Origin of the sequence: Kiloniella laminariae DSM 19542 (genome assembly GCF_000374005.1) — a bacterium.
GTDB lineage: Bacteria > Pseudomonadota > Alphaproteobacteria > Kiloniellales > Kiloniellaceae > Kiloniella > Kiloniella laminariae.
On sequence record NZ_KB893134.1, the window covers coordinates 115,344 to 171,950 of the forward strand.

Annotated in this window: 60 protein-coding genes (1 of these 60 cut by a window edge); 28 read left to right on the forward strand and 32 right to left on the reverse strand. The window is 51.3% G+C overall.

The window, feature by feature from the left end; translation table 11 throughout:
• The first annotated feature begins 533 nt into the window (after positions 1–533).
• Positions 534–1,559 carry a DNA polymerase III subunit delta gene (holA, locus tag B152_RS0100545; protein WP_157230761.1) on the forward strand — a complete coding sequence of 342 codons (1,026 nt, stop codon included), beginning with the start codon at positions 534–536 and terminating at the stop codon, positions 1,557–1,559.
• Between the two features lie 56 nt (positions 1,560–1,615).
• Here the strand turns inward: holA and B152_RS0100550 are convergent, their stop codons facing one another.
• The 7 genes from B152_RS0100550 to B152_RS26575 form a co-directional block, all read right to left on the reverse strand.
• On the reverse strand, positions 1,616–2,548 hold the full coding sequence (locus B152_RS0100550) for a ParB/RepB/Spo0J family partition protein (protein ID WP_342664227.1): 933 nt from the start codon (positions 2,546–2,548) through the stop codon (positions 1,616–1,618).
• 94 nt (positions 2,549–2,642) lie between these two features.
• Entirely contained in the window at positions 2,643–3,458 is an 816-nt protein-coding gene (locus B152_RS0100555) for a ParA family protein (protein WP_020590416.1), read from the reverse strand.
• A 31-nt stretch (positions 3,459–3,489) separates the two neighbouring features.
• Positions 3,490–4,167 carry a 16S rRNA (guanine(527)-N(7))-methyltransferase RsmG gene (gene rsmG, locus B152_RS0100560; protein WP_020590417.1) on the reverse strand — a complete coding sequence of 226 codons (678 nt, stop codon included), beginning with the start codon at positions 4,165–4,167 and terminating at the stop codon, positions 3,490–3,492.
• On the reverse strand, positions 4,157–6,025 hold the full coding sequence (gene mnmG, locus B152_RS0100565) for a tRNA uridine-5-carboxymethylaminomethyl(34) synthesis enzyme MnmG (protein WP_020590418.1): 1,869 nt from the start codon (positions 6,023–6,025) through the stop codon (positions 4,157–4,159). Before mnmG ends, rsmG begins: the two co-directional genes overlap by 11 nt.
• Positions 6,026–6,233: 208 nt before the next feature.
• Positions 6,234–7,592, reverse strand: a complete 1,359-nt coding sequence (mnmE, locus tag B152_RS0100570; protein WP_026261152.1) for a tRNA uridine-5-carboxymethylaminomethyl(34) synthesis GTPase MnmE — start codon at positions 7,590–7,592, stop codon at positions 6,234–6,236.
• 135 nt (positions 7,593–7,727) lie between these two features.
• Positions 7,728–8,036: a DUF6489 family protein gene (locus tag B152_RS0100575; RefSeq protein WP_026261153.1), complete on the reverse strand. Its 309-nt coding sequence runs from the start codon at positions 8,034–8,036 to the stop codon at positions 7,728–7,730.
• Positions 8,037–8,286: 250 nt separating this feature from the next.
• Positions 8,287–8,724 (reverse strand): phosphatase PAP2 family protein, encoded by a 438-nt coding sequence (locus B152_RS26575; RefSeq protein WP_342664220.1) that lies wholly within the window; start codon positions 8,722–8,724, stop codon positions 8,287–8,289.
• 511 nt (positions 8,725–9,235) lie between these two features.
• Between B152_RS26575 and B152_RS21920 the strand changes: the two genes are divergently transcribed.
• Both B152_RS21920 and B152_RS0100590 read left to right on the forward strand, forming a co-directional pair.
• Positions 9,236–9,730: a methylated-DNA--[protein]-cysteine S-methyltransferase gene (locus B152_RS21920; RefSeq protein ID WP_020590422.1), complete on the forward strand. Its 495-nt coding sequence runs from the start codon at positions 9,236–9,238 to the stop codon at positions 9,728–9,730.
• Between the two features lie 62 nt (positions 9,731–9,792).
• Positions 9,793–10,776, forward strand: coding sequence for a quinone oxidoreductase family protein (locus B152_RS0100590; RefSeq protein WP_020590423.1), 984 nt, complete (start codon positions 9,793–9,795; stop codon positions 10,774–10,776).
• Positions 10,777–10,871: 95 nt separating this feature from the next.
• Here B152_RS0100590 and rho read toward each other — a convergent pair whose 3' ends face one another.
• The 3 genes from rho to hemE form a co-directional block, all read right to left on the reverse strand.
• Positions 10,872–12,128 (reverse strand): transcription termination factor Rho, encoded by a 1,257-nt coding sequence (gene rho / locus B152_RS0100595; protein WP_020590424.1) that lies wholly within the window; start codon positions 12,126–12,128, stop codon positions 10,872–10,874.
• A gap of 379 nt (positions 12,129–12,507) precedes the next feature.
• Positions 12,508–12,951: a protoporphyrinogen oxidase HemJ gene (gene hemJ / locus B152_RS0100600; RefSeq protein WP_020590425.1), complete on the reverse strand. Its 444-nt coding sequence runs from the start codon at positions 12,949–12,951 to the stop codon at positions 12,508–12,510.
• Between the two features lie 28 nt (positions 12,952–12,979).
• A complete protein-coding gene (gene hemE, locus B152_RS0100605) occupies positions 12,980–14,011 on the reverse strand; it encodes a uroporphyrinogen decarboxylase (protein WP_020590426.1) in 1,032 nt (343 codons plus the stop codon).
• Positions 14,012–14,644: 633 nt separating this feature from the next.
• On the opposite strand from hemE, the gene B152_RS0100615 reads away from it, so the two are divergent.
• From B152_RS0100615 to dnaQ, 5 genes are all read left to right on the forward strand, one after another.
• Entirely contained in the window at positions 14,645–15,466 is an 822-nt protein-coding gene (locus tag B152_RS0100615; RefSeq protein WP_033405471.1) for a pyruvate, water dikinase regulatory protein, read from the forward strand.
• The gene (locus tag B152_RS0100620) at positions 15,459–16,088 is read left to right on the forward strand and encodes a Maf family protein (protein ID WP_020590429.1); all 630 of its coding nucleotides are present in this window, start codon (positions 15,459–15,461) and stop codon (positions 16,086–16,088) included. The genes B152_RS0100615 and B152_RS0100620 overlap by 8 nt, the downstream gene beginning before the upstream one ends.
• Positions 16,088–16,936, forward strand: coding sequence for a shikimate dehydrogenase (locus tag B152_RS0100625; RefSeq protein ID WP_020590430.1), 849 nt, complete (start codon positions 16,088–16,090; stop codon positions 16,934–16,936). The genes B152_RS0100620 and B152_RS0100625 overlap by 1 nt, the downstream gene beginning before the upstream one ends.
• A gap of 63 nt (positions 16,937–16,999) precedes the next feature.
• Positions 17,000–17,650, forward strand: coding sequence for a dephospho-CoA kinase (gene coaE / locus B152_RS21925; RefSeq protein ID WP_020590431.1), 651 nt, complete (start codon positions 17,000–17,002; stop codon positions 17,648–17,650).
• A gap of 49 nt (positions 17,651–17,699) precedes the next feature.
• Positions 17,700–18,395 carry a DNA polymerase III subunit epsilon gene (gene dnaQ, locus B152_RS0100635; protein WP_020590432.1) on the forward strand — a complete coding sequence of 232 codons (696 nt, stop codon included), beginning with the start codon at positions 17,700–17,702 and terminating at the stop codon, positions 18,393–18,395.
• A 41-nt stretch (positions 18,396–18,436) separates the two neighbouring features.
• Here the strand turns inward: dnaQ and B152_RS0100640 are convergent, their stop codons facing one another.
• Positions 18,437–19,399 (reverse strand): helix-turn-helix transcriptional regulator, encoded by a 963-nt coding sequence (locus B152_RS0100640; RefSeq protein ID WP_020590433.1) that lies wholly within the window; start codon positions 19,397–19,399, stop codon positions 18,437–18,439.
• Between the two features lie 162 nt (positions 19,400–19,561).
• Between B152_RS0100640 and B152_RS0100645 the strand changes: the two genes are divergently transcribed.
• Positions 19,562–20,032: a hypothetical protein gene (locus B152_RS0100645; protein ID WP_020590434.1), complete on the forward strand. Its 471-nt coding sequence runs from the start codon at positions 19,562–19,564 to the stop codon at positions 20,030–20,032.
• A 59-nt stretch (positions 20,033–20,091) separates the two neighbouring features.
• Here B152_RS0100645 and secB read toward each other — a convergent pair whose 3' ends face one another.
• Complete coding sequence (secB, locus tag B152_RS21930) at positions 20,092–20,616, reverse strand: protein-export chaperone SecB (RefSeq protein WP_020590435.1); 525 nt, start codon at positions 20,614–20,616, stop codon at positions 20,092–20,094.
• A gap of 161 nt (positions 20,617–20,777) precedes the next feature.
• A complete protein-coding gene (locus tag B152_RS0100655) occupies positions 20,778–21,326 on the reverse strand; it encodes a histidine phosphatase family protein (RefSeq protein WP_026261155.1) in 549 nt (182 codons plus the stop codon).
• 213 nt (positions 21,327–21,539) lie between these two features.
• On the opposite strand from B152_RS0100655, the gene B152_RS0100660 reads away from it, so the two are divergent.
• Positions 21,540–22,085 (forward strand): thioredoxin family protein, encoded by a 546-nt coding sequence (locus B152_RS0100660; RefSeq protein ID WP_020590437.1) that lies wholly within the window; start codon positions 21,540–21,542, stop codon positions 22,083–22,085.
• Between the two features lie 27 nt (positions 22,086–22,112).
• On the opposite strand, the gene B152_RS0100665 is transcribed toward B152_RS0100660, so the two are convergent.
• The 4 genes from B152_RS0100665 to B152_RS21935 form a co-directional block, all read right to left on the reverse strand.
• Positions 22,113–23,000, reverse strand: a complete 888-nt coding sequence (locus B152_RS0100665; protein ID WP_020590438.1) for an endonuclease/exonuclease/phosphatase family protein — start codon at positions 22,998–23,000, stop codon at positions 22,113–22,115.
• Between the two features lie 93 nt (positions 23,001–23,093).
• On the reverse strand, positions 23,094–24,659 hold the full coding sequence (locus tag B152_RS0100670; protein WP_020590439.1) for an ABC transporter substrate-binding protein: 1,566 nt from the start codon (positions 24,657–24,659) through the stop codon (positions 23,094–23,096).
• A gap of 280 nt (positions 24,660–24,939) precedes the next feature.
• Complete coding sequence (locus tag B152_RS25920; protein ID WP_157230763.1) at positions 24,940–25,482, reverse strand: winged helix-turn-helix transcriptional regulator; 543 nt, start codon at positions 25,480–25,482, stop codon at positions 24,940–24,942.
• 513 nt (positions 25,483–25,995) lie between these two features.
• A complete protein-coding gene (locus B152_RS21935; protein ID WP_020590441.1) occupies positions 25,996–26,505 on the reverse strand; it encodes an FxsA family protein in 510 nt (169 codons plus the stop codon).
• Between the two features lie 115 nt (positions 26,506–26,620).
• Here B152_RS21935 and B152_RS0100685 point away from each other — a divergent pair, with 115 nt between their 5' ends.
• The 5 genes from B152_RS0100685 (at position 26,621) to B152_RS0100705 (ending at position 30,977) form a co-directional block, all read left to right on the forward strand.
• The gene (locus B152_RS0100685) at positions 26,621–27,382 is read left to right on the forward strand and encodes a Tim44/TimA family putative adaptor protein (protein ID WP_020590442.1); all 762 of its coding nucleotides are present in this window, start codon (positions 26,621–26,623) and stop codon (positions 27,380–27,382) included.
• Between the two features lie 58 nt (positions 27,383–27,440).
• On the forward strand, positions 27,441–28,724 hold the full coding sequence (mltA, locus tag B152_RS0100690) for a murein transglycosylase A (RefSeq protein WP_020590443.1): 1,284 nt from the start codon (positions 27,441–27,443) through the stop codon (positions 28,722–28,724).
• A gap of 220 nt (positions 28,725–28,944) precedes the next feature.
• Positions 28,945–29,673: a methyltransferase domain-containing protein gene (locus B152_RS0100695; protein ID WP_026261156.1), complete on the forward strand. Its 729-nt coding sequence runs from the start codon at positions 28,945–28,947 to the stop codon at positions 29,671–29,673.
• A gap of 268 nt (positions 29,674–29,941) precedes the next feature.
• Positions 29,942–30,487, forward strand: coding sequence for a Smr/MutS family protein (locus tag B152_RS21940; RefSeq protein ID WP_020590445.1), 546 nt, complete (start codon positions 29,942–29,944; stop codon positions 30,485–30,487).
• 91 nt (positions 30,488–30,578) lie between these two features.
• Positions 30,579–30,977, forward strand: coding sequence for a helix-turn-helix domain-containing protein (locus tag B152_RS0100705; protein WP_020590446.1), 399 nt, complete (start codon positions 30,579–30,581; stop codon positions 30,975–30,977).
• Between the two features lie 111 nt (positions 30,978–31,088).
• On the opposite strand, the gene B152_RS25715 is transcribed toward B152_RS0100705, so the two are convergent.
• The 3 genes from B152_RS25715 to hslV all read right to left on the reverse strand — a co-directional run bounded on the left by B152_RS25715 (position 31,089) and on the right by hslV (position 33,257).
• Positions 31,089–31,265 carry a DUF1737 domain-containing protein gene (locus tag B152_RS25715; RefSeq protein WP_020590447.1) on the reverse strand — a complete coding sequence of 59 codons (177 nt, stop codon included), beginning with the start codon at positions 31,263–31,265 and terminating at the stop codon, positions 31,089–31,091.
• A 15-nt stretch (positions 31,266–31,280) separates the two neighbouring features.
• The gene (hslU, locus tag B152_RS0100715) at positions 31,281–32,615 is read right to left on the reverse strand and encodes an ATP-dependent protease ATPase subunit HslU (protein WP_020590448.1); all 1,335 of its coding nucleotides are present in this window, start codon (positions 32,613–32,615) and stop codon (positions 31,281–31,283) included.
• A 78-nt stretch (positions 32,616–32,693) separates the two neighbouring features.
• Complete coding sequence (gene hslV / locus B152_RS0100720; RefSeq protein ID WP_026261157.1) at positions 32,694–33,257, reverse strand: ATP-dependent protease subunit HslV; 564 nt, start codon at positions 33,255–33,257, stop codon at positions 32,694–32,696.
• Between the two features lie 427 nt (positions 33,258–33,684).
• Here hslV and hisB point away from each other — a divergent pair, with 427 nt between their 5' ends.
• The 7 genes from hisB (at position 33,685) to B152_RS0100755 (ending at position 37,921) form a co-directional block, all read left to right on the forward strand.
• A complete protein-coding gene (gene hisB, locus B152_RS0100725; protein WP_020590450.1) occupies positions 33,685–34,272 on the forward strand; it encodes an imidazoleglycerol-phosphate dehydratase HisB in 588 nt (195 codons plus the stop codon).
• Between the two features lie 70 nt (positions 34,273–34,342).
• Positions 34,343–34,984, forward strand: a complete 642-nt coding sequence (hisH, locus tag B152_RS0100730) for an imidazole glycerol phosphate synthase subunit HisH (RefSeq protein ID WP_020590451.1) — start codon at positions 34,343–34,345, stop codon at positions 34,982–34,984.
• Between the two features lie 2 nt (positions 34,985–34,986).
• A complete protein-coding gene (locus B152_RS0100735; RefSeq protein WP_211212083.1) occupies positions 34,987–35,535 on the forward strand; it encodes a GNAT family N-acetyltransferase in 549 nt (182 codons plus the stop codon).
• A gap of 12 nt (positions 35,536–35,547) precedes the next feature.
• Positions 35,548–36,318: a 1-(5-phosphoribosyl)-5-[(5-phosphoribosylamino)methylideneamino]imidazole-4-carboxamide isomerase gene (hisA, locus tag B152_RS21945; RefSeq protein WP_020590453.1), complete on the forward strand. Its 771-nt coding sequence runs from the start codon at positions 35,548–35,550 to the stop codon at positions 36,316–36,318.
• 14 nt (positions 36,319–36,332) lie between these two features.
• On the forward strand, positions 36,333–37,112 hold the full coding sequence (gene hisF / locus B152_RS0100745) for an imidazole glycerol phosphate synthase subunit HisF (RefSeq protein ID WP_020590454.1): 780 nt from the start codon (positions 36,333–36,335) through the stop codon (positions 37,110–37,112).
• Positions 37,105–37,452: a phosphoribosyl-ATP diphosphatase gene (locus tag B152_RS0100750; RefSeq protein WP_020590455.1), complete on the forward strand. Its 348-nt coding sequence runs from the start codon at positions 37,105–37,107 to the stop codon at positions 37,450–37,452. The genes hisF and B152_RS0100750 overlap by 8 nt, the downstream gene beginning before the upstream one ends.
• 115 nt (positions 37,453–37,567) lie before the next feature.
• A complete protein-coding gene (locus B152_RS0100755; protein ID WP_020590456.1) occupies positions 37,568–37,921 on the forward strand; it encodes a histidine triad nucleotide-binding protein in 354 nt (117 codons plus the stop codon).
• A gap of 90 nt (positions 37,922–38,011) precedes the next feature.
• Here the strand turns inward: B152_RS0100755 and B152_RS24825 are convergent, their stop codons facing one another.
• From B152_RS24825 to B152_RS0100790, 7 genes are all read right to left on the reverse strand, one after another.
• The gene (locus B152_RS24825; RefSeq protein ID WP_020590457.1) at positions 38,012–39,580 is read right to left on the reverse strand and encodes a PAS domain-containing sensor histidine kinase; all 1,569 of its coding nucleotides are present in this window, start codon (positions 39,578–39,580) and stop codon (positions 38,012–38,014) included.
• Between the two features lie 229 nt (positions 39,581–39,809).
• Entirely contained in the window at positions 39,810–41,336 is a 1,527-nt protein-coding gene (locus B152_RS0100765; RefSeq protein WP_020590458.1) for a YifB family Mg chelatase-like AAA ATPase, read from the reverse strand.
• Between the two features lie 166 nt (positions 41,337–41,502).
• Positions 41,503–41,994, reverse strand: coding sequence for a 2-thiouracil desulfurase family protein (locus tag B152_RS0100770; RefSeq protein WP_020590459.1), 492 nt, complete (start codon positions 41,992–41,994; stop codon positions 41,503–41,505).
• A 25-nt stretch (positions 41,995–42,019) separates the two neighbouring features.
• Positions 42,020–42,496, reverse strand: a complete 477-nt coding sequence (locus B152_RS24830) for a GNAT family N-acetyltransferase (RefSeq protein WP_020590460.1) — start codon at positions 42,494–42,496, stop codon at positions 42,020–42,022.
• 44 nt (positions 42,497–42,540) lie between these two features.
• Complete coding sequence (locus B152_RS0100780; RefSeq protein WP_020590461.1) at positions 42,541–42,972, reverse strand: GFA family protein; 432 nt, start codon at positions 42,970–42,972, stop codon at positions 42,541–42,543.
• Positions 42,973–43,151: 179 nt separating this feature from the next.
• A complete protein-coding gene (locus B152_RS21960; protein WP_245549916.1) occupies positions 43,152–44,813 on the reverse strand; it encodes a SulP family inorganic anion transporter in 1,662 nt (553 codons plus the stop codon).
• 187 nt (positions 44,814–45,000) lie between these two features.
• Positions 45,001–45,942: a nitrilase-related carbon-nitrogen hydrolase gene (locus B152_RS0100790; RefSeq protein ID WP_020590463.1), complete on the reverse strand. Its 942-nt coding sequence runs from the start codon at positions 45,940–45,942 to the stop codon at positions 45,001–45,003.
• A 287-nt stretch (positions 45,943–46,229) separates the two neighbouring features.
• Here B152_RS0100790 and B152_RS0100795 point away from each other — a divergent pair, with 287 nt between their 5' ends.
• Positions 46,230–47,228 (forward strand): glycosyltransferase family 9 protein, encoded by a 999-nt coding sequence (locus tag B152_RS0100795; RefSeq protein WP_020590464.1) that lies wholly within the window; start codon positions 46,230–46,232, stop codon positions 47,226–47,228.
• Positions 47,229–47,296: 68 nt separating this feature from the next.
• Here B152_RS0100795 and gshB read toward each other — a convergent pair whose 3' ends face one another.
• The 5 genes from gshB to rsmI all read right to left on the reverse strand — a co-directional run bounded on the left by gshB (position 47,297) and on the right by rsmI (position 51,097).
• Positions 47,297–48,241, reverse strand: coding sequence for a glutathione synthase (gene gshB / locus B152_RS0100800; RefSeq protein WP_020590465.1), 945 nt, complete (start codon positions 48,239–48,241; stop codon positions 47,297–47,299).
• Between the two features lie 20 nt (positions 48,242–48,261).
• Positions 48,262–49,125 (reverse strand): SirB1 family protein, encoded by an 864-nt coding sequence (locus B152_RS0100805; RefSeq protein WP_020590466.1) that lies wholly within the window; start codon positions 49,123–49,125, stop codon positions 48,262–48,264.
• A 73-nt stretch (positions 49,126–49,198) separates the two neighbouring features.
• On the reverse strand, positions 49,199–49,852 hold the full coding sequence (locus B152_RS0100810) for a BON domain-containing protein (protein WP_020590467.1): 654 nt from the start codon (positions 49,850–49,852) through the stop codon (positions 49,199–49,201).
• 50 nt (positions 49,853–49,902) lie between these two features.
• A complete protein-coding gene (locus tag B152_RS0100815) occupies positions 49,903–50,277 on the reverse strand; it encodes a YraN family protein (protein WP_020590468.1) in 375 nt (124 codons plus the stop codon).
• Between the two features lie 28 nt (positions 50,278–50,305).
• Positions 50,306–51,097, reverse strand: coding sequence for a 16S rRNA (cytidine(1402)-2'-O)-methyltransferase (gene rsmI / locus B152_RS0100820; protein ID WP_211212084.1), 792 nt, complete (start codon positions 51,095–51,097; stop codon positions 50,306–50,308).
• 179 nt (positions 51,098–51,276) lie between these two features.
• Between rsmI and B152_RS21965 the strand changes: the two genes are divergently transcribed.
• The 5 genes from B152_RS21965 to B152_RS0100845 all read left to right on the forward strand — a co-directional run.
• Complete coding sequence (locus B152_RS21965; RefSeq protein ID WP_157230764.1) at positions 51,277–52,713, forward strand: penicillin-binding protein activator; 1,437 nt, start codon at positions 51,277–51,279, stop codon at positions 52,711–52,713.
• Positions 52,714–52,722: 9 nt separating this feature from the next.
• The gene (locus B152_RS21970) at positions 52,723–53,106 is read left to right on the forward strand and encodes an ArsR/SmtB family transcription factor (protein WP_020590471.1); all 384 of its coding nucleotides are present in this window, start codon (positions 52,723–52,725) and stop codon (positions 53,104–53,106) included.
• 156 nt (positions 53,107–53,262) lie between these two features.
• Positions 53,263–53,835, forward strand: coding sequence for a LemA family protein (locus B152_RS0100835; RefSeq protein WP_020590472.1), 573 nt, complete (start codon positions 53,263–53,265; stop codon positions 53,833–53,835).
• Positions 53,832–55,820, forward strand: coding sequence for a DUF2207 domain-containing protein (locus B152_RS0100840; protein WP_020590473.1), 1,989 nt, complete (start codon positions 53,832–53,834; stop codon positions 55,818–55,820). Before B152_RS0100835 ends, B152_RS0100840 begins: the two co-directional genes overlap by 4 nt.
• A gap of 70 nt (positions 55,821–55,890) precedes the next feature.
• A protein-coding gene (locus B152_RS0100845; protein ID WP_211212085.1) for a heavy metal translocating P-type ATPase crosses the window boundary here: on the forward strand, positions 55,891–56,607 show its beginning. It continues 1,749 nt past the right edge of the window; the window shows 717 of its 2,466 coding nt (coding positions 1–717); the start codon lies at positions 55,891–55,893; the stop codon falls past the right edge of the window.

The window sequence follows — 56,607 nt, forward strand, 5'->3', positions numbered from 1 at the left end:
TCAGCCTGATGCTCTGGCTGTCTGCTTGCGGCTTTCAGCCTGTTTACCGCAAGGATACTACGACAGGTGAATCTGCTTATCAGCAATTACACGCAGTCCGGATTGATCCCCTTCCCGATCGGCCCGGACAGATACTTCATAATCTGTTAAGAGACCGGATCAATCCCTTAGGACAACCGAGAGAGCCGCTTTACAGCCTCAAGGCCACAATCACCGAAACAGAGAAAAACCTTGCTGTACGGCTCGATAATACGGCTTCCAGAACCAATCTTGGGATCGAAGTACAATATTATCTGGTCGAGATTACCAGCGGTAAAACGGTCCTCAGTGCAAAAGCGCGATCAACCGGAAGTTACGACAAACTCAATGATCCCTATGCCACACTNGTTGCTGAAGAGACAACGCGTAAGCGTGTCTTGCGGCAGATCTCAAACGACATGGCCTTGCAGGTCGGGGCTTATCTGAACCGGGCACAATAATCCTGGTGGGTATAGAAAAACGTCGGTGATATAAAGCGGGACAAAAAATTGAAGGTGGCGGCAAACAGGGGTGATGCTTTTTCTAGGTCTCCGGACCCGGTTTGTCGGGCCGTTCTGGTTTATGGTCCCGATGAAGGGCTTGTCCAGGAACGTTGCCTGAACCTCCTCAAAAGTGTTGTCGAAGATCCCCGAGATCCCTTTCGGGTTGTTGATCTTGAAAATGATCAACTGAAAAAAGATCCTGCCCTGCTCGCAGATGAAGCAGCCGCGCTCTCTATGATGGGCGGGAGGAAAGTAATCCGGGTAAAGTCCGCCACGGACCTGCTGGCAAATCTGTTCAAGGACTATTTTGAAAGTCCGGCAGGGGATGCGTTAATTGTTGTGGAGGGAGGGGATCTGCCTGCCCGTTCCAAGCTGCGGAAAATTTTCGAAGACAGCAAACAGGCCGCCGCCCTGCCCTGCTACAAGGATGACGAAAAAACCCTGCCTGGCGTGATTCGCCAAATCATTGAAAATGAAGGATTATTTATTGAAAACGACGCTCTCGCCTTCCTCGTGCAAAATCTTGGTACCGATCGACGTTTAACGCGCCGAGAAGTGCAGAAATTATGTCTCTACAAAGGAATAAATTCCGGGAAAATTACCCTGGCAGATGTTGTTGTTTGTGTCGGAGATACCGCCGGTCTTGCACTGGATGATCTTGCCGCGGCCGTTGCCTCGGGAAAAATCGACGAGCTGGAAAAACAACTGCTGCGCGCCCAGCAGGAACATCAGAATCCGATCACCATTCTCAGAGCGGTTTCAAGATATTTTCAACGGCTGCATCTGGTCTCGGGATTGACGGCACAGTCTGTCCCTCTCGACAAGGCTCTCGGCAGCCTGCGTCCGCCTCTCTTCTGGAAAGCTGCGGATGCGTTTAAACTGCAGGCCCGAAAATGGTCGCTCCTCGCCCTGACAAAAGCCCTGGCCCAGCTGATGGAAACAGAAGCTGCCTGCAAAAAAACCGGTGCGCCCTCGGAAACCCTCTGTGCCCGCACCCTGCTGGAACTGACAGCCAAGTCACCAGCCCGCACCCGTTAAAACTAAAACCAGTTGCTTGTGGAGACCGAGGCAAGAGACCCGGCTCGATCAGAAAGCTATTTTGCAGCTGAGGCCTGGGTCAAGCGATGCAATACATCATCAAGCTGCTCCAGGGTGTCATAGGCGATCTTCAGGGAGCCACCCTGCCCGTGGAAATCGATAGAAACAGTCAAACCCAACATATTGGAGAGATCCCTCTCCAGAGCCAACGTATCAGCATCCTTGTCAGCCCCCGGCGCTGAACGGGGTTTGATCGAACCGGCAATGCTTTTCTGCGCCGGAGCCGCTGTGGGGCCAGAAAGCTCTTTTTTCAGCGCCCTGGCCAAACGCTCGGTCTCGCGGACAGAAAGCCCACGCGATGTAATCTGTTCCGCCAGATGGGTCGGATCATCCGCGCCAACGAGAGCTCTGGCATGGCCAGCACTCAGATCTCCCTTCTCGAGCAGCTCCTGGACATCTTCGGGAAGCGTAAGCAAACGAAGCATATTGGCAATATGACTACGGCTTTTGCCAATGATCTTGGCCACATCATCCTGCTTATGACCAAACTCATCCATCAGACGACGATAGCTGGTGGCTTCTTCTATCGGTGTAAGGTCCTGGCGCTGAACGTTCTCGATAATCGCGACCTGGAGAACTTCCGCGTCGTTAAAATCCCGGATAACCACTGGAACTTCATGCAGCTTAGCCTGCTGTGAAGCCCGCCAGCGGCGCTCCCCCGCAACAATTTCGTATTCGGCATTATGGACAGGGTGCCGACGCACCAGAATCGGCTGTAACAAACCCGATTGGGCAATGGATTCGGCCAGAGACGTCAGCGCATCCGCATCAAAATGGCGACGCGGCTGCTTGGCATTGGGGTGAATATGCTCAATCGGCACCTGTTTGGTTGAACGTACCTTATCAAGCGATGCGTAATCTTCTGTCTCATCACCAAAAAGAGCAGCAAGTCCGCGGCCAAGATTAGTCCGTTTTTCCTGTTGATCCACCAAGACTCTACCCTCTCATAACCACCATCGTGTTTTTACCTGCCTTGCAGGCTCCCGATAAAAGGGAAACAACGACTGAATACCATAAAATCTATCAGGCAACCGCAGCTTCAGCTGCCCGTTCCTTTTTGAGAATTTCTCCTGCCAGTTTGATATAGGCCTGTGAACCGGCACAGGCAACATCATAGAGCAAGACCGGTTTGCCGTGAGATGGTGCTTCAGAAACCCGGACGTTCCGCGGAATCACCGTGGTAAATACCTTTTCACCCAAAAAAGCACGAACATCAGCAGCGACCATTTCACACAAATTGTTGCGGCGATCATACATAGTCAACACAACGCCTTGAATCTCCAACCGACGATTCAGCCCCCTCTTCACCCGGTCAATCGTCCGGAGAAGATGAGACAAACCTTCGAGGGCATAAAACTCGGTCTGCAGGGGAACCAGAACAGCATCGGAAGCAACCAGGGCATTCAGAGTCAACAAACCAAGAGCTGGAGGACAGTCGATCAGGATATAGTCAAAAATATCCAGAAGAGGACCAATAGCATTGGCCAGGCGGAACTCCCGCTCCGATGCATTGACCAGCTCCAGCTCCGCGCCAGAAAGTTCTACCCCGGATGTGATCACATGCATCCTGGGTACATCCGTTGAATGTATCGCCTGCTGTATCGGCAAACCTTCAATCATGACCTGATAGATGCTCTGCTTTCGCGCATCGACCTTCACGCCAAGCCCGGTACTGGCATTCCCCTGAGGGTCGAGATCAATGATCAGGACCTTCTTTTTACAGGCAGCCAAAGCCGTTGCCAGATTGACGGTCGTCGTGGTTTTACCCACGCCACCCTTCTGGTTTGCAATGGCCCAGATTTTAGCTTTGGTAATTTTCTGTCCTGAAATTGAGTCCATATCTAGTAGTGACACGGTCAATCCCCCCAATTTATAGAAGTTTGAGGCGTAATATCGTTGCTTCTGAATCAGACAAAGATTTGTACCTCGACAAAGACATACTCCACTTTTTCTCCGCTTCGGTCAATTCCTGATCCACGGACCTCCCCTTCAACAAAAGGAATTCTGGAGGGGTTTCACGCGAAGAAACCTCGATAAAGGGTTGAGCAAAATCGATAATCTTATCAAGTGATGCAAAAGCCCGCGCCGTAAAAAAATTCACCGCAAACGGGGTGATTTTTTCAATACGCTGATTATGGACTGTTAGAGGTGTATTTGTTTCACGTGAAACTTCGCGGAGGAAAGTAGATTTTTTAATATCAGATTCCATAGCATGGACATCCCCTACTCCAAGGATAGCCAACACTATTGCTGGAAAACCAGCACCACTGCCAAAATCTACAATTACCGGCTTTGAGTTATTCTCTTGAGATGAAATTTTAGGAAAATACTGTGCTAACTGCGCTGAATCCAGAAAATGACGACGCCAGAGATCTGATATTGTGTCCCGGCCAACAAGGTTGATCGCTTTGTTCCATTTTACCAACAGGTCAGCATAACATTTCAACTTGTCTTCTGTTTCACGTGAAACAGGAACAAGCTTTTTAAAATCCTCAAATCCAAATTTCTCGGACTTAAAATTTTCGGACTTAAAATTTTCAGGCGACATCAGAACTATCCATACGTCTTACATATTTCAGGAGGGCAACAATCGCAGCCGGAGTGACCCCAGAAATTCTGGCTGCCGCCCCCAGTGTCTCAGGACGAGACTGTGTCAGCTTCTGTATAATTTCTGTAGAGAGGCTTGGCACCGAGGCATAGTCAAAATCACGCGGCAACTTTAAAGCCTCATCTTTACGAAAAGCCCTGATATCCGCATCCTGTCTTTCAATGTATCCAGCATAACTGGCGTCAATTTCAAGCTGTTCAATAACAGCCGGATCATAGCTGGATAATTCAGGCCAGATCACAGACAAACGTGCAAGCGTAACATCGGGATAGCGAAGCAGATCAAAAACGCTGCGACGCTGACCATCCATATTAACTGTTATGCCATGAGTTTTAAGCTGGTTTGGTGTTGCCGCATTTGTCTCGGCAAAGCGGCGTGCTTCGGTAAGCTTGTTTTTCTTTTCTGCAAATATCTGTTGTCGCTCAGAACCGATACAGCCAATAGAATTACCGATATCTGTCAAACGCTGATCGGCGTTATCTGCACGAAGTTTTAATCTGTATTCTGCCCTGCTCGTAAACATGCGATAAGGTTCTGAGACACCGAGACTAACCAGATCATCAATCATCACCCCCATATAGGCATCAGCCCGGTCAAGAACAAATTCCCTTTCAGCACCTGATGCTTTAAGAGCGGCATTGATCCCGGCAAGAAGCCCCTGCGCGCCCGCCTCTTCATATCCGGTTGTTCCATTAATCTGTCCGGCAAAAAACAGTCCCGGAATTTTCAGAGTTTCCAGCGTTGGTCTAAGCTCACGAGGGTCAACATAATCATATTCGATGGCATAACCCGGTTGAAGGATTACAGCCTTTTCCAAACCCGGTATTGTTTTCAAAAATGCTGCCTGGACATCTTCAGGCAAAGAAGTCGAAATCCCGTTAGGATAGACGTTGATATCATCCAGCCCTTCCGGTTCAAGAAAGATCTGATGTCGCTCCCGCTCTTCAAAACGAACAACCTTGTCTTCAATTGAAGGGCAATACCTTGGCCCTTTACTGGCAATCTGTCCGGAATACATCGGGGACTGAAGAATATTTGCCTTGATCACGGCATGGGTTTGCGGATTGGTATAGGTAATATGGCAGGGAATCTGAGTTTGACTGATAGATTTATTCAAATAGGAAAAGGGTTCCGGCGGCGTATCCCCGGCTTGAACCTCCAGGGAAGAATAATCAATAGTCCGGGTATCAAGCCTGGCTGGTGTGCCGGTTTTCAAACGCCCGAGGGTGAAACCAAATCGTTCCAGGGTTGCAGAAAGTCCGAGAGCAGGTTCATCCCCTACCCTTCCTGCCGGAATCTGTTTTGTTCCAAGGTGAATAAGGCCGCGTAAAAAAGTACCTGTTGTCAACACGACCGAGCCAGAACGATAAACCGTTCCGTCAGCAGTGATTACCCCGCAACAGTGATTATTATTATCCAGCTGAAGATCTTCGACCGCAGCCTCGATAATTGTCAAATTTGATTGCTCGGCGAGCAGCTCCTGTATCGCAAGTCGATAGAGCTTTCTGTCAGCCTGGGCACGGGGTCCCCGGACCGCAGGACCCTTGCTCCGGTTCAAAACCCTGAATTGAATCCCGCCACGGTCAATTGCCTTGCCCATTAATCCGTCCAGAGCATCAATCTCGCGAACAAGATGACCCTTTCCCAACCCGCCAATAGCCGGATTACAGGACATAACACCGATCGTCGATTTTTTATGTGTGAGAAGCAGTGTTCTCGCCCCGGTCCGGGCAGCAGAGGCAGCGGCCTCGGTACCGGCATGGCCACCGCCAACAACAATCACATCATAGTTCTGCATAACAGATCACTTTTCATAGAGCGTTTATTACCAGGTAAAGTAGGGCAAGAGACAAGGTCATCATCTGAACTGGTTTACAGTTCCAGGGTAACTTCAGGTTGGTCTCTTAAGTAGCTGACTCGCCGAACATTTATTTAACAGCTCATGTTTCACGTGAAACATCAAAGGCCGAGTCAGATAATGTCCCCAGCTTTTAAGCCATTCTGACTTATTTTCCAATACAAAAATCACGGAAAATTACATCCAGAAGATCCTCAACATCAACTTTCCCCGTAATTCTGCCAAGATGACGTGTTGCCAGTCTTAAGTCTTCGGCTGACAATTCCGGTAAGGGTGCGAGAAGACTGCGCGAAAGGGCATCGGAAGTATCGATTAAAGACTTGCGATGACGTTCTCTGGTTATTCCCACAGAAGCCCCTGCGCTACCAAGCTTTGTCACAACTTCATCGGTAAGACGTTTGATAAGTTCATCAATACCGGTTCCGGTTTTGGCAGATATTTTCCGGACTTCAAAGTCGGATAATTCCGCCACAAGATCCGGGTTTTTATCATCTGGCTTATCCGTTTTGTTCAAAACGACAAGACCGTCACCGCGCTCAAGGAGACGAAGTGTTTCCGGGTCAAGCTGTTGGCTTGCCGCAAGATCAAAAACGGCCAGTCTGAAATCAGCGGCCTCGGCTCGTAACCTTGCCCGACGCATGCCTTCGAGCTCGATATTATTATCACTGGCCTCTTCAAGCTCTCTTAGACCAGCTGTGTCTGCCAGAGTTACCGGATAACCCGCAAGATCAAGGTGAACCTCAATCACGTCTCTGGTCGTCCCTGCAATATCGGAAACAATGGCAACTTCCCGACGCGCCAGAGCATTCAACAAAGAAGATTTTCCAGCATTCGGTGGGCCAATAATGGCAATTGAAAAACCATCTCTCAGCCTTTCAAAGCGATGACCATCATCCAAATGTTGATTGATTTCTGACTGTAATCTCAAAATATTGTTTTTAACCTGCTCGGAAATCCCCTCTTCCAGTTCTTCGTCCGGAAAATCTATTTCCGCTTCCAGGTAAGCAAGTGTCCGGACAAGCTTTTCTCTCCAGCTTCCGATCAGGCGGGAAAGTTCCCCATCCATCTGCCGGATAGCCTGTTTTCGCTGGGCTTCAGTCTCAGCTGCAATAAGGTCGGAAAGTCCCTCGACCTCGGTCAGATCAAGCTTGTCATTGGCAAAAGCACGCCGGGTAAATTCTCCGGCCTCTGCCGGACGAAACTCCGGGAGTTTAGCCAAGCCTGAGATCGCTCCATTGACCACAGCCCTGCCCCCATGAAGATGGAGTTCAACAACATCCTCGCCCGTAAAGCTCGCTGGTGCAGGAAACCACAAGGCAAGGCAGCGATCAATTTCTGAAGCATCTTCCGGGTCAGCCAGCTTTACCAGACTGGCCGTACGCGGTTCGGGTTGCCGGGAGGTCATCTTGTTCCAGATCATCCCTGCATTCCTGCCTGAAATCCTGATAACAGCAACTCCTGCCTGGCCCGGCGCAGTTGAAAGGGCATAAATCGTATCTGATGCCATAATGATTAGAATTCCTATAATCCAGACAGGGGCACCATAGGCAAAGGGACTGAAACCGTCAAAGTACTTTCCTTGCGACAAAAACCGTCAGATCTGCTGCTGTAGCAAGCAGTTCTCCCAGTACCTCGCAAGAGATTATGTTTTATCTTTGGAAGTCTTGTTATCCCCGGCTTGGGCAAACTGGGACCAAAACATTTTTTGCATCTGTTCAAGACCCGGGATCGCATCAGGCATGGCACCCGGCATGGCACCGGGCATACCAGCTGGCATTGTCAACGGCATCCAGGCTTTCATAAGGCTTTCCGGATCGGATTTTTGAATAGCATCAAGCATGCGTTTGCGAATTTCAGACATAGCCTCTTCTTGAAGAGCGGTAACGTCCGGCAACCCGAGAAACCTGCGTGCTTCTTCTGGAGTACAGTCAACGTCTACTGTGAATTTCACCAGAATTCTCCCCGTTTTTTTCAGACAAAATCCAGACGGCAGAAACCATATGGATTGTTCACCCGAATGATACATGAGCCATCCCGGAACAACGACCTAAAAGCTGTTGTAAGTTCAAAAATCATCCAGAGGTCTTTGCCAAATCAAGAAAAGTTGTTTCGAAATTGTTTCCCGTGAAACATCCTCATTCCTTAATTTGAATCAAAATCCAGTTCTGATCAGAAACCAAACACAATCTGAAACAGAGAAATCACGGCCAATTTTGAACCAGCCTTGCGAATATTCCCAGTTTAAACAAGCGAGCGACCGACCCACGGATAACAGCCAGCAAAGGTGTATATACCGTCCAGGAGTAAATGAAGAGAGACAATAAGGTTCCGCCAATCCAGATATCTCCGAACCAGTGACCGCCTCCAACCATACGCGGTGTTGCATTGACCAGACAGAACAGAAACAGGACCAACCCGTAGCTGCGACCAAAAAGACGGCCCATTACTAAAAAACAGATAAAAGAAACGGCTGCATGATCACTGGGAAAAGATTTTCTTGTTCCGGTTTTTACCTCAATCCAACTGACAAGCTCGTTTATATCGGTAAAGGGTGACACAAGCTGTGAAGGACTGGGATGATGATAATCATTAAATCCCCGTGCAATAACCAGCATGACCAAAGCAACAGAAATAACCACCAAAATTACCCTGGAGAACCTTTCTCCAAAACTGTTTTCCCGGTTTTTGACAAGATAAAACAAACAACATCCGCCAAGAAAAACAGCGCTGAGACTATCAAATATCCGGCTATTGGTAAAAGCCCAGTAATTGTTCCAAACGTCCCTTCCCTCTTGAAGCGATCCGTTTAAAAACAGGAAAACAGCTTCATCCCAAGGGGTTTTAAAATCATATTCTGCCAGAAGGAAAACCGCAGTAATAACCAGGAAATTACAAACCAGAAGCCACCCAAGATTCCACTCAGAATTCCACCCATGATTCTGTCTTGGATTCTGCCCTGGATTCTGCCCGGTAATGTTACTGTTATTTTTGTTCACAAAAAATTCCTTCAATTCTGACCTCAGTTCTGGCCAGTGAAACAATAATAGACCCAGCTAAATGGTGATACCTTTAGGTTCTGCTTGATTCAACGGCTAAGCATGCAAAACTGTAATAAAAGTAGTGGCCTGATAATTTAGCCGGGATGTGCTCATGTATCACTTGTCGTTTTCTTCACCCCAGGGCTATCTGGATATAGCCGAAGATGACGGGAAGATTGTCTCGCTTATCTGGCTTGATGGATCAGATGATCTACACAGAGATGAAACGCCTTTATTGCTTGAATGCAAAAAACAGATTCTCGAATATTTCCAGGGCCAGAGACAGAATTTTGACAAGCTTCCTCTTAATCCAAAAGGGACTTCATTTCAAAAAAATGTCTGGGAGTCCCTTTATCATATCCCCTATGGAGAGCTCAAAACCTATGGTGATATTGCCAGGGAAGTAGGTTCTGTTGCCAGAGCAGTCGGGGGAGCTTGTGGGGCAAATCCCATTCCCATCATAATCCCCTGTCACCGGATTATTGCCGAAAACAAGGGTTTGGGGGGATTTTCCGGGGGCAAGGGAACCAGTTCCAAACTTGAGCTTCTTGCCCTGGAGGGTGTGAAGATTTTCGAGGAAAACCAGCCCTCCCTGCCCGGACTATGATAAGGTAACCAAGATTTATAGAATCATAAATTTACCCCGAGAAACCAAGGAACAGTCAGAAAATGACGAAGGCAATTCGCTTCCACGAATATGGTGGACCAGAAGTTCTTAAATACGAAACTGTCGAAGTTGGCCAGCCAGGTCCCGGAGAGATCCGTCTGAAGCAAACTGCCATAGGACTCAACTTTATTGATGTCTATCATCGGACAGGACTTTATCCTCAGGCCAGTCTCCCATCAGGTATCGGTCTTGAAGCCGCAGGGATCATAGAAGCTGTTGGTCCCGGCGTGAAGGATTTTCATGTTGGAGACCGTGTCGCCTATGGTACTGGACCGGTTGGATCCTATGCCGAACACAGGTTAATTCCTGCAAACAAGGTTATCCTTATTCCGGAAAGAATTAGTGATAACCAGGCCGCATCAATGATGTTGCAAGGCATGACCACCGAGTATCTGATCCGTCGGACTTACTGCGTACAGGCCGGGGATACAGTGCTGTTACATGCCGCCGCAGGGGGCGTAGGATCCATTGCCAGTCAGTGGCTCAATCATCTGGGTGCAACTGTTATCGGTACTGTTGGTTCCGAAGAAAAAGCGGACATTGCCCGTTCCAAGGGGTGTCATCATACAATCAATTACAAAACCGAAAATTTTGTCGAAAGAGTAAAAGAAATTACCGCGGGCAAGGGCGTCAATGTTGTCTATGATTCCGTTGGTAAAGATACTTTTATGGGGTCGCTTGATTGTCTGAAAGTCCGCGGAACCATGGTAACCTTTGGCAATGCTTCCGGGCCTGTACCACCGATTGAACCGCTTATCCTCAATCAAAAGGGTGGCCTGTATCTGACCAGACCAAGTCTGGCTCACTACACGGGAACTCACAGTGATCTTGTTGCCTCTGCCAAGGCGCTTTTTTCTGTTGTTTCATCCGGAGTGGTCAAGATTGATATCAACCAGAGCTATCCCCTGTCTGAAGCAGGCAAAGCCCATCAGGATCTTGAAGCCAGAAAGACAACCGGCTCAACAATCATGATACCTCAACATTAAAAGAAGTGTCAGTTTAATATAAAAGAAGAAGGACCGTAAAATCTGATTTACGGTCCTTCTTTATTTGTGGAAACCTTACGGGTCAGCCCGAGTTCCTACTGGTTCATCGCATCAAAGAAATCAGCATTATTTTTTGATGTCTTCAGCTTATCGACCAGGAACTCAACAGAATCAGTAACTCCCATCGGCATGAGAATACGGCGCAGAACCCACATTTTGGAAAGCGTGCCCTTGTCGACAAGCAGCTCTTCCTTACGGGTACCGGATTTACCGATATCAATTGCCGGGAAGGTCCGTTTGTCGGCCAATTTACGATCGAGAACGATCTCGGAGTTACCTGTTCCCTTGAATTCTTCAAAGATAACTTCGTCCATACGGCTTCCTGTATCGATCAGAGCCGTAGAGATGATCGTCAGACTGCCACCTTCCTCGATGTTACGTGCAGCCCCAAAGAAGCGCTTAGGGCGCTGTAGCGCGTTCGCATCGACACCACCGGTCAGAACTTTACCAGAACTGGGAACAACGGTGTTGTAGGCCCGCGCCAGACGGGTAATGGAATCAAGCAGGATAACGACGTCCTTTTTGTGTTCCACAAGGCGCTTTGCCTTTTCAAGAACCATCTCGGTTACCTGGACATGGCGGTGTGCCGGTTCATCAAAGGTCGAGCTGACAACCTCGCCTTTGACCGAGCGGGCCATATCGGTAACTTCTTCCGGGCGTTCATCAATCAGGAGAACAATCAGGAAGACTTCGGGATGGTTCGTCGCAATGGAGTGGGCAATATTCTGCATCAGAACCGTTTTACCGGTTCGTGGCGGCGCAACAATAAGTGCGCGCTGGCCTTTGCCCAGAGGAGCAACCAGGTCAATAACCCGGGTTGTCATGTCTTTTTTGGTAGGATCGTCGATTTCCAGATTGATTTTTTCATCCGGATAGAGCGGGGTCAGGTTGTCAAAATTGATCCGGTGACGGGAACTTTCCGGCTGGTCAAAATTGATCTGGTTAACTTTCAGAAGCGCAAAATAGCGCTCTCCGTCCTTTGGTGCCCGTATCTGGCCTTCTACTGTATCCCCGGTGCGCAGTCCGAAGCGTCTGACCTGGCTGGGGCTGACATAGATGTCATCCGGGCCAGGCAAATAGTTTGATTCGGGTGCGCGGAGGAAACCAAAACCGTCCTGCAAAATTTCAAGAACACCTGAACCAAAAATAGGTACATCGTTCTCGGCCATTTGCTTGAGGATAGCGAACATCATGTCCTGCTTGCGCAGGGTACTGGCGTTCTCGATTTCAAGTTCTTCTGCGAGTTTTAACAGCTCGGCAGGACTTTTAATTTTGAGATCTTGTAGGTTCATATGACAGAAAAGGTTGGTTCAGTCGTAAAAAAGAACGGGATGAAGGGACGTAACATAAAAGTTGAATAGCGCAAGGAAAACCGCCGCATCTGCAGGGGACCTCAACGATCTAATACCATGTCACGTGTAAGGACGGGATAGCGGGCCAAAGAACATGCCCGTATTCGTTATGCGGCGTGGATTATAGTACCTCAAAAAAGAAGTCAAGTAAAAGAATTCCAGCTATTTTCCGAATTTAGGCCTGCTTCTCTGGATCTTTACTCGGGAATTAAAGCACAAACATCAAAAGGCTTGTCAATTTCAGAGAAAAGTATTTGTCAGGAAAAAAGACAGGCTTCTCTGAAAAGGATCACTGCGGAAAACAACTTTTATTTATTACTTAAAAGGGTTTTACCACAGCAAGTACTACAATGGCAATCATCAAGAGAGTCGGTACTTCATTGGCAAGCCTGAAGAATTTTTCACTTTTATTGTTTTTATCAAACTGGAAGTTCTTCATCCATTTTGATGACATGCCATGGAATGCCTGCATGCCAAGCAGACAAAGCAGCTTGCCATGAAACCAGCCTTCCCGATAGGCCTCGATATTCAGAACCAGCAGTATTCCAAAGATCCAGGTTGCTGCCATTGCGGGTGTCATGATGAAGCGAAAAAGCTTCCGCTCCATGACTTTGAAAATTTCCGACCGTTCAGACCCTGCCGGCACCTGTGTATGATAGACAAACAATCTGGGAAGATAGAACAGGCCTGCCATCCAGGAGATGACAGCCATTATATGTATTGCTTTGATCCAGAGATAAAAATCTCCCAGAAAGCCACCCATTTCTATCCTGCCCTGACGTGATTGTTGTTTATCCGCGAATGCGTTTGAGCATCTGTTCAACATGCTCGATTGGTGTTTGTGGCAGAATGCCATGTCCCAGGTTGAAAATAAAGGGACCATCGGTAAAGGCAGAGAGAATGCTGTCAATCGATTGATCGAGCATGCTGCCGCCTGCAACCAGTAACAGGGGATCGAGGTTGCCCTGGACTGTTACGTGGGACTGGATGTTGTCTCTGGCCCAGAGGGGAGAAAGAGTTGTGTCGAGACCAAGAGCGTCTGCGCCGCTTTCTCTGGCAAAAAGCGGATAGCTGTCTCCGACGCCCCGTGGAAAGAGAATAACCGGGACATCGGGATAAACCGCCTTAATGCCGGAAATGATCTTTTTGCAAGGCTCGAGACACCAGCGTTTCAGGGCAAATTCTGGCCAGACACCGGCCCAGGAATCAAAAATCTGGACTGTTTCAGCCCCACTTTCAATCTGTTTGATCAGATAAAGCGTTGTTGCCTCGACTACAAGATCGATGATGCGGTCAAACTCCAGCGGATTTGAATAGGCCCAGGTTTTGGCCTTGGCATAATCCTTGGAGGAGCCGCCCTCGATCATATAACTGACCACTGTCCAGGGAGCACCGGCAAAGCCGATCAATGTGGTTTCCTTTGGCAGATCTTCGCGCAGGCGACCAAGGGTTTCGTATACTGGGGAGAGATGGCTGTGGAGATTGTCCAGGGTTAGTTTCTCGAGATCAGCGATCGACTGGAGGGGCTGAAGTTTGGGACCGACCCCCTCCTCAAACCAGACTTTTTGACCCAGAGCGTGAGGGATGACCAGAATGTCACTGAAAACAATCGAGGCATCAAATCCGAAACGGCGGATCGGCTGCAGGGTTACCTCAACTGCTAGATCGGGGCTGTAGCAGAGATCGAGAAAACCGTCAGCACTGGCGCGTGTCTTGCGATATTCGGGAAGAAACCGGCCTGCCTGACGCATAAGCCACACGGGTGTGCGTTCGGTTTTCTCCCCCTTCAGGGCACGGATCATGAGCTTGTTTTCGGTTTTCACGGTCTTATTGAACCTCGCGCTTTGGGTTATCTCTCATACTATACTTAGTAATAGTAATTATTTGTAGTTGTTGTAGATCCCTGTGAGTCACGGGGATTAGTCACTTATTCATAACTTGTCCGCAAGCTTCAAGGCCTCGTTTGATCAATTTCGTTTTTCTGTGAGTCTCTTTCGGGATCTTTTCGAGCGACTCGTCAGGACTCACGGAGTCATATTCATCCACAAGATTAGGTGAATCATGGGGATAACTTTTTTCTTGCCGGAGTCCTTGTACAAGTTTTGCACAGCTGTGGGTATTGCTGCGAATTGTCGCATAAAGCGAGGTATCATCAGGGGGACAGCGTGTGTAGAAAAGCCGGCTGGGGATAAAAGGGGATAGTTATCCACAAAGTTTTCACCTTCGTCCGCAGCTTTATGCACATAAGATATTGATCCTCCTGATGATCTGCCTGTTGCTTCACTGATATGATTTTCGGGTTTGCTTCACTGGTTTGATTCTTGGACTTCGTTCTCTGGTTTAGATTTCTCTGTTTAATTTCTCTGGGTTTCCCGATTCCGCCAGAATGTGTATGTATGATCACAAGAGAGCAAACCTTCGGGCAAACACTTTGGGTAAACAGCCGGGACCGGATAATGACACAGACCCACCTGCACCTCGTTTCTGATTCGACGGGTGAAACCATCAATTCAGTTGCCCGTGCCTGCATGGTGCAGTTCAAGGTCGAGGAACCGGTCGAACATGTCTGGAGCCTGATCCGGACCAAAGGGCAGATGGAAAAGGTGCTGGTCCAGATCCGCGAGAAACCAGGTCCGGTTCTGTTTACCGTTATAAATCAGGAACTTCGCGATATCCTGATCCGCGAGTGCCGCCGTCTTGGCCTGCCGTCGATCCCGGTGCTCGACCCGGTGATCCACGCGCTGGCGAGCTATTTCAATCTCGAGATGTCAGGTAAACCCGGGCTGCAGCACGCGCTGGATTCCGAATATTTCAACCGCATCGAGGCGATGAACTTTGCCCTGAACCACGATGACGGCCAGCTGCCGCAAAATCTCAACGAGGCCGAAATTGTTATTCTGGGGGTGTCGCGGACTTCCAAGACCCCGACCTGTATCTATCTGGCTAACCGCGGTTTCAAGGCAGCAAACGTGCCGGTGGTGCCGGGCTGCCCGCTGCCGGTGGAGCTTAACAGCCTGACCAAACCCTTTGTTGTCGGGCTGACCAAAGACCCGGCCAGTCTGGTCCAGATCCGCCGTACCCGCCTGAAGATGATCTCGAACGAGGAGGAAACCGACTATGTCCACCTTGAATCGATCAAGGAAGAGGTCAAGATCGCGCGCAAGCTCTGTAACGAAAACCGCTGGCCGATCATTGACGTGACCCGGCGTTCGATCGAGGAAACCGCCGCAACCATCATCAAGTACTACCACCGCCATATCGGTATCGGCGATGAATAAACCCGCTGATTTCAAAGGAACAAATCAGACTGAAGTCATTTTGGCCTCGGCAAGCAGCGCCCGGCAACAGCTGCTGGAAAATGCGGGTGTCCGGTTGGCAAAACTCCTGCCTGCCGCCCTTGATGAAGAAGCAGTCAAGGAGGCCCTGAAGCAGGAAGGCGCAACGGCGCTGCAGGTGGCGGAAACACTGGCGGAGCTGAAAGCGCGCAAGGTGTCGCTGTCAAACCCGGGCTGTTTTGTCATCGGGGCCGACCAGATGCTGGAGTGCAACGGGATCTGGTTCGACAAGCCGGTTGATCGCGACCACGCCGCCGCGCATCTCAAGGCTCTGGCGGGCAAAACCCACCAGCTGCAGTGTTCTGTCTGTGTGGTCAAGGATGGCCAGCGCCTCTGGCATCATAACGAAACCGCTTCGCTGACCCTGCGCGCCCTCGACCCTGACTTTATCACCCGCTATCTTGATGCGGCCGGAGAAGAGATCCTGCAGTCGGTCGGGGCCTATCAGCTGGAAGGGCTGGGCGCTCAGCTTTTTCAGCGGATCCAGGGCGACTATTTTACCATTCTCGGGCTGCCGCTGCTGCCGCTTCTGACTTTTTTACGACATAACGAGGTACTGGCCTGATGATTCTTTCCGGAAAAGCCCGTCTGGCCGGGGTTGTCGGCTGGCCGGTATCACACTCAAAATCCCCCCAGCTGCACGGTTACTGGCTGGAACAGCTCGGGATCGACGGGGCCTATTTGCCTCTGGCGGTTGAACCTGAGTCTTTTGATCTGGCTCTGACAGGTTTGATGGCTGCGGGATTTCAGGGGGTGAATGTCACGGTGCCGCACAAGGAAGCCGCCCTGCAGTTCTGTGACGAGGTGGACCCCCTCGCCCGCCGTATCGGTGCGGTCAATACGATTGTCTTCAGGGAAGGCAAGGCCATAGGCTCAAACAGCGATGCCTTTGGGTTTATTGAAAACCTGCGCCAGAATGCCCCCGGTCTCAATTTCAGCTTGGCGAAGGCTGTTGTTCTGGGCGCGGGTGGCGCGGCCCGTGGAGTGATTGCCGCGTTGCAGGATGCGGGGCTTCGCGACATTGTTCTGCTGAACCGGACCCGAAGCCGGGCCGAGGCGCTGGCTGAGGATCTGTGTAAAGACCAGACCGGGACGATCAGGGTTTTAGACTGGGAAGAACGAAACTCTGCCCTGGAATCTGCCGACCTTCTGGTCAATACCACCAGTCTGGGCATGGCCGGGCAGCCCGCGCTGGAACTGGATCTGTCTGCCTTGCCGCAATCCGCTGTGGTGACAGACATCGTCTATGCCCCGCTGATTACCCCCTTGCTGGCGCTGGCACAGAAACAGGGCAATCCGGTTGTGGATGGACTGGGCATGTTGCTGCATCAGGCCCGCCCCGGCTTTGAAGCCTGGTTTGGCGCAAAACCTGTGGTAAACGAAGAATTGAGGAAGTTTGTTCTTGCGATCTGAGTCTGATCTGGCGGATTTTTCTGTTCCTGAGTACACCTGCAGAGACAGGCAGGGGAAAAGCTGATGTTTATCCTGGGACTGACCGGATCAATTGGCATGGGCAAAAGTACGGCGGCCGCGATGTTTCGCCGGTTTGGTATTCCGGTGCACGATGCCGATGCTGTCGTACACAGGCTGATGGGCCATAAGGGCACCGCAGTTGCCGCCATTGCCGCCCTTTTTCCAGCAGCGGTCAGTTCAGGAGGGGTTGATCGCAAAAAGCTGGGGGACGAAGTTCTGGGCAAGCCGGAAAAACTGAAACAACTGGAGCAGATTATCCACCCGCTGGTCCGCCGGGAAATGCAGGCTTTCCTGACACGGCAAGCCCTGTTGCGCCACAGGCTGGTGGTGCTGGATATCCCTCTGCTCTATGAAACAGGGGGTGATGCCTTTTGTGATGCGGTGCTGGTGGTCAGTTGCCCCGGATTCCTGCAACAGCAGCGGGTGCTGTCGCGTGCCGGAATGACCAGAGAAAAGTTTGCCTCTATTGTGCAAAAGCAGGTTTCTGATCTGGAAAAACGGGCCCGGGCTGATTTTGTTGTCGCGACAGGACTGGGAAGAAGGCACACGCTTCTGACAATTCGTAACCTGCTTGCGCTGTCGCAAAGCCCACAAGGTCTGCCAGGGCAGAAAAACCGAAGGTTTCTGCCCTGGTTGTCGCGTTCACTTGCTTAATTGACGTCATTTTCTGACGTTCAGGATTTTAGAATACGGAAGTTGTTTTATGCGTGAAATCATTCTCGATACCGAAACCACCGGGTTCAAACCCGAAGAGGGTCACCGCATTGTCGAGATCGGCTGTCTGGAGGTCTATCAGAACCTGCCGACGGGAAAATCGCTGCAACTCTATATCAACCCTGAACGCGATATGCCGGAGGGTGCTTTCAAGGTCCATGGCATCAGCAGCGAGTTTCTGGCGGATAAACCGCTTTTTGCAGCTGTCGCTGACGAGTTTCTGGACTTTATCGGTGAAGATCCGCTGGTAATCCACAACGCGCCCTTTGATATGAAGTTCCTCAACAGCGAGCTGCGCTGGGCCGGAAAACCGTCGCTTAAAAACAAGCCGATTGATACCGTTATCATTGCCCGCGAACTTTTCCCGGGCTCCCCGGTGAATCTGGATGCGCTCTGTCGCCGTTTTGAAATTGATAACTCAAGCCGTACCTACCACGGCGCGTTGCTCGATTGTGAACTGCTGGCAGAGGTTTATCTGGAACTGCGCGGGGGACGGCAGCATGGCTTTGATCTCGGCGCAAAAAGCCGCAAGGGACAAAACGCCGGGGCGGGGGGCAGCGGGTCCCTCACCCTGCCCTCGGGCAAAAAAATCCGCGAAGCCCGCCCGCACCCGATATCCGAAGAAGAGCTGGCGGCGCATGAAGCTATGCTCGGTCTGCTCAGTGATCCCCTGTGGAAAAAATAAGGCTGGCAAGAAACGTACCAATTCTACAAAGCTTCCGGACACTAATTTTTATAGATTCTGCTTAAACAATCAATTTCTTCCCTGATGTGTTCGACCAGCTCGGGCGGATCCAGAACCTGACAGTCCGAACCAAGGCGTAAGAGGTCAAAACAGGCCTGTAGTATAGACTCGATCGGTATCGAGACGATAAAACAGTCGTTTGAATCTGGACCGTGACAGCTCTCTTCAGCTGCCTGTGCAACAGAGGCGCTCAGTTCACCGATACGTTTAAGGCCATTACGGGTAAGTTGTAATCTTGCTGTGGCCTGATAGATGTTTGTCTCATACCGCCTTACAGCCTGTTGCCAAAAATCGGCCAGATTAAAACCACTGGGCCGGATAAAGTTGTCTTTCAACAGGTCAACTTTGCGAAATTTCGAAACGCGGTAGATCCTCTCGTCACCATCTGTGAGGCCTGCGAGATACCATGTACCGCCTTTTACCACGAGACCAAGCGGGTTGATTGTGCGTGTGACACAGCCGCGCCAGCTTTCATAGCTGCAGTGGATCCGACGGGAATTCCAGACGGCATTGGCAATTTCATGAAGTTTGCTCGCCGGTTCAGCGATTCCAAACCAGGAAACCGGGTCAACATGCACATGGGCGGATATCTTGCCAATAAGGGCGCGTTGAGCTTCGGGCAAGGCATCAAACAGCTTGTTTTGTCCTCTGAGTAATGCCGCCTGCAAACCCAACTGTCTGACCTGATCAGGCAGACCCGAGAGCAGCAGTGCTTCGGTTTCAATCCCGGTCAAACCTGTTGGCGGCATGCGCCATCCGTCAAGCAGCTGGAATCCTCCTGTCCTTCCCCGATCCGCATAGACTGGCACTCCGGCAAAACTCAGGTGATCCATGTCACGGTAAATCGTACGGACTGATACTTCCAGCTCGACAGCAAGCTGTTCTGCAGTTACCTGCCCTTTTTGCAGGTGCATGAGAATAGAAAGAAGTCTGGAAGCCCGCATTTATTTTTATGACTCTCTTAAAACCTGACATTATCTGACAAGTATATGCGGTTAGTTTCGGTTTTGTATCAAAAAAACCAAGAATGTATCGTGATTGGTTCCGGAAAAAAGCGCCGAAAAGGATCAATCAGAGGTAATTCGAAACTGACAGGATCTCAAAATATGACCCAAAAACCTGGCTCGGAATTCAACTTTCTTGCGGGGGCATGGAAGGTGCAGCATCGCCGTCTTAAAACCCGCCTTGCAGGGGCTGAAGACTGGGAGGAATTTTCTGGTCAGACGACTGCGCATCTGACTTTGGGCGGTCTGGGGAATATTGATGACAATATTCTTGAACTTCCTGATGGGCGTTACCGTGCGATTTCTCTACGCAGTTATGACCCATCGACAAAACTCTGGGCGATATGGTGGCTTGATGGACGGAAACCGCATGATCTGGATGTCCCGGTTGTGGGGGGATTTAGCGATGGGATTGGTCTTTTTTATGCGGAAGATATTTTTGAAGGAAAAGCGATCAAGGTTCGTTTTGTCTGGAGAGATATGACCACGGCATCACCTTGTTGGGAGCAGGCGTTTTCTCCTGATAACGGACAGACGTGGGAAGTTAACTGGACCATGAGTTTTACAAGATAGTCAAAGGGCGGTCACCAGGACCGCCCTTTTCCATTTTAAGTTCTGAAACGCTATCGGATTTAAGCTGTTTCCGTTGCTTTGTCTTCTGCCTTGGCGTCTGTTTCGTCAGCTGCCATGGCTTCGTTAGCCTGTTGGGCGGCTTCTTCGTTGCGGCGCTGCAGGAACATCTGGTGAAAGTCGATCGGATTCATGATCAGCGGCGGGAAGCCGCCATCGCGGGTGATGTCCGCGACGATGTTTCTGGCAAAGGGGAAGAGATACCGGGGTGTCTCGACCATCAGCAGAAGATCGATGATCTGTGGCTCAAGACCTTCGGCCAGGGTAACAATCCCGCCGTAATCGAGCTCAATCATAAAAGCTGTTTTGTCTTCGACCTTGGCTGATCCGCGCACGTTGAGGACAACCTCGTAGGCGGTGTCGGAAAGCTGTGTCGGGCTGACATCAACCTGGATATCAAGCTGGGGTGCTTTGCCGGACATCATTGGATAAATCATTGGTGCGTTGGGGTTCTCGAAGGACATGTCCTTGATGAACTGCATCTTGATTGCCAAAGGCTGCTGCTGGGCTGTTGTTTCTTCAGCCATAAATAAATTCTCCCTATATGTTTGCCTGTTTGGCTAGCATGGATTTAGCGCCTAAACAACAGTAGAATCCAGTGTTTTCCTGTTCTTTTTATGAAAGAAATCTGGCGAAGCGCGCCGTCAAACCCTGTTTTTCATTTCCCTGTTGGTGTCGTGCGTTGTACTCAGCTTTCTGTGTGGATAACCAGACCTGGAAGATCAATAGAAATCAGGCCGCCGTTGCCGATTTCATGCCCGGTCAGGCCGCGGATAAAGGCCCAGTGGCTGACAACAAGGGTTTTTGACCAGTCTTCCAGCGCGATCATTTTTTGTTGAAAGAGATGACAGCGTTGTTTGACCTGCTGTTCGGTTTCATCAAGGTCCGGCCACCAGTGCTCGTTCAGATGGGCAAAATCAATATGAGGCCATTGCCGGGAGAGTTTTGAAGCCGGAGAGCCGATATCGCAGGAAAAAAAGGCGTGTTCGCGCACCAGGGGTTCGATTTCAATGGGTAAAGCCAGGATATCCGCGACGATCTGGGCCGTTTGCAATGCCCGGGTATAGGGGCTGGCAATAATTCTGGTGATAACTTTTTTGTCGGCAAGTTCCTCGCCAGCGACTTTGGCCTGATCGCGGCCTTCGTCGGTTAATTCCGGATCCGGAATGTTTGGATCAATCCTTGTTGTAGTGTAACTGGCGTTGAATTGGGACTGTCCATGTCTGAGAAGGTACATCCGGTTTCCTTGATGTTGTTTTGCCAGTGCAGACAGATCTCCCGCCCGGGCCGTTTTGTTTCCGGCACAGGTCAATCTGTGGATTTGTCTTAAATCAGGATAAGAATATACTTCTGTCTTTCCCGGGAAAACAATCAGTTCTTGGTTGGTTGCTTTTTTCACTTGATCCTTGCGGGTTCGGGAAGGAGCTTTTGATGAACAGAAAGAAGGCCCATGCTTTTACAGACACCCCTTTGCGACTTTGGCTGGAAAGCCCCTTCCTTTACGCTGAAAGACCTTGAGGACAGGACCGTCAGTCTGGAGAGCCTCAGAGGTGAAAAAGGTACTCTTCTGGCCTTTATTTGTAATCATTGTCCCTATGTGAAGGCGATTGTCTCGTTTCTGGTAGAAGACGCCAAGGTGCTGCAGGAGAACGGCATAGCTGTCGCCGCGATCATGTCCAACGATTATCATGACTATCCGGAAGATTCGCCCGAGAACATGAAAATCTTTGCTGCGCAACACGGTTTTACCTTTCCCTATCTTCTCGACGAAGATCAATCAGTTGCCCGTCAGTACAATGCCGTCTGTACACCGGATTTTTTCGGTTTCGACGCCGGGTTGGGCCTGCAGTACCGGGGGCGACTGGATGCCTCAACCGCCAGAGTGGTGCCTGATGCACGCCGGGAATTGCGCGAAGCCATGCTCGCGGTTGCCCAAGGAGGCAAGGGCCCGGAAAACCAGATCGCTTCTATGGGCTGTTCGATAAAGTGGAGATAAATCTGATAAACGAAATGGGAAAACTTGCTATAGATCCATTGTGACAAAAAGCGGTTGATGGTCAGAAGCAATCGCCTGAAGGTTTACAAAAGTATCTTTGACCCTTTGTCCCAGATTACTGGTGACAAAACAGTAATCCAGTCGCATATCCCGGCTGCACTCTGCATTTTGGGGATAGGTTGTGCCGGATTTCTCGCGCCCGTGAATCAGTTCCCAGCAATCAATCAAGCTATCCTCGTAGAGTACCCGACCATAAAAAGGATCTAACGGGCCAACCAGCATTTCATATTCCGGTCCGACGGGCTCAAGGTTGAAGTCGCCTAAATAAATTGCTGCGGTGCTGTGACCTGTAGAAACCTCTCCATTAGACCAATCGGTTGTGTTTCGAACCATGGGGGGGCCGGTCCAGACACTGCCGTGCTGGTGGCGGCGCTGGTGAAAATCGAGTAATGAGCGAATTTGCAGCAGCCGTTCTCGGGTGGAGAGGGAACTCAATTGCAGAGAACAGAAGGCGACTGGGCCAATATCTGTTTCTACCAGAACCTCGAGTATACCTGTTTCACTGTTGTAGTGACTAAGCGAGGCAATTTTAGGAAGCAGATGCATTCTGGTCGAAAGGATCGGACGTTTGGAGAGAATCATACAGCCGAACTGCCTGCGGTTATGGTGTATAATTCCGTCCTGATCCGCATAATTTGCCCCGACATCAAAGGCCGGATGGTAGCTCCAGTAATAACCCGGCAACAATTTTGAAATTTCTTCCGGTTGATTGACCAGTCCGCTACGTTTCCAGTTTACTTCAACTTCCTGAAGCGCAATCAGATCCGTCCCTTTTACCTGGTCGACAATACGGGAAAGATCAAAGATTCCATCCCGGCCTTTACCATATTGAATATTGTAACTTACCAGCTGCATCAAAATCTCGGTTTATTAATAAAATCAATTATCTAAAAAAGCGCCCCCACGGTAAAAACCGTGGGGACCAGGCTTGCTGAGGGAGCTGGAATTCTAACTGTCCAGCCATACGCGTTCACCTGCACGGTCACCGCTGAGATGACCATCAGGTGAGCCGGCGTAACCTTTGACATGATCGCGTCCTGCATCGAGGAAATCGGCAAATACCGGAATTATTGCCCCGCCATCTTCTTGAATCATTTTTTGCAGATCGTGGTACATTTCGCGTCGACGCTGGCTGTCCAGCTCAGCTCGTGCATCTATCAACAACTGGTCAAAATCAGCTCTTTTCCAGAAGCTATCGTTCCAGGCAGCGTCGGATTTATAAGCTACAGACAGCATGCTGTCGGCGGTAGGGCGACCAGACCAGTAAGAGGTGCAGAAGGGTTTTTGCATCCAGACACTGGACCAATAGCCATCCGCAGGTTCGCGCTGGACATTTACGCTGATCCCAGCTTTTGAGGCACTTTCTTTGAACAACACGGCTGAATCAATGGCGCCCTCGAAGGCAGCATCAGAAGTGTGAATGGTGATTTCCTGACCCTCCATCCCGGCTTTTTTGAAGTGATAGGCCGCTTTATCCGGATCGTAGGAACGTTGCGATAGATTACTGGCATGGAAGGGATCGGTGATGGGAATTGGGTGATCATTTCCAATCTGTCCATAGCCCCGAAGGATAGTCTGCAGCATCTGTTCACGGTTAATGGCGTATTTGAGGGCCAGGCGTAGATCGTTGTTGGTATAGGGGGCGGTATCGGTGCGCATCAGAAACGGAAGATGGCGCCCACCTTTAGCAGCAAGAATCCTGACACCTTTTGCTCTTTTCAAGAGACCAAGAGTTTTTGGGTCAACCTTGTTGATCAGATCAACCTGACCTGTCTGCAATGCGGAAGTTCTTGCCGCTACATCTGCTATTCCAAGGGTTTCAATAGCATCGACATGGGCACGACCCTCTTTCCAGTAATTCGGATTTCGGGTGGTTAGGCCGCGAACCCCGGGCTCAAAAGATTGAAGCTGATAGCCGCCGGTTCCTTGCCCATCGCTGAAATCAGTGGTTCCCGCAGGAACAATCTGGAGATGATAGTCGGACAGCAGTGAGGGAAGATCTGCATTGCCACTTTCCAGTTCGATCACGATCTGGTGGGGTCCATCTGCTTTGATATTTACGATAGACGTGACCAGACCCTTGGCACCAGAACTGGAATTTTCCCCTCTATGATAGTTCAGGGAGTAGACAACATCTTCGGCAACCAGCGATTTACCGTTGTGAAATTCTACGCCTTTGCGGAGATTGAACACCCAGGTCCGGGCACCTGCTTTGGCATCCCAGCTTTCAGCCAGTTCCGGAATAGCTTCGCCATTTGGGCTGATTTCCACCAGATTGTTTCGAAGTTGCCAGGTGATATTTGTTGGCATGTGCGAAGTGAGAGTTGCTGGATCGAGTGAATCCGTCGTGGCGCCTCCTGCCATCCCCAAGCGTAATGTGCCGCCTTTTTGGGGGGCTTCTGCACGAGCCTGTTTTGATCCCAGTGAGGAGAGCGCCAAGCCTCCAGCGGTCATGGCAGCCCCGGATACGAGCAGATCGCGTCGGGATAGAGTATCGTTTCTGTTATCTGACATGTGTTTTTCCCATTTATCCCTTGAAGCCCCTGGTATCAATATATTGGGGCGATAGCTGTCAGGATTATTTTCGAGTGGTGATCGGTAGAATTAAGGACCTGTCACTTCTTGATTTTCTTATGGGATATCATCGTTTGAAGTCAGTAATGTTCTCAATGTTCGAAACTCGAAACAGAGAATTTAATGTTCGAAAATCGAAAGGGAAAAGTATCTTTCTGCTAGAATCACCCCGGACCTGGCTGTGGAATATTAACGGGGCAAGGTTTGTATAAGTTCAAATTCAGAGGGTTGGTAACAGGATAAGGTTCGGTGAAATCAGCTTTGCCAGCTTTCGACTGGTTTGTATTGCTTGATCGGGATCGGCGACGATAACAGCGTCGCAAGACTGTAAGGCCGTTATTAATTGATGTTCCGTTGCATCAGGGTCCAGTACAGAAAACAGATGCAAAGTGGATTTTTGAAGCTCTAACAGGGCAATATCCGCCAGATTTCCGCGCCCGACGAGTAAGATTTTGTGCCAGTGCTTGTCTTCGGCCTGTTTGACCAGTTCGGCGTATTCCAATCTGATCTCGTTAAACAGGGAGAGGCCATTCTGGAGAAGTGCCTGGATCAGTTGATCCATATGGCGAGATCCGGTTTCGGTAAGAAAGTAGATATAGCCAAAAGTCTTGTGCTGATGAGAGGTAACTTTTTTGATCCACCCGCTCTCTGTGGCCAAGGTAAAGTAACTGTTTATTACGCCAATGGAAACTTTGAGCTGGTCCGATATGGCACGTTGAGAGATGGCATGATTACTGTCGATCAGTTGCAGGACTCTCAACATGATTTCTTGCTGTACTTTGTGTTTTGCATCTCTGATTCGGGGTTTAAACTTCTGTATCAATAGCTGTTTTTCGGCCAGGTCATATTGTATCTGGCGTTCATTGTCCCCCACAATAACTGGATAGACCTTTAAGGCCCATAGTTTGGCGGCTTCTAGATTTTTTTGCCGCGTGCTTTTGACAATTGGCCTACTGCGCCAGGGAATTTTGAACTCAGCTTGCCAACAAACCGAAGTTCGGTCCCGTCGTTTGAAAAGCCTGATTTCCCGGTTTTCTAAAAAGAAGCTATTTTCTGCTGACATGATGTGTGTGTGGTGTGTGTGAAAATGAATGCTGTCAGGTGCATCTTACCACAAAAAAAGCAGTGTGTGTGCAAAGTGTGTGTAATGAAGAGATCTTATTATTTACGCCCTTAACCTGGGAAAAACTGTCTTGAGCAAAATAAAACGCGGCATCAAAAATATTGATACCGCGTGATTCGTTTTTTTCATAGAAAACTGTTATCTAGTGGCCAATTATTTAAGGCGATCGGGATTTTGTTCTGCCCCGTCTTTGGTTACATCCTGATAATCGCCATCGATAACCGTGTCGTCGCCTTTGTTCCAGCTGCCAGCCTGGGTCGGACCTTGAGGGCCTGATCCCTGACGATAAAAGCTCTGTTGCTGAATACCGGCGAAGATTTTCTGCCCGAGGGTGTTGCGCAGGAGTTCGCGCACAGGGGGGAGCAACAGGCTGAAACCTATACTGTCGGTAACAAAGCCAGGGGTGAGCAGCAGGGCACCGGCAGCAAGCAGACAAAGGCCGTCAAAAAGTTCCTGGGCCGGGATTGCCCCTTGATTCAATTGGGTTTGTGCGCGGGCAAGTGTGGCAAGCCCCTGTCTTTTCAGCATCCAGGTCCCGATCACCGCAGTCAGAATGATGAGGCCGATGGTACTCCAGAGACCGATCTGGTCGCCGACCTGGATCAGGACGGCAATTTCCAGCAGCGGAATCCCGATAAAAAGAAAAAGGAAAACAATTCCCATACTTGCTCTTTCTTAAGCAGTTGCTTATTTAAAGTAGGTAAGATGACTATGAATATAGGGGCTGTACGGGCCTCTAGCCAGTAGTTGGTCAATATTTATTGGAACATAATCACCTATGGGTAACGGTTTCCCGGTTCTTGAAATAATCCTCCTCGCAGCTGTTGCGGTTTTTCTGGTCTTGCGTCTTCGCAGCACCCTGGGAAAACGCACCGGGTTTGAAAAGAGACCCGGCCAGGACTCTTTTGTTGATGACCAGAGTTCCAAGGACAATGTCGTTAACTTGCCTCCGCGCGGGCGTCCGCAGGAAAAAGACAGCGCCTTTGCTGATTCTTCTGGTGATTCACAACGCGAACCGGTCAAGGAAGTGCATGCCAGCTCTCTGCATGGTGGCAAGATGGCCGATGATATTCTGCCAGCGGATTCTGCACTGGCAGCAGGCTTGTCCGAGATCGAGAAGCAGGATCGCAGTTTTAATTCAAAAGAGTTTGTCCAGGGGGCCGGAACCGCTTTTGAAATGATTGTGTCGGCTTATGCCTCTGGTGACAAGAATACCCTGAGGGATTTGCTGGCGGATGAGGTCTATCGGGACTTTCAAACGGCGATTGATGACCGGGAAGCGGCAAACCAGACCCATGAGACTGTCCTGGTCGGTATTTCCGATGCGGACATTGTCGATGCTGAAATGCGGGGTCGTTACGCTGTTGTCACGGTGAAATTTGTCTCGCAGCAGGTGAACGTAACCCGGGATGCCGACGGCAGTGTCGTCGAGGGAGATTCCAATCACGTGGCCAAGGTCACTGATATCTGGAGCTTTGCCCGCGATACCCGGAACAAAAACCCAAATTGGCTACTGGTCGAAACCCGCAGCCCCAACTAGACTTCCCGGAACTGCTTTTCCAATCCGAAGACAAGAGCGTTGCTCTGGGGGGATTCCGTTGTCGGCTGCTGATTATTCTTTTCCACCAAAATCCGTTATTTCGATGATGACTTCCAGCGTTGTTTCCGGCGCTGGCTGGGCACGCCGGGCCAGCCTGATCCTGGTTGTTCTTGGCCTTGCTGCCTGTGAACAGAAAGACCAGGTAACTCCGCCTTCCTCCGGGGCTGCCCAGGAAGACAAGCTTTCCCTCTTCCGGGTTGACTATTCGGCCCTGCCGGGCTGGCAGGATGACCAGACGCAGGAAGCCTACCCGGCCCTGGTCCGAAGCTGTGAACGCTTTCAGCGCTGGCCGGACAGCAAGGCTGTCGGCCCCGATGCCGTGGCAGGCACAGCCGCAGACTGGAAACCGCTTTGCCATTCTCTGACGGGCTTTATGGCGAGCGCCGGGAACAAAAGGGATTTCTCGATCTGGCTGGAAGAAAATCTTGTTCCCTATCAGGTTTACAACAACGACAATACCGAGGGCACCTTTACCGGCTATTATGAAGCCGAGCTCAAGGGATCACTGCTTCGCGACGAAACTTATAAATATCCGCTCTATGGCCTGCCGCAGGATCTGGTCTCGGTCAAGCTGAGCGATTTTGATGAAGAGCTCAAGGGAACGGTTCTGGCCGGACGCGTGGAAGGCAACCGTCTGCTTCCCTATCATGACCGGATCGAGATCGAAAAAGGTGTTCTGGATAATAAGGCTGTAGAAGTACTCTGGGCTGATGACCCTGTTGATGTTTTCTTTCTGCATATTCAGGGCTCCGGCATGGTCACCCTGCCCGATGGCCAGGTCATCCGGGTTGGCTATGCCGGCAACAACGGGCACAAATTTTATGCCATTGGCCGGGCACTGATTGATGAAAAGGTGCTGCCAAAAGACCAGGTTTCCATGCAGTCGATCCGGGACTGGTTGCGCGCCAACCCGGAGCAGGCGCAAGAGATTATGAACCGGAACAAGCGCTTTATCTTTTTCCGCAAGATCGAGGGAGACGGCCCGATCGGAGCGATGGGGGTTGCCTTGACCCCTGCCCGATCGCTGGCGGTTGACCCTCGCTATATGCCGCTGGGGGTGCCTTTGTGGCTCGACACCACCTGGCCGGGCTCTGACAGGCCGCTGCAACGGCTGATGGTCGCCCAGGACACCGGCAGCGCCATTCGCGGACCAATCCGGGGAGATTTTTTCTGGGGGCCAGGTGAGGCTGCGCTGGCGCAGGCAGGCGGGATGAAACAAAGGGGCAGCTATTATCTGCTGTTGCCAAAATCTGTTGCGGAAAGAAGAGACGCCACAGGTTAAGAATACAGGCGGTTCAACAAGTTGTGCCATTTTTCCGGGTAAGATTTCCGGATAAAGGGGCTTGCCAAATCAGGACAGGTTTATTACCCCGAGCGCCTTGAGATTGAATTACCTGTAGATCTACCATCGGGGACATTGGTGTTTGTGAACTGTTTCCTGCTGGCATCAAGGGTTCAATCATCGTCACAACGTTTGCGTTAATAACTTGTTGGAACCCCCGATGACGGAAAGATGCCCTGACGAAAATGGATGGTTAAGTTCAGCCAATGCCTGGATTGACCGGATGGGAGAGGAAGGTGACTTCGCCCGAAAATATATTCTCGATCACCTGATGATTCCACGAATACTGAATGAGAAACCGGCAAATATGCTGGATATTGGATGTGGTGAAGGCCGATTTTGCCGTGTGATCGGTGAGCAGAATGTTGAGGTGACCGGCATTGATCCGGTCGATTCCTTCATTAATCATGCAAAAAGCCGTGATCCAAGGGGCAACTATCAGTGCTGTTTTGCAGAAAGCTTACCTTTTGCAGATGAGAGCTTTGATCTGGTTGTGTTTTATCTGAGCTTGATTGACATCACCGATTTGCAGGCTGCCATTCGAGAAGCCACCCGGGTTTTGAGGCCAAATGGCAGGGTATTGATTGCGAATCTGACAAGCTTTACCACTTCAAATGGAACGACCGGCAGTGTTATTGGTCGGGATGGAAAAGTGTATTATCCTCTTGGTTCCTATCTGGAAGAACGTGCCAACTGGTTTGAGTGGGGAGGCTTACGTATTCGGAACTGGCATCGTCCCTTGTCCACATATATCTCATCATTACTTGATGCAGGCCTGGTATTGACCTATTTCGATGAGCCAAAGCCAATTGGCGGCCCGCATGATAGTGTAGAAAAGTATAATAAGGTGCCTTTTGTCATGATGATGGAGTGGAAGAAGCCTCTCTGAGTCTTAAGAAACTCTGGTCAGACCTTGATAGGAGGTTTATGACCGGGGCAACATTTATTTCTTTGGCTCTTTTGATAGAAGCCCTTGGTAAAATTCTGTGGCAAGAAAAAACAAATCCAGATCAATCAAAGCTCCTAGCAGTCAGAAGAGTTCCGCTGTTACGGCGGAGCCTTCTGCGAGATCTGGTGAGGGGTTAAAGTCGCAGGCCAAAGCCGTCTCAGGGACTCGATCTGAAAAAAAAGCACCAGGTGAAACAGGCCTTTGGCGGATGGTGTCAAAAACGGTCAAGCCCCTGGAGCAGAGGGATTACTTTGTTTTTGGCCGCACACTGCCCCAACCCTGGAGTGATCAGGATTCAGCCAGTTCCGATCTGGATAACACGGCTGAAGAAATTCCCTTCAAGGCCTATCGTTCTGCGCCCAGTCAGATCCGGCCCAGTAAATTTCCCAAACAGACTTCGGCCCTGTCACATGGCCAGGTTCATGACATGGACCGCCGGCAGGCGGAGCGTTTTACCAAGGGAAAACTGCCGCTGGAGGCGGTGCTGGATCTTCACGGTCAGACCCAGCAACAGGCACAGGCTTCGCTTGAACGTTTTGTTGCCAGCTGCCGGGCCCGGGATCTGCGCAATGTCCTGGTAATTACCGGCAAGGGGTCAGGCCCGCATTCCCAGGGAGTCCTGAAAGCCATGGTCCCGCGCTGGCTGAACGAAGAGCCCAACCGCAGTGCTATCCTTGCCTTCAGTCACGCCAAACATCACCATGGCGGCAGCGGGGCGTTATATGTTCTCTTGAAAAGAACGCGGGAAAGTTAGAGACTGTCCCTCCTTTGGCCCATTCTTTTGGCTCTTCCCGCCCCTGTTCAGGTTTTGTCCTGACCACCTGAAAATATTTAGTACTGTTGATATGACCCCCTTTGGACAGAAACTTCGCGAGATCCGCGCCGAACGTCAGCTGACCATGAAAGAAATGGCCAAGGGGCTGGGTGTCTCTTCCGCCTATCTATCATCGGTGGAACACGGGCATCGGGGACAGCCGAGCCGACGCTTTGTCCACCGGGTTTGCCAGTATCTGAATATCATCTGGGATGACGCCGAAGAACTGGAGGCGCTGGCAATTCGTTCGGACCCGAAGGTTTCGGTCAATACCGCCGGGCTGGCCCCCAAGGCGACCTATCTTGCCAACTGTCTTGCCGAAAAAATCGCCGGACTTACGGATGAGCAGATCGAAGCCATGCTGGACATTCTGGGGGTGGAGAGCGAGCCTGTGCCGGGTGAGAAGTTCGGGGATGACAAGCAGGGCTAGCGGAAGAGAAGCCTGCAGATGATCTAGCAGATGATCTAGCAAGATGATAAAGAATCAGGAGGTGTCCGGACAGGCTTGTCCCGGACACCTCCTGTATAGCTTTCTACAGCTTTATGATGCTTTTGTATCTTCCGGCCAGACAACAGCCTGCCCACAGATAACCTCGGTGCCATTGAAGGTCAGCGAGGGTGAGCCATAGAGCTGGTACCCGTCGCTCAGGGCCTGTGAAACCCTTTTGCAAAACTGGTCGTCGTCCCTGCCGGTAATAAAGCGATAGCGCTGCTTCATCTACAGTCCTCCGAACTAGAGAATAAATTTGGACAGATCGGTGTCTTTGGCCAGGCTTGAGACCCGTTCCGCGACCAGTTCTGCGGTTATGACCACAGACTCTCCGCCCCTGTCCGTGGCGGTGAAGGAGATTTCCTCCAGCAGTTTTTCCAGCACGGTGTGCAGACGGCGGGCGCCGATGTTTTCCACCGAACTGTTGATCTCGGCGGCAAGATCCGCCAGGGCATCGATCGATGCGTCCTCAAAGGAAAGTGTCAGATCTTCTGTACCCATCAGGGCAACATATTGTTTGATCAGACTGTTTTCCGGCTCGGTCAGAATACGTTTCATGTCATCGCGTGTCAGCGCATTGAGTTCGACCCGGATTGGCAGACGGCCCTGGAGTTCGGGCAGCATGTCCGAAGGCTTGGAGAGGTGGAACGCGCCGGAAGCAATGAAAAGGATATGATCGGTTTTGACCGCGCCGTGTTTGGTGCTGACGGTGGTGCCCTCGATCAGCGGCAGAAGATCGCGCTGTACCCCTTCGCGGCTGACATCGCCGCCACTGCGTTCGGAGCGAATGGTGATCTTGTCGATCTCGTCGAGGAAGACAATACCGTTCTGTTCCACATTGCGGATGGCTTCGCCGACAATACTTTCCTCGTCGAGCAGCTTGTCGCTTTCTTCGGCCATCAGCAGATCATAGGATTCTTCAACCTTGACCCGGCGCTTCTTGGTTTTCTGACCAAAGCTCTTGCCAAAGATATCACCGAGATTGAGCATGCCCATGCTGGCGCCGGGCATGCCGGGAATATCCATGGTCGGCATCTGCATGCCGCTGTGGTCGACGACCTCGATCTCGATTTCCTTGTCTTTCAGCTGGCCTTCGCGCAGCATCTTGCGGAATTTCTGGCGGGTTTCCTCGCTCGCACCTTCGCCGACCAGTGCATCGAGAACCCGGTTCTCGGCGTTCAGCTCGGCCTTGGCCACAACCGACTTGCGCTGGTTTTCCCGCGCCAGCAGGATCGAGGTATCGACCAGGTCCCGGATGATCTGTTCAACATCGCGGCCAACATAACCGACTTCAGTGAATTTGGTGGCTTCTACCTTGAGGAAAGGCGCATTGGCCAGCTTGGCAAGGCGGCGGGCGATTTCAGTTTTACCCACGCCGGTGGGGCCGATCATGAGGATGTTTTTTGGCAGTACTTCCTCGCGCATTTCCTCGGGAAGCTGCTGTCGACGCCAGCGGTTGCGCAGGGCAATGGCCACGGCGCGCTTGGCCTCGTTCTGGCCGACGATATAACGATCCAGTTCCGAAACGATTTCCCGGGGGCTGAAGGCACTGGCGTGCTGGGGGGCGAGTTCTGTCATAATTTACCGCTCGAATTTTTTGAGGTCGTGGCTTTTTAATGGCCTGTCTGGCCAGGGACCTATCTGGTCAGGGATTGCTTATTTTGCTTTGGTGGCGATGCTTTCAACCGTCAGGTTGCTGTTGGTATAGACACAGATATCAGCGGCAATACCCAAGGATTTCCGGGCGATTGCCTCTGCTTCCAGGCCGTCAATATCGATCAGAGCCCGTGCAGCAGACAGGGCGAAGGAACCACCGGAGCCAATACCCATCAAGCCGTCTTCAGGTTCCAGTACATCGCCGTTCCCGGTCAGGATCAGCGAGGTATCGGCATCGGCAACCACCATCATGGCCTCGAGTCGACGCAGATAACGATCGGTACGCCAGTCCTTGGCCAGTTCAACACAGGCCCGGGTCAGCTGGCCCGGATAGGTTTCAAGCTTGGCTTCGAGACGTTCAAAAAGGGTGAAGGCATCAGCTGTCGCCCCGGCAAAACCGGCAATGACATCGCCTTTTCCCAGCCGTCGGACCTTGCGGGCATTTGCCTTGATAACAGTGTTGCCAAGGCTGACCTGGCCGTCACCGGCAATGACCACCTTGTTCCCTTTGCGGACGGAAAGAATTGTCGTGCCGCGCCATTTGATTGGATCGTGTTCAGACATGGTTTTGAAATGGTCCGTTCGTTGTGTCACTTCAAGAGAGGATGCCTTGAAAGTAGGGATTCTTTTCGGGATTGCGATGAAGTTTTTTGATTCTTCTTCTCCCTCCCTGGCTCCCTCTTTTGAAAAGCTCGTCAATTTCTGCTTCTGTCATACAGATTTGCCCCGGATATGACAACGGGCGGAAGGGAGGCAGCAGTCGCTGTTGCTGTACGGTACTGGTGGCGGTGCTGGAGACGGTACTGGTGAAGCATCCGCGGGACAGGGTTATTCAGGACAAGTATTATTGAATCATCTCTGGAACGAAGGCCGCTGACCTGCTACAAAAGCCGCGGCTTTTCTGACAAAACAGAAGGTCAGTCGTCTATACAATTCCCGTTTGCATCCCTGAGTGTGGTGCTTTCGGTCCAGTTATTGGGAAGGACAGCCCGTGCGGCAGGCAAGCATAGAGCGCAACACCAACGAAACGCAGATTACAGCGACCATTAACCTGGATGGCAGCGGCAAGTACGATGTCGAAACCGGTGTTGGATTCCTCGACCATATGATCGAGCAGCTTTCCCGTCATTCCCTGATGGATATTACCCTGCGTGCCAAGGGCGACCTGCACATCGATTTTCACCACACCACGGAAGATTCCGGGATTGCGCTGGGTCAAGCTTTCAAACAGGCTCTGGGCGACAGAAAAGGCATCAAGCGTTATGGGTCCTGTTTGCTGCCAATGGACGAAGCCCTGAGCCGGGTGGCGCTGGATCTGTCCAACCGTCCCTATCTGGTCTGGAATGTCGAGTTTGATCGCGACAAGATTGGTGACATGGATACCGAGCTGTTTCGTGAATGGTTCCAGGCCTTTGCTTTTAATGCGGGCATGACCCTGCATGTGGATCAGCTGCATGGCTTCAACAATCACCATATCATCGAGTCCTGTTTCAAGGCTCTGGCCCGGTCGATCCGCGAGGCGATCGAGATCGATCCGCGCAAAGCCGATGAAGTGCCGTCGACCAAAGGTGTGCTCTGATCTGGTCGCGCCCACCCGGGTGGCAGAACAGGGCATAAAGTGAGAGAAGAAACTTGATGAGGTGCATTCCATGACGCTGGCGATCATTGATTATGGATCGGGCAATCTGCGTTCCGCCGCCAAGGCGTTTGAACGCTCAGCCCGGGAAGCTGGGCTGACGACTACTGTTCTGGTGACCGCTGACCCCGAAGCCGTACGTCAGGCTGATCATATTGTCTTGCCGGGTGTCGGTGCCTTTGCCGATTGCTGGCAGGGTCTCAATGCGGCAGAAGGTATGGTTGAGGTCCTGCGCGAGTCCGTTTTGCAACAGGGCAAACCCTTTATGGGGGTTTGCGTCGGCATGCAGCTGATGGCCTCGGTTGGTCGCGAATATCGCGATTGTGAAGGTCTGGGCTGGATTCCTGGCGAAGTGGTGAAAATGGACCCGGAAGACCAACGCCTGAAGATCCCGCATATGGGCTGGAATGAGCTGAATATTCGTCGTCCTCATCCGGTGCTGGATGGTTTGGATAACGGGACGCATGTTTACTTTGTCCACAGCTATCACTATATCCCGGAGAACAGCGACCATATTCTGGCCCAGGTTGACTATGGGGATGCCCTCACCGCCGTTATTGGCCGCGATAATATGATCGGGACCCAGTTTCACCCTGAAAAAAGTCAGTCTGCCGGGCTGAACCTATTTAGCAACTTCCTGAAGTGGAAACCCTGAACGTGACTCCCCAGATGCCGGATCTTGCCCCGACAACCGAGGTAAACGAACTTACTGAATTTCGCGGACCGGATCTCTATGATCTCTGTGACGCGACTGAATCTGCAATTGAAGCCGGTGGAGGCTTCGGCTGGCTGCGGGTTCCTGAACGCGAGATCATGGAAAACCATTGGCGCGGAACCCTGCTGGTTCCGGGGCGACAGATCTTTGTCGCCCGGCTGGATGGCACAATCTGCGGGTCGGCCCAGCTCCATTGCCAGCCGCGCAACAATGAAGCCCAGGCCCATTCCGGCCAGCTCTCTTCCTTCTTTCTAGCCCCCTGGGCGCGAGGGCATGGGCTGGCTGCACAGATGGTCAAAGCGGTGGAGAAAGCGGCAATTGACCGCGGCTTGAGTGTGCTTAATCTGGATGTGCGTGAAACCCAGAAACAGGCGATCCGGGTTTATGAGCAGGTCGGTTTTACCCGCTGGGGCACTCAGCACACCTATGCACGTGTCAATGACCAGTGGGTTGCGGGACATTTCTACAGTAAAATTTTGAATGCTTCCTGAGGGAGATAAGTTGTGATTGTGTTTCCGGCAATTGACCTGAAGGACGGCGAGGCTGTCAGGCTTCTCAAGGGAGAGATGAATACCGCTACGGTGTTCAATTCCAATCCTGCTGCTCAAGCCAAGGAGTTTGAGGACGCGGGGTTTCAGTTCCTGCATATGGTTGATCTGAACGGCGCTTTTGAAGGCCGCCCGGTCAATCGTGCCGCGGTCGAAAAAATTGTGGCGACGATTTCCATGCCGACCCAGCTGGGAGGCGGGATTCGTGATCTGAAAACCATCGAGCAGTGGCTGGAGGCCGGTGTGTCCCGGGTTATTCTCGGAACCGTCGCAGTGAAAAACCCGGCACTGGTCATTGAGGCCTGTAAATTTTTTCCCGGCAAAATCGTTGTCGGTATCGATGCCCGTGGTGGCATGGTGGCGACCGAGGGCTGGGCTGAAACCAGTGACCTGGAAGCGACTGAGCTGGCGCGCAAGTTCGAAAATGCCGGCGTTAGTGCCATCGTCTATACGGATATTGATCGGGACGGCCTGTTACAGGGCTGTAACGTCGAGGCGACAGCGAAACTGGCCCGGGCAATTTCGATCCCCGTCATTGCTTCGGGCGGGGTTGCCTCGGTTGAAGACATTCGTCAGCTCAAGGCGGTTGAAGATGCAGGGATTGAAGGGGTGATCTGTGGTCGTTCGATCTATGACGGCCGGATTGATCCCCGGGAAGCGCTTTCGATTGCCAGCGGGGGAAAAGCTGGTGGAGTCTTCGCTGCTGGTCAGAACACTGCGGGATAATTCTGGAGAATAAAATGCTGAAAGCACGAATTATTCCCTGCCTTGATGTGAAGGACGGGCGCGTCGTTAAGGGGGTCAACTTTGTTGGACTCCGCGATGCCGGTGATCCTGTTGAACAGGCCCGCCTGTACGACAAGGCCGGAGCAGACGAGCTTTGTTTCCTTGATATCACCGCCAGCCATGAAAAGCGCGATATCATGCTGGATGTGGTTTCCCAGACGGCTGAAGAATGTTTTATGCCCCTGACAGTTGGCGGGGGAATCAGAACGCTTGAGGATATCCGGGCGCTGTTGCTGGCGGGAGCTGACAAAGTTTCTATCAATACGACGGCTGTGACAAATCCCGAATTTGTGCGTCAGGCCAGTGAAAAATTTGGCAGCCAATGCATTGTTGTGGCGATTGATGCCAAGGAAGTTGCACCGGGAAAATATGAAATTTTCACCCATGGTGGTCGCAAGGAAACCGGACTTGATGCGGTTGAATGGGCCCGGAAAATGGAAAGCCTGGGGGCGGGAGAGCTGTTGCTGACCTCCATGGATCGCGACGGCACCAAGCAGGGGTATAATCTGCCTCTAACCAGAGCCATTGCCGACGCGGTGAGAATTCCGGTTATTGCATCGGGTGGTGTCGGCAACCTTGATCATCTGGTTGACGGTGTCCGGGAAGGCCATGCGACAGCGGTTCTTGCGGCCTCGATCTTCCACTTTGGAACTTACAGCATTGCCGAAGCCAAGGAACATATGGCCAAAGCTGGCGTTGCTGTGCGCCAGATCACGGAGGATTCTGATGTCTGACGGGTTTAACGAAGGTATTTCTGCAACGATTCTGGATGAGCTTTACAAGGTTGTTCTCAGTCGCAAGGGGGATGACGCTTCTCAATCCCATACTGCCAACCTTTTTTCCAAGGGGATTCACAAGATCTCGCAGAAGGTTGGGGAAGAGGCTGTTGAGGTGGTGATTGAAGCTGTTGCCGGCCCTCGTGAAGGGGTGATCTCTGAATCAGCCGATCTGCTCTATCACATGATGGTGCTCTGGGCAGAACGGGGTATCCAGCCTGCAGAAGTCTGGTCAGCACTTGAGGGGCGCAAGGGGATTTCCGGAATCGCCGAGAAAGCCTCCCGCAAGGGTGAGTGATTCCAGGTTCTTGACCAGAAAGCTGCTGATCTGGTTAAGTTATTTTCCTGAGTAGTTCTTGACTCAATTTCTGGCAGTGACTGGCAGACATTCTTACATTACGGGAAAGCAGACAATGGCATATGATTCGAACAATATTTTTGCAAAAATTCTGCGTGGCGAAATTCCTTGCACCAAGGTTTTTGAAAACGAGCATGTTTTTGCGTTCAATGACATTGCGCCAAAAGCACCAGTACATGTTCTGATCATTCCCAAAGGAGCCTATGTCTCTTTCGCAGATTTTTCGGCCAAAGCCACGGCTGAGGAAATTGTTGCGCTTAACCGGGCGGTCGGCGAGATTGCGCGGGAAAAGGGGATTGATGTAACCGGGTATCGCCTGCTGGCCAATCATGCAGAGCACGCCAGACAGGATGTACCGCACTATCATGTACACCTGCTTGGAGGTGTTGATCTGGGGCCTTGTTTCTAGGGCTCCTTATTTCTTCGATCTGAAGAAAAGAACCTGGGGCTGGCTGTCCCAAGGAGGTCAGGAAAATTTTTGGAGAAATCTTTCTTGATATCACCCGAGATATTTCCGCAGTTTGCGATCATTTGAATTGACGGCAAGGTTTTCCGGGAAACGCAGCACGATATTGGTGCCCTGCCCCGGATTGCTTGTCAGTTGCAGGGCACCCCCACTGATTTCCACCAATGATTTGGACAGGGGTAAACCCAGGCCGACACCGCCATATTTTCGGCCAAGTGAATCATCAATCTGGGTAAAAGGTCGGAGTGCCAGCTCTATTTCATCCTTGTTCATACCGATCCCGTCGTCTTCAATCCGGATGGTATAGCCGCTCTTGTTCGAAAAATTGGCCGCAATCCGGACAGTGCCACTGTAGTCTGTAAACTTGAAGGCATTTGAAATCAGGTTTGACAGAATCTGCTTCAGACTTTTGGGGTCAATTCTGATGGGCGGGCAATCGGGCTGGATATGTGTGCTCAGGCTAACTTGATTTTTGGTGTTTTTACTCTGGACCAGCCTGAGAGTATGATCAATGGCTGAAACAAGATCAACATTTTCAGGGCTGATATAGTATTCTCCGGCCTCGATCATTGTAAGATCTAGGATATCATTGATCACCTCGAGTAGTTGATTGCCACTTGCATTGATATCATTTGCATATTCCTGATATCTGGCATGTCCGAGGGCTCCGTATATTTTTTGGGCCATGGCTTCGGAGAACCCGATGATGGCATTCAGTGGTGTGCGCAATTCGTGACTCATGGTGGCGAGAAAGGCTGTTTTTGCTCTGCTGGCTCTTTCGGCATGATTCTTTGCTTTTCGCAGGGCGCGCTCTACTTTTTTTACCTCGGTCAGATCGACGTCAATACAGTACATTTCCTTTTTATTCTGGCCATTGGTCATCAGAACGTGACTGGAATAGACCGGTACAGCTTTTCCAGTTTTTGATTTCAGGGTGATTTCGCCTGAAGGAATAGCTGTACCCTCCCTTAGCCAATGGGTATGGGCTTTTATGATGTTCTTGCGCAGAGGATCGGGGATGATCAAATCTTCCAGCAATCTGCCATGGGCTTCTTCTTCGGAATAGCCGTATAAGCTGGTGCTGGCACTGTTCCAGTAAATAACCCTGCGATTTTGGTCATACCCCTGAACGGCGATGTTTTGCACCTGATCAAAGATGGACCGAAAGCGTCTTTCCGGAACAAGCTCGCTTCCCTCCTGCAAGGGAGCACAGGCCAAAGCTTCAATATAACCTTCTATGGCTATTGTTTTTCCTCTGGAATCTTCCAGAGCAATACAGCTTTCGCTGATCCACTGCACAGAGCCGTCAATTTTGTATACCTGGAAGGGGTGTGATTTGACTTCACCTTCTTTTTCAAGCCGCTGCAAGAAGATTTGCCGACTGCCGGGGTCAAGAAAAATACTGTGGCCCGGCTTTGTAACATGCTCATAAAAAAGGTCTGAATCAGCGGTGCCGAAAATGCGCATCAGAGCTGGATTGGCGGCCAGAAAAACACCATTTGCATCAGCAGAGTACATACCAAGAGGACTGTTATGGACCAGTCGTTCGCAGTCGTCCAAAATTGTCTGGTATTTAAGGTTACCGCCGTTTGAGACGCTCATACCGATCCTGTTTACTATTGCGACAGTCGTTCGGGAGACCTTCAGTATACACACATTTGGGTTGTATTATCAGTTAAAAAATATAAACGACCTCTTGCTGTTATGATGGTTAGTTATTGTAATCATTTGTTATAATAATGAAATTCTATAACTATAGGTCGTATTATTTATTTAGTTTGGCCTGGAGTTCTATTGGTGTAAGGGGACAGAAACAGAAATGTCAGCCCCTCTACAAGACCTTGTTTCGGCGATATCTCAGAGCTTCTGCAATGTGGGTGGAGGCAATGTTTTCACTGTCTGCCAGATCCGCGATTGTCCGCGATACCTTTAACACCCGGTGGTATGCCCGGGCAGACAGCCGGAATTTTTCTGCTGCGTTTTGCAACAGACTGGTTTCCTCCGGGCCAAGTGCTGTGACCTCTTCAAGAATTTTCCCCTCAGCTTCAGCATTACAATAGGGGCGCTGTTCTTTGGCAAAGCGGGCATAACGTTTGATCTGACGATTTCTGGCAGCCTGGACCCTGGCAGCGATTTCCCTGCTGCCTTCGCCTGGCGGCGGAAGAGACAGATCCTGCGCCCTTACGGCAGGAACATCGAAATAGAGATCTATCCGGTCATAAAGCGGTGCCGAGATCCGGGCCTGATATTGCTGGCTACAGCGTTGTCCTCGGCCACAGATTTGGGTGACAGGGTCAACCTCGCCGCAGCGGCAGGGGTTCATGGCTGCAACCATCTGAATCCGGGCAGGATAGGTGATGTGGGCTTCGGCCCGGGCGATGGAAATATGGCCGCTTTCCAGAGGCTGTCGCAGAGTTTCCAGTACTGATCTGTTAAATTCGGGCAGCTCATCGAGAAAAAGAACTCCCCGATGGGCCAGAGAGATTTCTCCCGGTCTGGCTTTTTGTCCTCCACCTACAATTGCCGGAGCTGAAGCAGAGTGATGTGGATCGCGGAAGGGGCGCTGATTTTTTAGAGCGCCGTTCTTCAGCAATCCGGCGATGGAGTGAATCATGCTGACTTCAAGAATCTCTTCGGGAGTCATTTCCGGCAGTATCGAGGGAAGCCGGGAGGCCAGCATGGATTTTCCGGCTCCGGGCGGGCCGTTGAACAGCAGGTTATGTCCGCCAGCCGCGGCAATCTCCAGTACTCTTTTGGCTGTTTCCTGTCCCTTGACATCTTTCAGATCCGGCAGATGCGGACGGTCCGTGTTGTGCGATGGCATGTCGGCTTTTGGCGGGCTGAGGATTTGTCTGCCATTGATGTGATTGATCAGGGAAAGGAGGTTTGCAGGGGCCAAAATATCGAGCTTGTCGATCCAGGCGGCTTCCCTGCCCTGAGCTTCGGGGCAAATCAGGCCGCGTTCCTGTTCGAGAGCATGAAGGGCAGCGGGCAAGACACCGCTGACAGCGCGGATGCTGGCATCCAGTGCCAACTCGCCAAGGATTGTATAGTCCTGTAATTCCGCTTCCGGAATGATTTCCATGGCACAGAGAATTCCCAGTGCAATTGGCAGATCAAAGTGGCTGCCTTCCTTTTGCAGGTCGGCGGGAGCCAGGTTAACGGTTATCCTTTTTGGAGGGAGAGCCAAACCGATGGCTGTCAGGGCGGCGCGTACTCTTTCCCGGCTTTCAGCCACGGCCTTGTCCGGCAGTCCTACCAGTGTGAATGTTGGTAATCCGCTGGAAAACTGGACCTGGACATCAATCGCCCGGACTTCGATGCCTTGAAATGAGACCGTCTTGAGCTGCACTGTCATGTGAATTTATACATGTGATTTTACGCCATCTCACTTTATGTTTCTGGAACAAAAAAGGAACATAACTGTAGCATCAAGTATTGTTGTGCAGAAGGTTTTTCAACCATTGTGAAAAGGGGAGTTTAAAAAACTCCTGCTGCCGGGAAGCTGAAACGGTTACAGTCAGTTAAGCTGTTGTTTCAAGATAACAACAGGCTTCCTCAATCTGCTCCTCGCTGAAAACAGTGATCCCGTGGTTGCGAAGAAGCTCCGTTACCTTGCCAGCGCCCCTGACTTTGGTGCCGCTGAACTGTCCATCATAGATAAAGCTGCTGCCACAAGACGGGCTGTTTTCCTTGAGAATGGCCAGCGTGATTTTTTTGTTCTGGCAAAGCTGCAAGGCGATTTCTGCCCCTCTGTCGAAAGTATCGGTGAGATTCTCCCCCTGATCTGAAAGAACCTGCCCCTGATGTATCTCTGCAGGCGGGCGCGGAACGGGGAGCCCGGCAGCCATTTCAGGACAAAGAGTAACAACCCTGCCCACAGCCTGCCACTCGAGCAGCTGTTTGTGGCCCCTGCTCGCGTAACGTCCATCGTAGCGCACAGCCTGTCCGAGAAGACAGGCACTGACCAGTATTCTGGTTTTGTGGGTTGGTACTTTTGATGAGGTCTGGTGCAACAAATATTCTCCCGAATCACCCTAATCAGGTGTCCTGTGACAGGAATTTTGACATGAGCACCCGTGGGTGAGCTTCGAAACCAAGCTTCTGATATAGCGCGTGTGCCCGCTGATTCCCAGTCTCTACCTCGAGAAAAACCCGAGTTGCCCCGAGCTTGCGGGATTCCTGTTCGGCAAAGGCAATTGCCTTACGTCCGATGCCCCGGCTTCTGTGTTCCGGAAGAAGGTAAATTTCGTCAATACAGAATTCACGTCCTCCGGCTTCCAGGGCAAAGCCCAGACAGACACAGAGATAGCCTATAGTGGTCTGGTTACGTTCGATAATCCAGAGGCGCACCAGCGGATCGCCCGCCAGGACGGCGTCGATTGCCGTTACGATCCTTGGCAGACCATAACTGTTATCATCTTCCCGGTAATAGGCTGATGCCAGGGCGATTACAGTTTCGCGATCAGGATTCTCTATTAAACGAAACCCCAGATTGGTTTCGGAGGGCAGAGACATTTTTTGTGCTCAACAGAAGGCGTGGGTTGAATTGTTCAGGAGTATCAGGTTTCTGTCATTTCCTGGGGCAGGCCGTCAGCCAGGTCGTAATAGTCCCCCTTGAACTGGCAAAAGATATGTTTCTCTGCCTTCAGGTTTGTCGGCTCGTCCAGGCTTCCGGCTGATACGGCGATATGATCTTTCCAGGTTTTGTGCCGGTCTGCCTGCCAGAAAAGCGCGGAACCACAAGACTTGCAAAAGCCGCGCCGGGCAAAGCCCGATGAGACATACCAGCTTAGCAAATCTTCCCCGCGGGTTATCCTGAATTTGTCGATTGGGCACTCTGCCGAGGCCCAGTAGTGCCCTGACCAGCGGCGGCACTGTTTGCAGTGGCAGGCACCAACGGCTTTGAGAGGTGCTTTGACTTCGTAGCGCAAGCTGCCACAGAGACAACCGCCAGTATGGTTTTGTCTGTTATGATCATCCTGATTGTTCATGTCATTATCTCGTGAAAGTTTCAGAACAAAGAATGAACATGTCAAATTCGTAGACATCTGTCAAACGGGTCGTTGAAGCGGCAGTTATCGCGTTGGCGCTCCGGCAAAGTAACAAACCCCGCCAAAAAGGCAGGGTTTGTTGTGTTGGTGTTATTTTATTTTTGTCGGGAGGCTGCTGTTCAGCTTTTGGCCCCGTTGTTGAGCGGGATTTCCACGTCCTCATGATACATCCGGTCATAATCGACCAAGATTCCGTAATGGGGATCCCCTTCCCTGTCTTCCTCGACCATGCTGACGGATTTTTCCAGCAGATGGCGACAGTCAGGGCTGAGGTGGCGCAGATGCAGAGTTTTGCCGTATTTGGTGTAGCGGTCTGCCAGCGCATCAATGGCTTCCAGTCCCGAATGATCCCAAACCCGGGCATTACGGAAATCGACCACGACATCATCGGCATCATCCTGCGGGTTGAAAAGATCGCGGAAGGAACTGATAGAGCCAAAAAACAGCGGGCCTGTGATTTCATAAACCGTGGTTTTCCCGTCTTCGCTGGTACCGACACGGGCATACATGTGTTTGGCCGAATTCCAGGCGAAAACCAGAGAGGAAACCAGAACACCGACGATCACGGCAATGGCAAGATCCGTTGCGACGGTGACGCCGGAAACCAGGATCAGCACAAAAGCATCCGATTTGGGAATCCGGTGCAGAATCCGGAAGCTGGACCATTCAAAGGTGCCGATGACCACCATGAACATAACGCCGACCAGAGCCGCCAGCGGAATCAGCTCAATCAAATCTGAGGCAAAGAGAATAAAGATCAGCAGAAAAACCGCACCGGTGACGCCGGAAAGGCGGGCTTTCCCGCCTGATTTGATGTTGATCATGCTCTGGCCGATCATGGCACAACCACCCATGCCGCCAAAGAATCCTGTCACGAGATTGGCAAGCCCCTGCCCCATGCATTCCTGCGAGGTCCGGCCTTTGGTTTCGGTGAGCTCATCAATCAGGGTCAGGGTCAGAAGCGATTCAATCAGGCCAATCGCCGCGAGAATAAGCGAATAAGGCAGGATGATATAAAGAGTTTCCAGATTGAAAGGTACCAGCGGGATATGGAATTCCGGCAGACCCCCGGCAATGGAGGCCATATCACCCACCGTCGGAATATCAAGCTGGAAGCCGATCACCAGCCCGGAGACAACAACAATGGCAACCAGGGGTGCCGGGATCAGCGTTGTTACCCGTGGCAGGAGGAAGCTGATGGCCATGGTGACCGCGACCAGACCAAGCATGATGTAGAGGGTTGATCCGCTGAGCCAGTTGCTGGAAGGATCCGTCGGAATCTCCTTGAACTGCGACAGCTGCGCCAGAAAGATCACGATCGCCAGTCCGTTGACAAACCCGAGCATAACCGGGTGCGGTACAAGGCGGATAAATTTCCCAAGCCGGAAGACACCGGCCAGAATCTGGAAGATCCCCATCAGGACAACGGCAGCAAAAAGATATTCAACGCCGTGGGTAACAACCAGAGATACCATGACAACGGCCAGAGCCCCGGTAGCCCCTGAAATCATTCCCGGGCGACCGCCGACAAGGGCGGTGATCAGGCCAACAATAAAAGCTGCATAAAGGCCGACAAGAGGTTCGACCTGAGCGACAAAAGCAAAGGCGACGGCTTCGGGAACAAGGGCGAGTGCAACGGTCAGGCCGGAGAGTACCTCGGCCTTGATGTTGCGGGGATCACAAAAATTATAGGCTTTCATGTAGCGTCCGATCAGATCCATCCGGAGATCGCCAGTAATCGTTAAGGCGATCAAAATAAAGGGCGGCCAATTCCAAGTCACCGTTTGGCCAATTCTATAATTGGTTGGGAAAAGGAGGCCGCCGCTTCTCTGTCTGGCGCGCTTGTAGCAAATTAATTGCTGGGAGAAAATAACTAATCTCGCTTGTCGGCTTTATCTGAAAAATAGAGGGATTGTGCCCCGTTATTAAGGTTTCCAGAATGCCGATTTTGCCGGAAGGATTCTAAAACTAGAGCTCTTCAATCGCGACATGGTCTGCTGACCAGTTGCCGGGCCAGACTTCGGCAGAGCCTTTTCTGAGTTTGCGGATTTCTTTCAGCGGCAGATCATGGGCGATGATCAGGGGCCCCAGTCCGACAGTCGTGTCGTCAGGTTTAATCTCGGTGGCGATACCGTTGTGTCCCAGGCTTTCCTCACAGGGAAGATAAACCGCTGCCGCGGAGGTGTAGTTTTTGCGTTTCCCGCCGAGAAAGGGTGTTTCCCCAATCGGACCAACGACCGCAACGGCACTGAGCAGCTCCACGGCCCGGGCCTTGGCACAGCCGAATACCCGGTGGTAGCCGGCAAGTTTTGATGTCATGGAAGGTACAAGGATGAGATCGATGTTCTGGTCAGCAAGCAATATCGACAGGGCAGGCATCTCGATATCGAGGCAGGTGAGGATTGTCATGCGCAGTCCGCGCCAGGAAAAGACTTTCAGCTCCTGTCCCGGGGTCAGGCACCAGGCCTCCTGATTGCTTTCGCTCGGGGTCAGACTCAGTTTGTCCTGGGTAATCAGGCGGCCATCGGGCAAAAAGAGGTGGGCCCGGTTATAGTGACCGATATTGTCGTTCACCGGGTGTTCGCCGATCTCGTCCTCTCCCTGGACCGTTACCGGGAAGGTTCCGGCGAGCAGCGCCATGTCATAGGTCTTGGCCAGACCCTTGAGCCGTTCAATGGCTTCACGGGCCTGCATGGCCATCCAGGGGATTTCTTCATCGGGCTGCAAACCGGCCGGGGCAAAAGACATCCACTGTTCGGACACATATTCGGGCATGACCAAAAAGTCAGCGCCGGCATTTTTGGCCTTTTCCATCTGGAGATTCACATGCCCGGCCCAATCAGCGAGTGATTTGATCGGCGATTCCAGATTAACGGCCCATAAAGCCAGATTGAGCGAAGATACGTTCACAATACACAACTCCTGTCCTATAGCTAAAATATGGCACAGGCGATGGCAGGTGAAGAACAATTTCTTTTCTGCTGAGTCACTTTGGTTTGGCAGGGGCGGATAAAAGCTTTAAAAAGGCGCTGAAACCAAGAGGCAGGTTTCGGATTTATGTTCATTTACAGACTGAAATAGTTAAGTCTTCGTCATAAAAACCTGAGTAATATCACGCTGTTTTTGGGGTGTTATTATTATTCGACAAGACTGACTTAATCGCTAAATATAATTCTGGCAAGGACCCTAAAGAGCTGATGACTGATTTTGGCAATACACTGGTTGTGACAGGGGGCGGGCTTGGGGATACCCTGTTTCACCTCCCCTTTATCCGTTCGATCCAGCAACAGGCCAAAGGCAGGTCTGTGGTTCTTGCCTGTAAAAAAGGGCGGGAAATTAGCGAGCTTTTTGCCGAGGTTGATCTGGTGCGTTCGGTTTTGCCCATAGCCAAAGATCAGGATGTATCAGGGCAGGCTGATCTCTTTCGCCTTACGCGTTTGATCCGCAAGGAAAAAATCGAGACGGTATTTGTCTTTCACAAGTCCAAGGGGATTTCCTTTGCAACGTTGCTGGCGGGGGTCAGAAATCGCTATGGTTATTATTTTAAAGGTGGAATCAATCGCTGCTTCTTGAACAAGGGCATCTGTGTTGCCAAAGACGTGCCCCTGCCCGCTTTTATGAGCCATGCGGCGCTGGTGATGGATGCTGCCGGAATTTCCTATGATTGCAGCGATGTTGCTTTTCGTCAGCCTGAAAATGTGGTGGAGCAAGCCTTTCAACAGCTGGAGCTTGATCCCGCTATTCCGATGGTTGCTCTTGGAATAAACTCAAGCGCTGAATACAAGCAATGGGGTGGCGAAGGCTATTCCGCTGTTGCAGAGCGGTTGCTGGCGGCTTTTCCGGGTAAAATTTTGCTGTTCGGCGCCGGGGATGTAAAACCTGTTGCGCAAAAGATATTGGCGCAGACGGCCAGTCCTGAGCGTTTTGTCGATCTGACAACCCGCAAGATCGCGCTTAATCACAGTCACGCCTTGCTACAGAAATGTGCTTTCTATGTGGGGAACGATAGTTTCGGGCTTAATCTTGCAGCCATGTCGAGCCAACCTGCGGTCGGGATCTTTATCAAAAGCTACCACTTTGCCTATTCGGACTGGATCAAGCCTGTGATTTCCAGCAGTGATGATATTCATGACATTTCAGTTGAGATGGTTTGGAACGAGGTGGAAAAACTGCTGCAGGCTGAAAAACACTGGTAAAATATTAAGTTCTCTGGTCGTTCAGAAACAGAAGGCAACAGCTTTTGTTGCCTTCTGTCGATAACAGATTAGCGCACCAGTTTTTCTTCGATTGCGTCCCAGATATCGGCTTCGAGGGTTACACCGTTGAAACGGTTGATTTCCTGGATACCTGTTGGCGAGGTGACGTTGATCTCGGTCATGTAATTGCCGATGACGTCAATGCCGACGAAGATCAGACCTCGTTCTTTCAGGGTGGGGCCGATGGCGGCGCAGATCTCGTGGTCCCGTTCCGTCAGGCCAATGGGGTCCGGGCGACCGCCAACATGCATGTTGGAACGCGCTTCGCCGTCGGCAGGAACCCGGTTGATGGCACCGGCAGGCTTGCCGTCGATCAGAATAATGCGTTTGTCGCCTTTGCGTACATCAGGCAGATAGAGCTGGGCGATGATCGGCTCGCGGTAATGTTTGTCAAACAACTCGTACACCGAGTTGAGGTTTTCATCCCCCGGTTTGATATGGAACACACCTGCGCCGCCATTGCCGTAGAGCGGCTTGACAATGATGTCCTTGTGCTCTTCCCGAAAAGCCTTGATTTCCTGGAGATCATTGGTGATCAGCGTGGGCGGCATCAGATCAGGGAATTCTGCAATGAACAGCTTTTCCGGGCAGTTGCGCACCCAGGTGGGGTCATTGACCACCAGGGTTTTCGGGTGAACATGATCAAGCAGATGGGTGGCGGTGATATAGGACATGTCAAAAGGGGGATCCTGTCGCATCAGGATCACATCAATGTCGGCCAGATCCATCAGGCGTGCTTCACCCAAAGTAGCGTGATTTCCTTGTTCCCGACGAAAGGTAACGGGACGACAGCGGGCATAGACCTTTGTCCCCTTCATTGACAGATCTCGGGCGAGATAGTGATACAGCGTATAGCCGCGTTTCTGTGCTTCCAGCCCAAGAATAAAAGAACTGTCGCCATCAATGTTAATGGTGGAAACAGGGTCCATCTGAATGGCAACGGAAAGTGTCATGGTCTAGGGTCCGTATCTGGTCAGTTCAGTTGTGTTTTCAGCTTTTGCAAAAGCCGGGCTGCTTCGGGATGACCTCGGGGATCTTCCTCAATCATTAAATAGTGTTCAAGCGAACGGATTGCAGCCACCATATTGTTTAAATAGGCCTGCATCATCCCTGCTTCGCGCCAGATCGAGGCTTCTTTCGGCGCGATAAGCAGCATCTGATCAAGAACCGCCAGGGCCTTTTCCGGATCTTCAGCTTCGATCAGGCGGATTTTTACGTTGTTTTGCAAGCGCAACAGAATACCTCTGTTGCTGACCTTGCGGCAATATTCTGTTTTAAGTTCGCTGTCCGGACCAAGATATTCTTTCAGCGTGTTTCTGAGCCAGAAGCTGTTGCGGATTGAGCCCTTGTCAAAGGGATCAATGATCTCCCTGTCCTTGCCATGGTTGAAACGCAGGAGGAAATGTCCGGGAAAATTCAGGCCGTCGACATCCCAGCCCAGGGAGCGGGCAATGTGGATATAGAGAATTCCGAGAACAATCGGCAGGCCCTTGCGCCGGTCGATAACGGTCAGAAAATTAGCATTTTCAAGATTGTTATAGTTGTCCTTGTCCCCGCTATAGCCGTGCAGATCATACAAGACTGTGCCAATTGCCTGGAGGCAGTCAGTCAGGCGGGGCGGGCCATCACGAGGCGGGAGCTGTTCAATCAAGCGTCGGGTATCGGCAACAAGGCAATCCAGATGATCGCGATAGCGGTCCAGCGAAATTTCTTCCTGATCGCCGACAGCCAGCAGCAGCGCGGATTCAGCCAGATCAATGTCAGCATCTTCAGACTTGCCGATGGCCTGGAGACAGTTTTCAAGATCATCCCGGTACAAGGGGCGTCGATCGATCATTAATTTCTGGTCCAGCATAGCCGAGGGGACAAAAGAGGAATAACCGAAAAAGGCTATTCCTCCGGAGGGTGGGTTACTCTGATCGCGCGGGGTCATCTTTCAGGACGACGTAACTGACGACCCGTTTCACATAGTCAATGTCCTTGGCATGTGCAATGGCCCGGTTAAGTTCTGTCTGGTCCTGGGCGATCCCCATAAGGTAGATGTTCTGGTTGACCGTTTCGACGTTATAGTTGATCGAAGTTATCTGTTTGTCGAACAGAAGTTTTGATTTCAGCTGGGTCGCAATCCAGACGTCCTGGGTATAGTCAGTGAAACCGGCATCATTATTGACTTCGATCTCGTTGACAACTTCGCGTACCCCATTGGCTTTCCAGGCTTCCCGAACGGCAATAACCCGGTGGTCAGGTTCCTGAACATTGCCTGTCAGCAGTACCTTCCCTTCGGTCACAGCGATATTGACATGACGAAAGATATTCAGATTTTCCTGAAAAAGGTTGTCATTAATCGCGATCTTGATCTGGGCATCACTTACGGTCTTGGTGAAAGGGCGTTCCTCAAGAGCAGTTGTTGTTGCAACAGCCCCGGCACCAACTGCAGCGCCCAGAGGGGTGCAGGCGTTCAGGGTTGATAGCCCCAGAAAAACAAAGGCGATCGGGGTTATGATTCTTCTGTTCAAGCCAGCACGCTGTTCTGTCGTGCGTTGCTCGGTCCCCTTAACGGTCATTGTGATCTCACTCCTGAATGACAATTCTTTACGTTTCAAGCAAGGCAGCCTCAAGGGTTCTGCCATGCATTGGTGATATGTTGGGGCCAAACTGTGGCGCCAATAAGGATAGCATCAAATCTGGCATCAAAAGCAGCAAAGGCTGGATTTTGTGTCAAAAAACGGCTGGCAGTCCGAAAAATCCGGATTTGCTGTTTTTTTGCTATGGCTGCAGCAGCCTCTGCTGTGTCGGGACGTTTTTTGACCTCGACAAAGCAGATGGTATCCTGCTTTACGGCGATAAGGTCGATCTCTCCAAGAGCCGTTTTATAATTTTTTGCAACAATTTTGTAACCTTTCAGACGCAGATACCACGCCGCGATCATTTCGGCTCTGACGCCGCGGGTTCGAGCGGCCTTTTTTGCCTTTGTTGAGGGGCTATCCATGGATATACTTCTGCGTTAATGAAGGGGCTTAATTTCCTGCTTTTTTGGTGAGATCCAATGCCCGCTGATAGATTTTTTTCTTTGGCAGGCCTGTTGCTGTGGCCACAATTTCTGCGGCATCGCGCAGGGAATTCTGCAGCAGTGCATCGCTGATCTGTTCATCAAGGCTTGCATCTGTAATTGCTGCGGCGGCTTTGCCAGGTGGACCAACCACGACAACGATCTCCCCTTTTGGGCCCCCGGCTTCGGTGTAGTGTGCTGCGAGATCCTGCAGGGAACCACGCCGGACTTCCTCGAATTTTTTGGTCAGCTCTCTTGCAACAGCGGCGGGACGGTTGCCGAGGACGGTTGCCATGTCGGTGAGGCTGCTGGCCAAACGGTTGGCTGATTCAAAAAAAATCAGGGTAGAGGGAATACTTTCGAGCTCTTTCAGATTTTTGCAGCGTGCACCGGTTTTGCTTGGCAGAAAGCCGTTGAAGAAAAATCTGTCCGAGGGCAAACCGGAAAGCAGTAAAGCAGTCAGGGGGGCTGAAGCTCCGGGGATGGAGATCAGGTCGATTCCCTCGTCAATGGCCGAGGCGGCAAGTTTATAGCCGGGGTCGGAAATCAGCGGCGTCCCGGCATCGGATACCAGAGCCACGACCCCGCCATTTTTTACCTTTTCAATAAGCTTTGGCCGGACCTTTTCCGCATTGTGTTCGTGATAGGCGATCAGAGGTGCGGTAAAACCAAAGGCCTGTGCCAGTTTTTTGGTCACCCGGGTGTCTTCGCAGGCGATCAGGTCTGCTGCAGCCAGGATTTTTTTTGCGCGATCAGTCATATCGCCCAGGTTGCCGATAGGGGTTGCAACAAGGTAAAGTGCTGCATTCAGTTTTTCGGCTGACTTTTCGGCCGATTTTTCGGCTTCAGGTGCAGATCTCCTGTTGGCTTGATCCTCCGGGAGTGCTTTATTAGCCCCAGACGCATGACTGGCGGGACGATTTCGAGAGGGTGAGGGTTTTGAACTCAACGTTGGCAACTTTCCTGGTTGGATTTTTTGCGCGGTTTGGCCGCAAGGCAGTATCCCTGCCCCTGATTCTGGCAACTTTACTGATTGTTTCCGCCTGTCAAACAACCATGAAAACAGGACCTGACGCAACGGTTGAAGAACCGCCTGTCGCAGAATCGACCACGGATGCTGAAACAACGCAAACCGAACAGGATGCTTTTGAGGCACTGGAAGCTGAAGGCGCGACGGAACAGGAACCTTTTGCGGATCTGCAGAACCAGCCTCTGATCATCGGGGACTATAAAACCAAGGTCGGTGTTCTGCTGCCTCTCAGCGGTCGGCACCAAGAGGTTGGTCAGGCGCTGATGAACGCGGCCCAGCTGGCCCTGTTCGATCTGGCGGGTGAAAAATTTGAGCTTGTGGTGCGCGATACTGCCGGCACAGCAGATGGTGCGCGTCGGGCTATGGAAGCAGTATTGCAGGAAAAAGTTGATCTTGTGATCGGGCCGTTGTTTGCCACGTCGGTTTCGGCGATTACACCTCTGGCACGGGCGGCAGGCGTCAGTGTTCTGTCTTTTTCCAATGACCAGGCGGTTGCAGGTAACGGCATCTATGTTTTGGGCCTGACGCCGGAAGAACAGATTCGCCGGGTTGTTGATTATGCCGCTTCGCAGGGCGTGCGCCGGGTGGCGGTCTTTGCCCCGGATGACGACTATGGGCGACGGGTTGTCAGTGCCTTGCAGATTCAGTCCTACGGATCAGGAGTCGAGTTGGCAAAACTGAGTTTCTTCAATCCGAATGACCCGGATCTCAATGACGAGGTCAAGGCGATTGCCAGCTATGACCAGCGTCATCAAGCCCTGATTTCCCATCGGGCCCAGCTTCGGGCTAAAGGAGATGCAGCCTCGCTCAAAGCTCTGCGTCGCCTGACCGGACGCGATACCCTCAACCCGCCGGGCTACGATGCGATTATTGTTCCGACCGGGGGCAAGCAGTTACTGACTATTGCTCCTTTGATGAACTATTACGATATTGATCCCAGCCAGGTTAAATATATTGGAACCGCCCTGTGGAATAATCCGAAGCTGGGCCGGGAACCTGCCTTGGTAGGCAGCTGGTATGCTTCTCCGTCGCCAGCTCACTGGGATGGTTTCAGTAACCGCTATCAAACTCTTTATGGCAAAGAGCCGCCGCGTCTCGTGACTTTGGCCTATGATTCAGTGGCGCTGGCTGCTGTTGTTGCAAGGCAGGCAGAAAGCCAATCCATCAAGACCAGTTATTCACAGCAGGTTTTGACCAACCCACAGGGCTTTTCCGGACTGGATGGTGTGTTCCGGCTGCATCCCGATGGCCGTAGCGAACGCGGACTTGCCGTGCTGACACTCAAAAGGGATCTGATTGAAGTGGTTGATCCGGCACCAGCCAGTTTTGCGCCTCTGGTCAACTAGGTCAGGCTGATGAGCACAGCAAATAAGCATGAGGACTGTTTGCCCGGCGAAGGAGAAGCCGTTAGCGAACAAGATTGCTGTGCCGGGTTGCCGTACCTTGATCGTGCGGGGCTGGAAAGCCTGAGCGGCATTTTTCACACTCTCGGGGACGAGGGGCGTCTCAGGCTTTGTCTCTGCTGTTTTGCGCAGGCCTGTTCGGTTTCCGAACTTTCGCAGGCAACAGGTCAGTCCCAGTCTCTTACCAGTCATAACCTGAGGCAGCTCCGTGATGCCCGGATACTGGTCGCGCGCAAAGATGGCCGGCGTGTGCTCTATGAACTGGCTGACCAGCATATCAGACATGTTATTGCCGATATGGCGCATCATGTTCTGGAAGAGAACGCTCCTCAGTGAGCTGTATAGTTTTCGCCAGGTTATTTTTCCTGTTAATTTTCAATCTGGTTTCTGATTAACAGCCAGAGGCAATCTACAGAATTTCCAGTTTGCGAATGGCAGAGATTCCCCTGCTGTGTATAGTGAGGCAGATTTGTCTTCTCTCAAGGGATGAAAATGTTGTCACTGAGTACACTTGCCCTGATCGGTATCGGGGGTTTTCTGGTTCTGTTTCTCTGGGCGGTTGCCATCTACAACAAGCTGGTACGCTACCGACAACAGGCAGCTGAGGGCTGGAGCGGTATTGACGTTCAGCTCAAACGCCGGGCCAACCTTATTCCCAATCTGGTTGAAACGGTCAAAGGCTATGCGAGCCATGAAAAATCGACCCTTGAGGCGGTAACAGAATCCCGGGCGCGTTGCACAGATGCTGTACGGGGAGCTGTTCCGGAACGGGGAGCGGCAGAAGGGCTATTGTCACAGGCTCTGGTCGGGCTCTTTGCAGTGGTGGAAGATTATCCTGATCTCAAGGCCGATGAGAGTTTTCTTGGATTGCAAAAATCCCTTTCGGAAATTGAGGACAATATCCAGATGGCCCGGCGTTATTACAATGGTACGGTCAGGATTCTGAATATTGCGGTAGAATCCTTTCCCGATGTGTTGATCGCCCGGCAGTTTCGTTTTGAACGGGCGGAATATTTTCAGATAGAAGATTCACACGACAGGCAGGTTCCGGGGGTAGCATTATGAAATGTCATTTGATCAAATTATCCAGGGTTATGGGATTTGTTACGGCGTTTTTCCTGGTTTTGAACGCAGGTGAAGCCCTTGCTTCAGCCAAGGAGAAAATTCAGGATTTCACCTCGAATATCGTGATTCAGCGCGACGGCAGCCTTCTGGTGACAGAAACCATCAGGGTTTATGCGGAAGGAGACCAGATCAAACGCGGTATCTATCGGGAATTTCCAACCAAATATACGGTAAAGGGGTCGAAGTATCACATCGGATTTGAGCTGTTGTCCGTACGGCGTGACGGGAAGGCTGAGTCCTATTTTACCCAGGATCAACGCAATGGTGTGCGGGTTTATATCGGCGACAAAAATTACTTCCTTCCTGACGGGGAGTACAGTTACGAAATTCAATATCGTACAACCCGGCAACTGAGTTATCTGGCTGATTTTGATGAACTTTACTGGAATGTAACCGGGAATGGCTGGGAATTGCCAATTGAGAAAGTGACCGCCAATGTGTTCTTGCCTGACGGGGCAGAGGTTCTGAACAAAACGGGTTATACCGGGTATTTCGGAGATAATGGTAATGCCTATAGCAGTTTTGTCTCCAAGGGGCTTGTGACTTTCCAGACCACGGAACGTCTCTATAGAAACGAAGGACTAACCATTGCTGTTTCCTGGCCCAAGGGGTTTGTCGCGGCCCCCAGCCCGGAAGAACGGGCAGCATTTTTTTTTAATGAAAATATTGGACTGATTCTCGGGGGACTGGGGCTGGCGATAACGCTTGGCTATTTCCTTTTGACCTGGGTTGCTTTTGGTCGGGATCCCAAAGGCGGGGTTGTCATTCCGCTTTTTTCGGCACCAAAGGATTTGTCTCCGGCTGCCGTCGGTTTTCTGGCGAACGGGGGATTCCGCAATGGATTTGATCGCAAGAGAGCCTTTTCGGTCGCTCTGATCAGTCTGGCGGCAAAAGGATATATCAGCCTTTCGAAAGAACTGGACGGCTATCTGATCAAACGACTGTTGGTAAAAGGTAAAGATGGTCCTGACCGATATCTTTCACCCGGAGAAGAAAAAATTCTTAACGGGCTTATCCCCAGAGTAGGTGACCAGCACCTGATCGAACAGGTCTATCGTTCGTCTTTTTCTAAAGTCTATGACGCCTTTACCGATATCTTGAGCAAGGGGTATGAAAAAGGTTTCTTCTCACGAAATTTCGGCACCTGGCTGTTTGGCGCTATTCTGGGGGGGGTGTCCATTGCTATTGCGGTTATGTTTGAAGACATGGATAACAGCCTTCCCCTGTTGTTCATGCTGTTTTTCATGACAATGTTTCTCGGGATTTTTCTCTCCGGGCTAAAGCACTGGCTGTCCCGCGAGATGTTGCAAGGCGGGGTTCCCAAGGACCAGGCGGAGATACTTTCGCTGACTGTGTTTTTAATCATTCCCGTTGCTGCCTGTTTTGTTGCCGCCCAGATCACTGATTCCCTGCTTTCTGACAATCTCTATGTCCTGATTGTGGTGATTTACGCGGTGATACTGCTGTTTCATTATCTTATGGAGGCTCCGACGGTCCGGGGGCGCAAGATGATGGATGAGATCGAGGGGTATAAACATTATCTTACAGTGGCTGAAAAAGATCGCCTTGCCTTGATCGGGGAAGAACCCGAACTGACCAAAGGAGAGTTTGAACGCCATCTGCCTTTTGCCATGGCACTGGGTGTGGAAAAACAGTGGTGCGAACGTCTGGAATCGGTTGTCTGGGAAGGGAATGAAGAGAAGGGCGGGACTTATCAACCCGACTGGTACAATGACAATAGCTCTTATTCCTGGTCAGGTAGTGGCATGAGCGGGCTGGTTGCCGATATTGAAAGTGGTGTCAGTCATACAGTCTCAGCGGCTTCTACACCACCAAGCAGCAGTTCGTCTTCATCTGGCGGTTTCTCCAGTGGTGGCGGATCATCAGGCGGTGGCGGTGGCGGTGGCGGTGGTGGCGGTTGGTAAAAGACCGGGCTTGACGAATCATATATATGAAAATATATTCATATGAATAATTATTCATATTAGGTGTCTCATGCAACAAAGTCTCTCCCTGTCTGACTATATGCCCGAAGCAGCCAACTGTGGTGACTGTCGGGAAAAAATAAGCGAGGGAATGTCCGCGATTCCCGGTGTTACGCAAATCGAGGTGACGCGTAACAGTGTCAGCTGGCTAGGCACGGATGGCTTAAAGACTGCCGTAGAGAAGTTGCTAGGGGAGCTGAAAGACCGTCATCATCACCGGACCTGGTCAGTGCAGGGAATGGATTGCCCCAGCTGTGCCAAGAGTATTGAAAAGGCGATAGAACGCCAGCCGGGGGTCCACTTCGGGCGGATTACCTTTGCCCGGGAGAGACTCTCAGTTGATTTTGACCCGGCTGAGATTTCCCAGGAACAGATAAAAGGCGTTGTCACCGGGCTTGGTTACAGCCTTGCCGAGATAACGGCCAAGGGGAAGTTGCAGCCTGAAGCCGCTGTTTCGAGCAGCTGCTGTGCTTCTTCTCAAGTGGCGACAGGATGTGCCGGGGCAAAGCACAGTGCAGTCCATGGAGACAGCCATGATCATGCAGACCAGAAGGCAGGAAAGATCCCGTCAACAGCATCGGGATTTTTCCGCGATCCGGCCTGGCGCAAAGTTGTCCTGACCGGGCTGGTTCTGCTGGCTGCGGTCGCTCTGTCTGAACTGTTGCCAACATTTTTTGAGGGACAGGCGCGGGTTTTCTATAGTGTGGCCGCGCTGATCGGTCTGCTG

Excerpts from the sequence above, each read along its gene's own strand:
- B152_RS0100555 (WP_020590416.1), bottom strand. The coding sequence starts at position 3,458 with ATGGACTCAATTTCAGGACAGAAAATTACCAAAGCTAAAATCTGGGCC.
- rsmG (WP_020590417.1), bottom strand. The coding sequence starts at position 4,167 with ATGTCGCCTGAAAATTTTAAGTCCGAAAATTTTAAGTCCGAGAAATTT.
- mnmG (WP_020590418.1), bottom strand. The coding sequence starts at position 6,025 with ATGCAGAACTATGATGTGATTGTTGTTGGCGGTGGCCATGCCGGTACC.
- mnmE (WP_026261152.1), bottom strand. The coding sequence starts at position 7,592 with ATGGCATCAGATACGATTTATGCCCTTTCAACTGCGCCGGGCCAGGCA.
- B152_RS21920 (WP_020590422.1), top strand. The coding sequence starts at position 9,236 with ATGTATCACTTGTCGTTTTCTTCACCCCAGGGCTATCTGGATATAGCC.
- B152_RS0100590 (WP_020590423.1), top strand. The coding sequence starts at position 9,793 with ATGACGAAGGCAATTCGCTTCCACGAATATGGTGGACCAGAAGTTCTT.
- rho (WP_020590424.1), bottom strand. The coding sequence starts at position 12,128 with ATGAACCTACAAGATCTCAAAATTAAAAGTCCTGCCGAGCTGTTAAAA.
- hemJ (WP_020590425.1), bottom strand. The coding sequence starts at position 12,951 with ATGGGTGGCTTTCTGGGAGATTTTTATCTCTGGATCAAAGCAATACAT.
- B152_RS0100615 (WP_033405471.1), top strand. The coding sequence starts at position 14,645 with ATGACACAGACCCACCTGCACCTCGTTTCTGATTCGACGGGTGAAACC.
- B152_RS0100620 (WP_020590429.1), top strand. The coding sequence starts at position 15,459 with ATGAATAAACCCGCTGATTTCAAAGGAACAAATCAGACTGAAGTCATT.
- B152_RS0100625 (WP_020590430.1), top strand. The coding sequence starts at position 16,088 with ATGATTCTTTCCGGAAAAGCCCGTCTGGCCGGGGTTGTCGGCTGGCCG.
- coaE (WP_020590431.1), top strand. The coding sequence starts at position 17,000 with ATGTTTATCCTGGGACTGACCGGATCAATTGGCATGGGCAAAAGTACG.
- dnaQ (WP_020590432.1), top strand. The coding sequence starts at position 17,700 with ATGCGTGAAATCATTCTCGATACCGAAACCACCGGGTTCAAACCCGAA.
- B152_RS0100640 (WP_020590433.1), bottom strand. The coding sequence starts at position 19,399 with ATGCGGGCTTCCAGACTTCTTTCTATTCTCATGCACCTGCAAAAAGGG.
- B152_RS0100645 (WP_020590434.1), top strand. The coding sequence starts at position 19,562 with ATGACCCAAAAACCTGGCTCGGAATTCAACTTTCTTGCGGGGGCATGG.
- secB (WP_020590435.1), bottom strand. The coding sequence starts at position 20,616 with ATGGCTGAAGAAACAACAGCCCAGCAGCAGCCTTTGGCAATCAAGATG.
- B152_RS0100655 (WP_026261155.1), bottom strand. The coding sequence starts at position 21,326 with ATGTACCTTCTCAGACATGGACAGTCCCAATTCAACGCCAGTTACACT.
- B152_RS0100660 (WP_020590437.1), top strand. The coding sequence starts at position 21,540 with ATGCTTTTACAGACACCCCTTTGCGACTTTGGCTGGAAAGCCCCTTCC.
- B152_RS0100665 (WP_020590438.1), bottom strand. The coding sequence starts at position 23,000 with ATGCAGCTGGTAAGTTACAATATTCAATATGGTAAAGGCCGGGATGGA.
- B152_RS0100670 (WP_020590439.1), bottom strand. The coding sequence starts at position 24,659 with ATGTCAGATAACAGAAACGATACTCTATCCCGACGCGATCTGCTCGTA.
- B152_RS25920 (WP_157230763.1), bottom strand. The coding sequence starts at position 25,482 with ATGTTGAGAGTCCTGCAACTGATCGACAGTAATCATGCCATCTCTCAA.
- B152_RS21935 (WP_020590441.1), bottom strand. The coding sequence starts at position 26,505 with ATGGGAATTGTTTTCCTTTTTCTTTTTATCGGGATTCCGCTGCTGGAA.
- B152_RS0100685 (WP_020590442.1), top strand. The coding sequence starts at position 26,621 with ATGGGTAACGGTTTCCCGGTTCTTGAAATAATCCTCCTCGCAGCTGTT.
- B152_RS0100695 (WP_026261156.1), top strand. The coding sequence starts at position 28,945 with ATGACGGAAAGATGCCCTGACGAAAATGGATGGTTAAGTTCAGCCAAT.
- B152_RS21940 (WP_020590445.1), top strand. The coding sequence starts at position 29,942 with ATGGTGTCAAAAACGGTCAAGCCCCTGGAGCAGAGGGATTACTTTGTT.
- B152_RS0100705 (WP_020590446.1), top strand. The coding sequence starts at position 30,579 with ATGACCCCCTTTGGACAGAAACTTCGCGAGATCCGCGCCGAACGTCAG.
- B152_RS25715 (WP_020590447.1), bottom strand. The coding sequence starts at position 31,265 with ATGAAGCAGCGCTATCGCTTTATTACCGGCAGGGACGACGACCAGTTT.
- hslU (WP_020590448.1), bottom strand. The coding sequence starts at position 32,615 with ATGACAGAACTCGCCCCCCAGCACGCCAGTGCCTTCAGCCCCCGGGAA.
- hslV (WP_026261157.1), bottom strand. The coding sequence starts at position 33,257 with ATGTCTGAACACGATCCAATCAAATGGCGCGGCACGACAATTCTTTCC.
- hisH (WP_020590451.1), top strand. The coding sequence starts at position 34,343 with ATGACGCTGGCGATCATTGATTATGGATCGGGCAATCTGCGTTCCGCC.
- hisF (WP_020590454.1), top strand. The coding sequence starts at position 36,333 with ATGCTGAAAGCACGAATTATTCCCTGCCTTGATGTGAAGGACGGGCGC.
- B152_RS0100750 (WP_020590455.1), top strand. The coding sequence starts at position 37,105 with ATGTCTGACGGGTTTAACGAAGGTATTTCTGCAACGATTCTGGATGAG.
- B152_RS0100755 (WP_020590456.1), top strand. The coding sequence starts at position 37,568 with ATGGCATATGATTCGAACAATATTTTTGCAAAAATTCTGCGTGGCGAA.
- B152_RS24825 (WP_020590457.1), bottom strand. The coding sequence starts at position 39,580 with ATGAGCGTCTCAAACGGCGGTAACCTTAAATACCAGACAATTTTGGAC.
- B152_RS0100765 (WP_020590458.1), bottom strand. The coding sequence starts at position 41,336 with ATGACAGTGCAGCTCAAGACGGTCTCATTTCAAGGCATCGAAGTCCGG.
- B152_RS24830 (WP_020590460.1), bottom strand. The coding sequence starts at position 42,496 with ATGTCTCTGCCCTCCGAAACCAATCTGGGGTTTCGTTTAATAGAGAAT.
- B152_RS0100780 (WP_020590461.1), bottom strand. The coding sequence starts at position 42,972 with ATGAACAATCAGGATGATCATAACAGACAAAACCATACTGGCGGTTGT.
- B152_RS0100795 (WP_020590464.1), top strand. The coding sequence starts at position 46,230 with ATGACTGATTTTGGCAATACACTGGTTGTGACAGGGGGCGGGCTTGGG.
- gshB (WP_020590465.1), bottom strand. The coding sequence starts at position 48,241 with ATGACACTTTCCGTTGCCATTCAGATGGACCCTGTTTCCACCATTAAC.
- B152_RS0100805 (WP_020590466.1), bottom strand. The coding sequence starts at position 49,125 with ATGATCGATCGACGCCCCTTGTACCGGGATGATCTTGAAAACTGTCTC.
- B152_RS0100810 (WP_020590467.1), bottom strand. The coding sequence starts at position 49,852 with ATGACCGTTAAGGGGACCGAGCAACGCACGACAGAACAGCGTGCTGGC.
- B152_RS0100815 (WP_020590468.1), bottom strand. The coding sequence starts at position 50,277 with ATGGATAGCCCCTCAACAAAGGCAAAAAAGGCCGCTCGAACCCGCGGC.
- rsmI (WP_211212084.1), bottom strand. The coding sequence starts at position 51,097 with ATGACTGATCGCGCAAAAAAAATCCTGGCTGCAGCAGACCTGATCGCC.
- B152_RS21970 (WP_020590471.1), top strand. The coding sequence starts at position 52,723 with ATGAGCACAGCAAATAAGCATGAGGACTGTTTGCCCGGCGAAGGAGAA.
- B152_RS0100835 (WP_020590472.1), top strand. The coding sequence starts at position 53,263 with ATGTTGTCACTGAGTACACTTGCCCTGATCGGTATCGGGGGTTTTCTG.
- B152_RS0100840 (WP_020590473.1), top strand. The coding sequence starts at position 53,832 with ATGAAATGTCATTTGATCAAATTATCCAGGGTTATGGGATTTGTTACG.